The organism is Acinetobacter sp. 1130196, assembly GCF_000588095.1.
Classification (GTDB): domain Bacteria; phylum Pseudomonadota; class Gammaproteobacteria; order Pseudomonadales; family Moraxellaceae; genus Acinetobacter; species Acinetobacter nosocomialis.
On sequence record NZ_JFWX01000025.1, the window covers coordinates 1 to 56,716 of the forward strand.

Here is a 56,716-nt window from a genome sequence, read left to right on the forward strand (position 1 = left end):
GTTTTTCAGATTCTGAATTCCAGCGCTTGGTTGGTGTACCTCGACCAGTTTTTAGTGAAATGATCGAAGTTTTAAAAGAAGTAGAATCACTTAAAAAGAAATCTGGGCGTCCTCATACTTTAGCTATAGAGGATCAATTATTATTAACACTCAATTACTTACGGAATTACAGCACTCAATTGGAGTTGGCTGCAAATTACCATATCGCTGAAAGTAATGTGAATCGAACCATTAAAAAGGTTGAAGATGCATTGATGAAATCAAGACGGTTTACTCTGCCAAAACGAAGCATTACCACAGCAGACGAACAGTTTAACTGGGTCATTATTGATGCGACAGAATGTTCAATAGAACGTCCGAAAAAAAAATCAGAGTAAGTTCTACAGTGGTAAAAAGAAGAAACATACGCTAAAAGCACAAGTGATCTATCATCCGAACAGCAAACAAATCATAGGGCTAGATATATCGAATGGCAGTCAGCATGACATTAAATTGGCAAGAAGAACGGTTAAAAAATTCAAACATTGTAAATATGTTATGACCGATTTAGGGTACTACGGATTAGAGCAAGATGGCTTTAAATTATTGATGCCAATAAAGAAAAAGAAGAATTTACCCTTATTTGATGTTGAGAAAAAGTACAATAAAATGATTGGAAAAATACGAGTTGTGATCGAACATATTAATAGTCAATTGAAAACATTTAGAATATTAAGTGAACGCTATCGAAATAGACGGAAAAGATTCGGTTTACGCATTAACTTAATCGCTGCACTGGTAAATCGGATGAACTTGCAATAACGACTTTCGCAAGAGGTCTAATATTTCAATTTAAAAATTAAAATAAATAAAGTTTAACATGTTGATAATTTTCTACCCTTTTAGACCAACTCATATTAGAATTCCGCAACCTTATTGTCTCCCACGTCTCTATGAAAAAGTTTTTAGGCAATTCTATCTTCAAAGCAGTTGGTTGGACCTATGATGTAGATCCTACAATTCTTGAAAAAAAACAAGTAATTATTGGGTTCGAGCACACTTCTAACCTTGATGCGATCTTATCAATCGCTCTGTTTCAAATCTTAGATTTAAAAATTCATACGCTAATTAAAAAAGAGCTTTTTAAAGGCCCAATGAAGCCCATACTTGAAAATCTAGGCGGTATTCCGGTAGACCGTAAAGCAAGTAAAGATATTGTTTCTCAAATGGTCGAAAAATTTCAAAGTAATGATACCTTCAATCTAGTCATTGCCCCTGAAGCAACTCGTGCAAAAGATGGATCTGAGCGCAAACCTATTCGTACAGGTTTCTGGCATATTGCAAAAGCTGCGAATGTTCCAATTGTACTGATGTATGCAAATGCAAGAACAAAGAAAGGTGGCATTTTAGGTAAAATTTACCCTTCAGATTTGCAAAAAGATCTTGAAACAATTAAAGAACTTTATGCGCAATATGATATTGATGTGAAGATTAACTAATTTGTTCTGTAAGCGCTTTTAAGACTAATTTTTTACTTAAATTTAGGCCTTCTAAGCGTTGCTAATTGGTTAACAAAACATAGGACAACAGTTTTCAAGAAAACCATGCCTATGATAATATTCTGTCACTTTTGCATTTTTTAATTTTTGGAGTTCACTTCCATGGCGGGTCATTCTAAATGGGCCAATATTAAGCATCGTAAAGCTAAACAAGATGCAAGTCGCGGTAAAGTTTTTACTAAATATATTCGTGAAATTGTGACTGCTGCCAGACTTGGTGGTGGAGATGCTGCTAGCAACCCTCGCCTTCGTGCTGTTGTCGAAAAAGCACTTTCAGTCAACATGACACGTGACACCATTAACCGTGCAATCCAACGTGGTGTGGGTGGTGAAGATAATGATGATTTAAAAGAAGTAACTTACGAAGGTTATGGCGTTGGTGGTGTTGCTGTCCTTATTGAAACAATGACAGATAACCTCAACCGTACAGTTCCAGATGTACGTCACTGTTTCAGTAAAACAAATGGTAACTTAGGAACTGCGGGTTCTGTATCTTATCTATTTACTAAACGTGGTGAAATTACTTTTGAAGATGTTTCTTTAGAAGACAAAATCATGGAAGTAGCTTTAGAAGCAGGTGCAGAAGATATTGAAGTTTCAGAAGATGAAATTTTAGTAATTACTTCACCAGAGACTTTTGGTGAAGTTCAAGATGCTCTTGCTGCCGCAGGTTTAAAATCTGATAATGCAGAAGTTGTGATGAGTCCATCAACAAAAGCTGAAATTACAGATATTGACCAAGCAAAACAAATTCTTAAAATGATTGATATGTTTGAAGATCTTGATGATGTACAAAACGTTTATACAAACGTTGAATTCTCGGAAGAAGTTTTAGCTCAATTAGATGCTTAAACCAAACATTGAAATTAAAAACGCACCAATTGGTGCGTTTTTCTATAGTTTATTTAATAAGTTATAACAGTTAAATACATTGTACTTTTTGATGACAAAGCTCGAATGTAGAGCGACTACATTGTCAATTTTACCAATGCGTCTTAATAAAATTTCGCTATAGTCATCCATATTGCGCGCCACTAATTCAAGAATGAAGTCAGCACTTTGACCCGTAACTAAAAATGCATTTGTAACTTCAGGAATAGCTTCAATTTCAGAAAGAAATTTATCGAAGGTTTCACTATCATGTTTACTTAAAGAGACTTGTAGCAAAATATGCAAAGTAAACCCTAGTTTGCTAAAGTTAATTTCTCTTTTAAGCTGCCCCATGATATTAGCTTCAATCAAATGCTTAATACGGCGATGGACAGAGCTAACTGAAAGATTAATCCGTTCTGAAAGCTCATTCAAATTCAGGTCTTCATGAGACAAAATTTCCAGAATTTGTTTATCAAAACGGTCAAGCTCCATCCTTTTCTCCAAATAGCATTTTATATAACTTAACAGTATATCCTAAAGCCAAGCCCACTTTAAAAATCAAACCAGATTAAAAATAGGAATAAGCTTTACTTTAATATCTTGAATCAAGTCTGTGCCTGTTAACTGTGCAGTAGCCTGGCATTTATAGCGCATTTGAAATCGCTATAGCGTTATATTTTTTTAATGTTTCACTTAGCACATCAGCAAAAGTATATCTTATTTCAAAAATCTCAAGCTTTATTTAATAAAATCAGTAGTTTTAAAATTTTTTAAAAAGTTGGCACTGTTTTTGTTATGCACATACGGGAAAACTTTATCCGATGTGGGGAATGCTTGTGAAAAATATCAAAACTTTAGTTCTAGCAATGACTACTATTAGCCTAACAGGTGTAGTTATGCCAGCCCATGCAGCTACTGACGCAGAAGTAGATGCTTTACGCAAAGAGGTTGGTGAGTTAAAACAACTTGTGCAGCAATTATCAAATCAGCAAAAAACAGCATCAGCAGTAAATACTCCAACAGTTTCACAAACGACAACCGTAGCTAGCTCACCAGCTCCTCAGAGCAAACCAGATTGGATGCAAATGCCTGATGGACAGACTCAAGTTAAGCTTTATGGAAATGTACGAGTAGATGCCACTTATGACTTTAAAGGTTCAAATGGAAGCATTTCAAATGCAGCCAACTATCCTTTAAACAAAGATGATCCAAGACAGGACTCGCTAAATGTATCTGCAGCAACCACACGTATTGGTTTAGATATCACCCGACCTACGCAATATGGCGATTTAACCGGAAAAATTGAAGCCGACTTTATGGGCGGTAATGGTGACAATGGTAGTGGAACTTTCCGTGTACGCCATGCCTATATGTCTTTAGGTAAATGGTTAGCAGGTCAAACCACTTCACCCTTTGTAAATACGGACACATCCCCAGAAACATTAGACTTTACTGGCGCAGTTGGTACAGGAACAACGCGTACAGTACAAGTTCGTTATACACAGCCTATTGATGCACAACAAAAAATATTATTTGCTTTAGAAGGTGGTGATGTTGAAAAAGTAGGAAATGTGGCGGGGGGAAGCCGCTTCCCCGCTCTAACCACTCGATATGATTTTAAAACTGCTGATAATAAAGGCTTATTACAACTTCATGGACTTGTTCATGAAAACCGAGTAGCACCTAAGGATAGTACGTCTGAAGAAAAATTTGGTTGGGGTGTCGGCATAGGTGGAAAATATGATATTACCCCTCAAGATAGCGTAGTTGCCAACTATTATCATGTTAAAGGTGATGGACGATATTTGTCTTATAGCAACTCTGCCTATGCATATGACACGGCGGCTCAAGACATCCAATTAGGTGAATTTGATAGCGCAGTGATCGGCTATCAACGTAAATGGAATCCAATATTACGCTCTACTTTCGCAATTGGCGGAGTTCAATATAAAGATGACAACACATACGCAAATAGTAATTTGACTAATACCAGTTATAACAAGGAAATTTATAATGCACTGGTAAACCTAATCTGGAACCCTGTCAAGAATATTGACTTAGGTGCAGAATATACCTATGGCCAGCGCAAAACATTTGCAGATGATAAAGGCGATTACTCACGCATAAATTTATTAGCAAAATATAATTTCTAAAAACTTAGAAATAAAAAAGAGCCTTTATAGGCTCTTTTTTATTGTTGTATTTAATGCATTGCCTGAATTTTCTGCAAGAAAAGTTTAGCACGCTCATGACGAGCTTCTAAATTATCAAAAAATTCATTGGTTGGACAATCTTCAAGAATTTTACCTTCATCCATGAAAATTAAACGGTTAGATACGCGTTTAGCAAAGCCCATTTCATGGGTAACACACATCATGGTCATACCTTCATGAGCAAGTTGCACCATAACTTCAAGCACTTCACCTACCATTTCAGGGTCGAGTGCCGAAGTAGGTTCATCAAACAACATACAGACTGGGTCCATAGATAAACCGCGAGCAATTGCAACACGTTGCTGCTGACCACCAGAGAGTTGTCCTGGAAATTTATCTTTGTGAGCAAGTAACCCAACTCGTTCTAAATACTTAAGCCCCTTTTCACGCGCTTCGGCAACTGAACGTTTTAACACCTTCACTTGAGCAATGGTTAAATTTTCCAAAACAGTCATGTGCGGAAAAAGTTCAAAATGCTGGAACACCATTCCTACACGAGAACGGAATTTCGCCAGATCAGTTTTTGGATCTTTTAATGAAACCCCGTCAACAATAATGTCACCTTGCTGAAATGGTTCTAAAGCATTTACAGTTTTAATGAGCGTTGATTTTCCTGAACCAGATGGCCCACAAACAACAACGACATCACCTTTTTCAATACTCGTCGTGCAATCTGTTAAAACCTGAAAATCACCATACCATTTAGAGATATGTTGGATGTCTATCATTGGCATTTAAAATCTCCAATTAGCGAATGATGGCAATTTTTTTCTGTAAACGTTTGACTAATTGCGATAGCACAAACGAGCTACAGAAATACACCACAGCGACGATTAAGTAGAATGTTGCTTTCGTTTCAGGGCCATATGTATTAGCCAATGTATCTGCACGACCTAAGAAGTCCGGAGCACTAATAACATAAACTAATGACACGTCCTGAAACAGAATAATAGTTTGAGTGAGTAATACTGGGAGCATATTACGGAAGGCCTGCGGTAACACTACATAACGCATAGATTGCCCATAGGTAAACCCTAAAGCGTAGCCTGCATTGACCTGACCTTTTGAAATAGACTGAATACCAGAACGTACAATTTCCGAGAAAAATGCAGCTTCAAAAATAGCAAAGGTTACAACACTCGAAAATAATGGCCCCCAATAAGTATCTGATTGAAACTCAAATATTTTTGGTAACAAAAAATAGAAAATAAAGATGACCTGAATTAATGGAATACCACGAAATAGATCTACATAGAACTTTGCAAAGTTACTTGCAATGGTGCTGTTAGATAAACGCATCATTGCTAATGGAGTTCCAATCAGGATCCCCCCCATCATCGCAAGCACCGTTACCGTAAGCGTGAAGATAAAACCTTCTTTTAATGCAGCAATAACATCAGGGTTATGTAGTAGAGAAAAATCCATAATTATTTTCCTCCCGAACCTAAACCTGGTACAGCCATACGTTTTTCAATCCATGCCATCACAAATTTAATGGTGTAGGTAATGATTAAATAAACCGGCGTAGACAGAATAAGAATGATAATGTCCTGAGAAGTTTCTTCTCGCATGGTTTTGGTGTAAGCAAAGAAGTTCAAAACACTTAATGCATATAGAACAGCAGAGTTCTTGAAGACATTCATTGCTTCTGAAGTAATGGTTGGCCATACCGTACGATATGCAACTGGTAAAATCACATAACGATAACTTTGCGCTGTTGTAAAACCCATTGCAGAAGCGGCAAATTTTTGTCCACGAGAAACCGTGTTAATCCCCGCTCTTACATGCTCAGAAACACGTGCTGCGGTATATAGACCCAAAGCAAAAACGCCAATAACAGCAGGATGATGATTTAAAATATTTTTCCACCAGCCACCTGCTACGACGTCCCCACTTCCGGCACTTAAACTATCTGGTAAGAACTCCGGGAATACAAAAGCCCAGAAGAATAACTGTACAATTAAAGGAATATTACGGAATATTTCGACATAACAGTTGCCGATAAAAGCAAGCGGTTTATTGGGTAAAGTACGAATTACCCCGAGGAGAGAACCTAATAAAAATGCGATAAGAAAGGCTACAACGGCAGTCCATACCATAGTAAAGACACCAGAACCTAACATTTGTAACCATGTGGGCGCCTCAGAATAGGCATTGTAGCTAGAGCTACCAATGACTTTACAAACTGATTCTGCCCATGCGGCTTTATCGACACCATATTCATTAGACTCCGCACAGAATATAGTCCAGTTTAGCGAGCCGACTGACATGTTTGCCCCTTAAATGAATATCTTAGAAAATAGACCACTTGTGCAAATGAGGTTTTACACTTGCACAAGTAAATTTAGGACAAAAGGATCTGGTTAGATTCCTGCATCTGTTGGGTGAGCTTTAAGTTTTTTGTAAGATGAACTTGGTTGCATGTTCAAATTAGTATTTTTTGGTGGGATTGGCGATAAGAACCATTTCTTATATAAAGCGTCCATTTGACCAGTTTTCCATAAATTATTTACGGTACGGTCGGCAATTGCTTTAAATTTTGGATCATCTTTTGCAATCATGATGCCATAAGGTTCTGATGAAAGTACTGGCCCTACAATTGCGAACGCTTTTGGTGTAGATGACTTAGCAATTAGTCCAGCTAAGATATTGTCATCCATAACAAATGCTGCGGCACGACCAGATGCCATCATGGCAAACGAGTCAGAATGGTCTTTACCATAAATGTTTTGTACATTAAGTGACTGACCTTTTTCATTCATTTTAATGTACTTGTCTGATGTTGTACCTTGAGTCGTAACGACCGCTTTACCATTTAAATCAGCTAGACTCTTAATACCAGAGTTGGCTTTAACAGCCATACGCACTTCTGTTGCATAGTAGTTTGTTGAAAAACCAACTTGCTGCTGACGTTGTTTAGAGTTTGTAGTTGTACCACATTCCATATCAATATTGCCGGCTAAAAGCTCAGGAATACGTGTTGATGAAGTTACTGCCTTGTATTCAACTTTTAAACCAGGCATTTTCAATTCTTTTTTAATATCATTTGCGAACTGGTTACAAATGTCGACTGCATAACCTACCGGTTTACCTCCAACAACGTATGAAATCGGGTCGGATGATTCTCGGTGACCAATAACGATTTTTCCAGTACTTTTAATTTTAGCTAATGTATCTGCTGCCTGAATTTGAGAAGTAGCACCAACCGTACAAAGCATAATTGTTGAAACAATGAGAGAGGTTGCAGAACGTTTCATAAGAACTCCTTGATGATCATTCTCTCTATTTGTCTACAGAATCATTCTTGTAGAGAAATAGAGCGATTTATTATTAAATTGCAATTATCGAGCCAACTTTTCCAAGCAGGACTCCATCCATTTGCTTCACTTATTATTCATCTGTTTCGCAGAATTAATACCTTTAAAACTGCTCACATGTTTCTACTTTAATCTATGTTTTAATCTTCTGTCTATTATTAAGCTCATCTATTTACACTTAAATGTGGCAAATATTGATTACAATGTAAACATATGCACAATAAAGTCGCTTAAATTTTTCTAAAAACAGTTTTTAGAAAAAGATTATTTTTTAATAAAAAGAAAAAGCAAACTTATTAAATAGTTAGAACAACGTGGATTAATTTTCTCAAAATAAGATAAATCATCAAAATAATATTTATAAATGTTTTAATAAAATCCATTTATAAAATTGATAGTAATATTTTTTACAATTAAAATGCTTTTAGAAATATGAAAAAAAGGCCCGATTTATTTCGAGCCTTTTTATAAAACCTATAGATTAAATGCCTCTCCAATCAACGCGGGCATTTCTTTCAGTTTGATAGATTCTTAAAACATATTGTCCAAGTGGCAAATCAAGTAAACTTTTTTGATAATTGCTCCACTCTGGAGACACCTCTTCATCCTCTTCGGGTTCCCATGGCGTACCTTTTATTTCTAATAAAGGTGCAAGCATAGAACATACTGAAATATCAGCGAGGCTTAATCGGTCTCCAACCATATAACGTCCTTGATTTTCAATAAGATACTGATTCAGTTCATTGATGAGTTCATCCATACGCTCTTTTGACTGGCTCACCACTTCCCCTTCAAGCTTATAGTTCTTTTTTACTAAAGTTTTGAGGAAAGGTTTTGATATTTTTTCAAACTGACGCAAGTAACCTTGTTCGCCCATCATAATCTCGAGAGCATGGTCGCCATGGGCTAAAGTATGCGCTAGTGCCCAACGACGTACATGCACACCCAGTTCATCTGCCAAACTATCAATCTTAAGTGTTTGCTGCCTAAGTTGCTCATCACGGCGTAAAAGTGCATGTTCTGGATAAGTATCATCCAGATAAAGCGCAATTTTAGTTGATTCAGCAATCCAGCGATGGTCATCTTTCAAAATCGGCAATAAGTTTTGCCCTGTTTTGAGTTGTGCAAAAGCACGATGAAAGCCAGGAATCAAATTATGTGCAACGTAATCAAGTTCTTTATGGTCTAACAACCAGCGAGCTTTTTCACAATAATGAGATAAAGGAAACTGATACAAAACCCGCATAAAATCTCCACGTTTATTTTTATTTGACTATTCGTACAAAAATCGTCTTCGGTAAATAGATACTTTAGAAGCTATTTTTAATGAAAACAATGGATATTGTGCTCATTTTTCACTGACAGTTAGGTCTATATTTTTTATATCTTTTTTTACCGTACTTATAGCTCTTTTTCATATTAAAAAGGCTTTAGTAATTCATTTTGCAAATAAAAATTATAATTCTTTGATTTTTAATATGTTTCTATATCTCTATTTATCTATTAAAAATCAAAAAAAGTGCTTTGCATTTTTATTCATAAGCTGAGCATAAGTCTTCGTTTAGTGGAAAAATATTTCTTTTGTAAGGTAATGACAGCAATACAAGGTGTCATTATGTCTAATTCTCTATCTAAAACGACGGCATACGTCCAAGTCATTCAAAATGATCAACAAGCGATTAATGCTGCTTATCAAGTGGCTGATTTTGCTTTAGAGGGTCGTAATACACGTGATCAACAACGCCAACTTCCTTATGAGCAAATTGAAAGTTTTAGCCAAAAAGGTTTAGGTGGAATTCGCATTGCAAAAAAATATGGCGGTGCATTTGTTTCCAATAAAACACTGGCACAAGTTTTCCGTATTTTAAGTAAAGGCGATGCAAATGTTGGTCAAATTCCACAAAATCAGATTAGCCTGTTGAACCTGATTGAAATCATGGGTACAGAACAACAAAAACAATTTATCTTTTCAGAAATATTAGCTGGTAAACGTCTTGCCAACGGTGGTCCAGAGCGTAATACACATGACTCAAAAACACTAAAAACTACCCTTACCATTGAAAATGGAAAATATATTTTAAACGGCGAAAAGTTTTATTCGACAGGAACAAGCTTTGCGCATTGGCTCGCAATTAAAGCGGTTCATCCTGAAGGTCATGTTGTTTTAGTGATTGTTAACCGAGATGCTCAAGGCATTGAAGTCATTAATGACTGGAATGGGTTTGGTCAGCGTACTACAGCGAGTGGTACGGTTAAATTAAATCAAGTTGAAGTTAATCCTGATCTTATTTTTGATGAACGCTTATTAACACAAGTTCCTACCTATCGCGGTGCGTATTCGCAGTTATTACAAGTGGCAATTGATGTCGGTATTGCGGAAGCTGCTTTTGAAGATACTTTATCGACTATACACAAAGCACGCCCAATTATTGATGCAAATGTTGAAAAAGCCAGCTTTGAACATTACACACTGCAAGAAATGGGTAAGTTAAATATTTTACTCGACGCAGCAATTTTACTGCTTGATGAAGCTGCTGAATATTTAGATGAACTTGACCAACTTGAAAATGTGACTGATGAACAAGTAGCTAAAGCTTCAATTTTGGTTGCTGAAGCAAAAGTCTACGCCAATGATGCGGCTCTACAAATCTCTGAAAAACTACTAGAGCTAGGTGGTAGCCGTTCAAGCTTAAGCCAACACAATTTAGATCAACATTGGCGAAATGCCCGTGTACATACCTTACACGACCCTGTTCGCTGGAAATTACATGCCATTGGCAATTATTACCTTAATGGTCATTTCCCTGCCCGCCATGCCTGGATTTAAGGAGCAATTGTCATGACTTCATATCAATCAGTTCAAACCAAACAAACATCGGTATCTGGTCAAGCACATATTATTCAAAATGATGCTGAAGCTTTAGAAGTAGCCAAACAATTTGCCGAACAATTTAAAAAAACCGCAGTTGAGCGAGACGCTAAACGAATTTTACCGTATACCGAAATTGATGCATTGAGCCAGTCTGGACTTTGGGCAATTACAGTACCCAAGCAATATGGAGGTGCGGAAGTTTAAAGCCATACCGTTGCCAAAGTAATTGCGCTTTTAAGTGGTGCCGATGGTTCAATCGGACAAATTCCACAAAACCATTTCTATGCATTAGAAGTGTTACGTAATACGGGCACAGAAGCTCAGAAACAACGTTTATATGGCGAAGTGCTAAATGGCACTCGCTTTGGTAATGCACTTGCTGAGTTTAAAACCAAAACTTCAACCCATAAACAAACCAATATTCGTCCGCATGAAAATGGATATCTCATTCAGGGTGAAAAGTTTTACTGCACAGGAAGTTTATTTGCTCACCGTATTCCAACCTTAGTTTTAGATGATGCAGGTCGAGAGTATCTAGCCTTTGTAAAAAGTGGTTCACAAGGATTGAAACTTGTTGATGACTGGTCTGGTTTTGGACAGAAAACCACAGGTAGCGGAACGGTTAAATTTGATCAGGTTTTTGTAGATGCAGATGATGTCATTCCTTTTGATACTGCATTTTTACAACCAACCTTAGTCGGTCCTTTTGCCCAAATTATGCATGCATCTATTGAGGTAGGCATTGCACGTGCAGCCTTTGAAGAAAGTTTGCAAAGAGTGCATCAAGCTCGCCCATGGATTGATTCAAATGTAGAAACTGCAAACCAAGATCCTTTAACGATTTATGAATTAGGACGCATTGCGGTAGATGTACGAGCTAGTGAAGTCCTATTAAAACAGGCAGCTCAATCAATTGATGCTGCAAAAATTGAAACCACACCTGAAAGCATTGCTAAAGCATCCATCGATGTTGCAAAAGTACGTGCTCATAGTACCGATATCGCACTCAAAGCATCGTCTAAGCTGATTGAACTTGCTGGTAGCCGTGGTAGTCAGTCTCAAGATGGCCTAGACCGTTTCTGGCGTAATGCGCGAGTACATACCTTACATGATGCTGCACGATGGAAATATTACTTTATTGGGAACTATGTTCTTAACGGTGTTCTACCACCTCGTCGGGGGACATTGTAATGGCAGACTTTAAAGCAAAAGAAATTCTACTAAATGCCTTTGATATGAACTGTGTTGGTCATATCAATCATGGCTTATGGACACATCCACGTGATGAATCACATCGTTTTAACGAATTGAGCTACTGGACAGAACAAGCCAAAACCTTAGAAAGTGGTTTATTTGACGGTTTGTTTATTGCGGACATTACAGGTGTGTATGACGTCTATCAAAATGGTATAGATCTCACTTTAAAAGAGTCCATTCAGCTTCCGAGCCATGACCCGTCTACACTTATTTCAGCTATGGCAACAGTTACACAAAACTTAAGTTTTGGTGTCACTGTGAATTTGAGCTATGAGCATCCGTATCAGTTTGCACGCCGCTTTGCGAGTCTCGACCATTTAACTCAAGGTCGTATTGGCTGGAATATCGTGACAGGTTATTTAGATAGTGCCGAACGGTTAATTGGTCAAAAAGGTTTAAAAGACCACGATGCTCGCTATGAACAAGCCGAAGAGTTTTTAGAGCTCTGCTATAAATATTGGGAAGGATCTTGGGAAAACGACGCCGTTAAAAAAGATAAAGTACAGCGTGTTTTTACAGATCCATCTAAAGTTCACACTATTCACCACCACGGAAAATATTACCAAAGTGAAGGTGTGTTTCAGGTGTCTCCTTCTGTGCAACGCCCCCCGACACTGTTTCAAGCAGGTGCTTCACCAAAAGGCATGCAGTTTGCGACTCGTCATGCTGAGTGTGTATTTATTGGCGGCGACAAACCCGAAAAAATACGTGAACAAGTGAAAAAGATTCGTGATCTTGCAGAACAACAAGGCCGTTCAGCGGATGACATTAAAGTCTTTGTCGGTATAACCGTTGTTGTGGCCGAAACACATGATCTGGCCGTACAAAAACTTAATGAATATCGTCAATATGCAAGTCCTGAAGCAGGCCTCGCACATTATGCGAGTTCAACAGGCATTGACTTAAGTAAATTTGCTGACGATGAAGCAATTCCTTACCAAAAAAGTAACAGCATTGTTTCGATTACCGAAAAATTTAAAGAACAGCAAATCACAAAAAATGACTTAAAAGCTCAACATGTTTTAGGTGGCCGTTATCCCCTTATCGTGGGTAGTGGCGAAGAAGTTGCTGAATACTTAATTCATCTTTTAGATGAGACTGATATTGATGGCTTTAATTTGACACGTACAGTTGCGCCTGAGTCTCACCACGACTTTATTCGCTTGGTTATTCCTGAACTACAGCAACGTGGTCGCTATAAAACTGCATATAAAACGGGTTCACTACGGAACAAAATTTTTAATCGGGGTGATCAATTACCAGAACAACACCCTGTTCAAGCGTTCCGATGTAGTCCCTATAACAACAGCAAAAACCTAACAAAAATTGAAGAAATAACCGCTTAAATTTGGAGATAGACATGGCTCAAACAGCCTCTAAAAAATGGCTAGGCGTAGGCTTAGTCGTTGTAGTCCTTTTTGTTGCTTTATTCTTATGGAATAAACATCGTCAAAGTGGCTCAAATGAACTTGTGATTGGCATTAGTCCACCATTTGCAAAACCTTTACAAGCTGCTGCCGATGAAGCAAAAAAACAAGGTTTAAATGTAAAACTGGTTGAGTTTTCTGACTGGAATACCCCAAACATTACCTTAAATCATGGGGATATTGATGCGAACTTTTTCCAGCATCAACCTTTCTTAGACAATGCAATTAAAGAAACAGGCTTTAAATTAAAGGCATTTGCAGTAGGTGCAGCGTCACATGTAGGACTTTATTCAAAGAAATATAAAAGCCTTGATGAAGTGCCACAAAACGCACGTGTAGTCATTCCAAATGATCCAGTGAATCAAGGTCGTGCACTACTACTTTTACAGCAAGCTAAATTAATTACGCTTAAAGATTCAAACAATCATTTATCTGCACTTAAAGATGTAGTTTCAAACCCTAAAAATTTGCAATTCGTAGAGGTTGAAGGGCCACAGACTGCCCGTGCGATTGATGATGTTGACTTGGCTTTTGGCTATCCACATTACTTACGCTTAGCAAAAACAGCTGACCCTAATAGTGCGCTTTTACTTGATGACAATACCAATAAGCGTTATGCCATTTTGTTTGTAGTGCGTGATGACTATCAAGATAAGGGCGACAAACTAAAGAAATTTGTTGAGATCTATCAAAACTCGCCAAAAGTTAAAGCTGTGTTAGACGCTGAAATTGGGCCAAAACTTTGGTTCCCTGGCTGGAAGTAATAACGGAAAGATTATGGCGATTCAGTTCAAACAGCATAAGCCTTGGTTACTCGGAATTACGATTTTAATCGTAGTTCTGGGCCTCGTCGGTTACCGTTATATTAAAAATAAACAAACCGATGATGTTTTAACGATTGGCATTAGCCCGCCTTATGCTGAGCTATTACAAAGCGTTGCCAATGAAGTAGAAAAGCAAGGCGTTCATGTCAAGCTTGTTGAATTTTCTGATTGGCGGGCACCAAACGTTGCCGTACAAAACGGTGATATTGATGCAAACTTTTTCCAGCAAAGCGTATTTCTACGTAATGCTGTTAAAGAAACGGGCTATGACTTACATGCATTTGGTGTGGGCTCAGGAAGTCATGTCGGTTTATATTCAAAAAAATATAAATCACTTGAAGAATTACCTTCAAAAGCACGTGTGGCTATTCCAAATGATCCAGTCAATTTAGCTCGTGCTTTAATTTTATTGCACCGTGCAGGTTTAATTCAGCTTAAAGACATAAATAATGAACTCTCAACAACCCAAGACATTATTGCAAATCCTAAACAACTGAGCTTTGTTGAAGTTGAAGGCCCTCAAACTGCACATGCATATAATGATGTCGATTTAATTTTCGGCTTCCCCCACTACTTAAAAATGGCAAAGGTAACCGACCCACATAGCGCATTATTTTTAGATCCAATCGATAAAAAATATGCAATTTTGTTTGTGACCCGTCGCGATTACCAAGACAAAAACCAAAAACTTGCAACCTTTGTTAAAGCATTCCAGAACTCAAAACAAGCACAAGACATTCTGGATAAAGACTTTGGTAAAGGTTTGTGGTTTCAAGGCTGGAAATAAGGAGAATGGCAATGGTGAGTTTTGGATCACAAGTTGATTTTTCTCTACCTCATATCAAAATTCGTGGTTTAAATAAGTTTTACCAATCTCAAGGTCAAAAACTGCATGCGTTAAAAGAGATTAACCTTGATATCCCACAAGGTAAGATTTTAGGCATTATTGGTAAAAGTGGTGCGGGAAAATCTTCCCTACTCCGCACTTTAAATGGCTTAGAACAAGTAAATACTGGCAGCATTCATATTCATCAACAAAATATTGCTGAATTGAGTCATGCTGAACTCATTCAAACCCGCCAGCGCATTGGAATGATTTTTCAACATTTCAATTTGATGTCTGCAAAAACGGTCTGGGAAAATGTGGCATTGCCCTTAAAAGTTTCCAATTACAACAAAGCAGATATCGACCAACGTGTAAATGAAGTTCTGGCACTCGTAGGTCTTGCAGATAAATCTAACTATTATCCATCACAACTTTCTGGCGGACAAAAGCAACGTGTTGGTATTGCACGTGCACTTGTTCACCACCCTGAAATTTTACTATGTGACGAGGCGACATCAGCACTCGACCCTGAAAGTACTGCCACTATTTTGGCTTTACTTAAAAAGATTAATCAGGAACTTGGCCTCACCATTGTATTAATTACTCACGAAATGCAGGTCATTCGAGAAATTTGTGATCAAGTCGTTGTGATTGATCAAGGTGAGATTGTAGAGGCTGGACAAGTTTGGTCGGTATTTTCACGACCAGAACAACAAATTACTCAAGAACTGTTAAACCTTGAGCAAATTACCCTGCCTTTTAAAATCAGCCCTCTACCCGATGAAAATTCGACGCATATAATCCTAAAACTGAAATATGAGGCGGAAGCACATCAGGTTCCGGATATTCAAGAACTCCTTGCTAGATTTAAAGCACCAGTCAATTTATATCAAAGTCAGGTGGATACCATTCAAGGGCATATTATTGGCTCGCTTTTAGTTGGTATTCCTAACGTAGAAATTGATCTTTCATCTATACAACAAGATGCATTAACAGCAAATGCACAATTTGAGGTACTTGGCTATGCAAGACCAGCTCATTGATTTATTAATTACTGGAACTGTAGATACCTTACTCATGGTAGGTGCATCTGCATTTATTGCTTTTTTAATTGGCTTACCTATTGCTGTTGTTTTAGTCAGTACTTCTGAACATGGCATTCACCCGTCGCAAAAGATTAATCAGTCTTTGGGTTGGGTCATCAACATTACTCGTTCTGTACCTTTTCTTATTTTAATGGTTGCACTTATTCCTCTTACTCGCTGGATTGTCGGCACAAGTTATGGCGTATGGGCAGCGGTGGTTCCACTAACTATTGCCGCCATTCCATTTTTTGCGCGTATTGCAGAAGTCAGCTTACGTGAAGTCGATCAAGGCTTAATTGAAGCAGCACAAGCCATGGGTTGTAACCGTAAACAAATTATTTGGCATGTACTTTTACCAGAGGCTTTGCCGGGTATTGTGGCAGGCTTTACAGTGACTATTGTGACCATGATTAACTCATCTGCGATTGCTGGTGCTATTGGTGCGGGTGGCTTAGGAGACATTGCTTATCGATACGGTTATCAACGTTTTGATATGCAAATTATGTTGGCTGTAATTTTAGTGCTCATTATTTTAGTCATGTTAGTACAAGCGACTGGCGATGCATTAGCCCAGCAACTTGATAAACGTAAAGTTTAAAAGTAATACACCCCTGCTCTAGCCATGACTTTGTCATGGCTTTCATGTAAAATCAGCGACAATTTTTAATTTACACATTTGTGAGTGGTTTTCATGGGTTTTAATTGCGGTATTGTTGGTCTGCCAAACGTAGGGAAATCTACCCTTTTCAATGCATTAACGAAAGCAGCGATTGCAGCGGAAAACTTCCCTTTCTGTACCATTGAACCAAACACAGGTATTGTTCCTGTACCAGATCCACGTTTAGACAAACTTGCTGCGATTGTTAAACCACAGCGTATTTTGCCAACCACAATGGAATTTGTGGACATTGCAGGTCTTGTTGCTGGTGCCTCAAAAGGTGAAGGTTTGGGTAACCAGTTCCTTGCTAACATTCGTGAAACTGATGCGATTGCTCACGTTGTACGTTGTTTCGAAGATGAAAACGTCATACACGTAAATGGCAAAATTGATCCGTTAGACGACATCGCAACTATTAATACTGAACTTGCACTTGCAGACCTTGAAACTGTTGCTAAAGCAATTTTACGCTTAACTAAAGTAGCTAAAGGCGGTGACAAAGAAGCTGTAGCAACTAAAGCAGTTTTAGAAAAAATTCAACCGTTGCTTGACGAAGGTAAACCAGCTCGTGCAGCTGATTTGTCTGATGACGAGCGTAAATTAGTTCGTGGTTTTGGTTTAATGACTTTAAAACCAACTATGTATATTGCAAACGTTGCAGAAGATGGTTTTGAAAACAACCCACACTTAGAAGCAGTTAAAAAACTTGCGGCTGAAGAAAACGCTATCGTTGTTCCTCTTTGCAACCAGATTGAAGCTGAAATTTCATTATTAGAAGATGAAGATCGTGCTGAGTTCTTAGAAGCAATGGGTATGGAAGAACCTGGCTTAAACGTGGTTATCCGTGCAGGTTATGCGCTTTTAGGTTTACAAACTTATTTCACTGCCGGTGTACAAGAAGTACGTGCTTGGACAGTAAAAGTTGGTGCAACCGCTCCTCAAGCAGCTGGTGTGATTCATACCGACTTTGAAAAAGGCTTTATCCGTGCTGAAGTTGTTGCATACGATGACTTCGTACAATACAACGGTGAGAACGGCGCTAAAGAAGCTGGTAAATGGCGTTTAGAAGGTAAAACTTACGTCGTTCAAGACGGCGATGTTATGCACTTCCGTTTTAACGTTTAAGTTAAAGCTAAAAAAGCCCCAATATATTGGGGCTTTTTTTATATTTAATGACTTAAATCCATCGCCTCTCGTTTACTACGGGCCTCTTGTAGAATACGCGCATGCAAAGGCTTTCTAAAACCTAGCATAAATATAAATTCTGCCAATACAAATAATGGACCTATCGCAAGTCCTATTACATCATCAACAAAAGCAGGTTTTTTCTTTTCAAAATAATGACCTACAAACTGAAACACCCATCCCACTACAAAGAAACCAATACTTGCAGCCAACCATTGTCCTAAAGAAAGCTCGGCAATTTGACTCGCCAATGGATACACAGCCACCAATATAATGAGCATGATTAAGCCAAAAACTTTATCTAAAAATAAATAGTAAATTGAGCTTATTGCAATCAACACTATGGCTAAAGTGAGTTTAAAACTGTAAATGTCTAGTCCAGCTCTTGCTGTTAAACATAAAATTGAAAATACAATAAGCGGAATACCAACAAAGTGCGTCAAAATATTTTGATGATTTAAATGATAAGCCGCATATTGGCTCAGTTTCTGTTCCAGATTTGACATAAGTTATTCCCTATTCACCTAACTATAGCCATACTGTACAAATAAGGAAAATTTAAAGTTGTCAGCTATTTGACAAAGTAATGAATTTTTTCATGGATGGGCTGATATTGGATCTTATTTATATTAACCGATTAAAAGAAAACACATGGTTTAGTGTGCTGCCGGAAACATTCCAAAAGTTTATTCTAGAATATGGCAAGCAAATTACTTTTGAGAAAAATAGCTACGTTTTCCACGCTCAAGATGAGTTTGATGGTATTTATACCGTCCTTGAAGGCTCAATTAGCTTGGGTTATGTCGATGTAAATGGTAATGAAGCACTTTCTGCAATTGCTGAGCCGATTATGTGGTTCGGTGAAATATCTTTAATTGACCATGAACCACGTTCGCACGATGCGATTGCTTTGAAAAAAAGTACAGTTCTACATATTCCTGCAAAACCATTAAATGACTTACTCAAAGATAATCCGTATTATTGGTACTATTTTGCACGCTTAACCAGCCAAAAACTCAGGTACGTTTTTTTAGAACAGATTGCCATACAAACACGCAGTCTTTCTCAAAGACTTGCTCAACGTCTTTTATTTATTTTAGAGGGTTACGGCAATCATCTTATTGTCCAAGAAAGACAAATTCATATTTCTCAAGACCAATTAGCTAATATGCTAACCGTCTCAAGACAAACCATTAATCATGAATTAAACCTTTTAGAAAAACAAAATATTATTAAAATTTCGTTTAGAAAAATTGAGATTTTAGATATTGAAAAATTAAATTTAATTGCAAAATCGCATACTTAAAGGTGCTATATAATAAAAACTTAAAATTAAATTAAAAAATCAGATAACACTGCAAAATAAAACATTGTTCAAACTCTATTTCACAAAATAAGTATTCCAAAACAGAAATTTTCATCTTACACTCAAACTGAGCAATAATACTCAACAAGGCGCTGATTAACATGAAAAAATTATCAACAATTCTTACAGCTGGCGTATTGGCAATGTTAAGTGTTTCGGCATTTGCATGTCCAAAAGGAACTCAACTCCAAGGAGGAACTGGACCACATCATAAAGGCGGTAAATGTGTTGCTGTAAGCGGCAAGACTACTGCTCAAAAAGCAAAAAAAGAAGCTGAAAAAACAAAAACAGATGTTAAAAAAGATATGAATGAGCAGAAACATGCTGCAATGACTAGCGCAACTCACGCTAAACAAGAAGCAAATCAAGCTACTCATCAAATGAAACAAGATGCTGTAAAAACTGCGAACACTGCTAAAACCGCAACAAAACCATAATTAATATTGATTAATTTATGGATATAAAAAGGCGAGATTTAAAATCTCGCTTTTTTATATGTAGTCTCTTTATTTCGGAGATGTATTTCCTAAATTAGGATTATCAATCGCGTCCTTACATTGCTGCTTATCACGCTCATAATCAGCCTGTTTTTGAGCAACAGAATTTGCATTTTCCACAGTTTCTCTCGCCCACACATCTAAACTGGTTAAGGCTTTGCGGCAAAGCGCATATTTTCCTTCAGTGACCGAATCCGTCATTTTCACATTAATACGCCAATCCGTACTGAGCTGACGCAGTGGTTTACGAACTTTATCATTTATCTGACTAAGCTGTTTTCCATAGACTAAAGGATCAACGGTATTAATGAGTGTCCATGCTTTGTTTGCATAGGCCGTTGCATCATTGGTTAATTTCGGCGCTGGTTTAATTTCAACTTTTTTATCCGTGCTCTGATTTCCATTATCACAGCCTTGCAATATAAATACGCTCGCACTCAGGATGGCGATATAAACTAAACGAGTTTTTGACTTGAACATATCAAACTGCCGAATTAAACATTTCGGCACTATGCTATTAAATTCGGCTACAATACTCAATCTTTCAAGTTATTATAATTGGTTTACTGCCAAGGTGTCTTGTGTCAAATCAACAACAGATGGCTGCTCAAACAGCAACTTTTTGGCAGGGTGCCAAAGATAGTCAAGCCATCGTACTTACTTATTTACCGGTTTCTTTTGCCTTTGGCGTTTCTGCATCTCAATTTGGTTTTAGCCCATGGGAAGCATTTTTTCTTTCATGTTCAATGTATGCAGGTGCTAGCCAATTTTTAGTGGTGGCTCTTTTAGCAAGCGGCTCCTCTATTTGGCTAACTGCCCTAACGGTTATTGCACTTGATATTCGCCATGTACTTTATGGTCCAGCACTATATAACCTAATTCCAAATAAACTGAACTTAAAAAAGACGGCTGTTTGGGCTTGGGGCCTTACAGATGAGGTTTTTGCGAGTGGAATGATTCAGCTTTCACAGCGCAAGCAGCAATGGTCTGAATCTTGGATGTTAGGCTTAAGTCTGTTCAGCTGGATGTCTTGGGCAAGTGGTTCATTGTTAGGTGGGCTATTTGCAGATCAAGTCGCTCATCTTCCAAAGTTTTTACAAGCAGCTTTAGATTTCTTATTACCTGCTTTATTTTTAAGTTTTTTACTCGCGGCTTTTGAACGTAAACATACTTTAGTCGTCGGTGTATCCTTAATCGTTTCAGCCTTGGCCTGTTATTGGATTAACTTATCTGCTGCTATTTTTATTGGTATTTTTTCAGGCATTTTAGCGGGTCTATTTAAACATTATGTGCTGAAACAGTTTGATGAGGTTGAAGCCTAATATGAACTTAGAAATTATTTTGGTCGGCATTATTGTTGGTATTGCTAATTTTGCTTCCCGCTTCGGACCATTTTTTGTTATACAGAAACTACAAGGTACTCATCAAAAACGTGGGGCTGTCTGGATAAAAATTGCTTTAGGAAGTATTGGTATATCTGCAATTAGTGCAATGCTTGTGGTTGCCACCCTGCCCCCACTTCTTAAAAATCCAGATAAAAGTTTAGCAATGCTCATCGGCTTTCTGGTTTTAGCAGGTCTTTATTTTAAATTTAAGAAAATTGTTCCTGCGACGTTAACTGCTGCACTCGTTTATGGCTTGATCTACACTTATTTACCTTTATAAATAGATAAACTTATCAACATTATATAATATATAAATGCTAGAAGTGATTAAAAATAATGACTTCTAGCATGAAAAACTCATTTTTGAAATTTATTAAAAGATAACACCATCTAGCGATTAGAGATAAAAATGTCACAAGTTAAAATTTATGCAAATGAACAAACGATCATGCAATATCGAGAAATGCTTTCTCATGCGATTCATCAAGCGCTCATTGAAGAGTTGAAATACCCAATCGAGAAAAGATTTCAAAGGTTTATTAGCCTTAAACCAGAAAACTTTATCTATCCTTCAGATCGAAGCCAGCACTACGTTATTATTGAACTTTCAATGTTTACTGGCCGAAGCACCGAAGCCAAGAAAAGATTAATCCAAACCTTATTTCGTAATATTCAACAGTATTGCCGAATTAATCCTCAAGACATTGAAATCACAATTTTCGAAACCCCTAAAGAAAATTGGGGTATCCGTGGTCAAAACGCAGATGAATTACATTTAAATTATCAAGTTAACGTTTAAAAACGACTTACCTCATTGTCTGACAAAATTCATCTTTTTATGCGTTATAAGGCTTAACTCCACCATAAGTTCTGCTATGCTTAAAAAAATAATTTTGTCAGGATGATTCGCATGAGCGTGACACTCGGTACCCCACTTCAATCTTCTGCATTTAAAGTTTTATTGTTAGGTTCAGGAGAGCTTGGCAAAGAAGTTGTAATTTCCCTACAACGCCTTGGTGTAGAAGTACATGCAGCCGACCGTTATGATCACGCACCAGCTATGCAAGTTGCACATTTTTCTTATGTGTTAAACATGGCTGACCCTACTCAATTAAAACAGCTCATTGAAAAAGTTAAACCGAATTTAATTGTTCCAGAAATTGAAGCGATTGCGACAGAAGTTTTGCTTGAGATTGAAGCTAACCAAACAGCAACTGTCATTCCTTCTGCTAAAGCTGTAAACCTCACCATGAACCGTGAAGGTATTCGCCGACTTGCTGCTGAAGAGCTTGGTTTACCTACTTCTGCTTATCGTTTTGCTGACTCTTTAGAAAGTTTCCGCGCAGCTTGTGATGATATTGGTTATCCGAACTTTGTAAAACCAGTCATGTCATCTTCAGGTAAAGGTCAGTCTCGCGTAAAAAGTTTCGATGAAGTCGACGCGGCTTGGGAATATGCAATGCAAGGTGGTCGTGTTAACCAAGGCACTGTCATTATTGAATCTCAAATTGATTTTGATTTTGAAATTACCTTACTTACTGTTCGTGCTAAAAACCCTGAAACCGGTGAAATTGAAACTCACTACTGTGACCCAATTGGTCACCGCCAAGATGCAGGCGACTATGTAGAAAGCTGGCAACCTCAACCAATGACACCTGCTGCACTTGAAGAAGCAAAACGTATTGCAAATAAAGTGACAACAGCACTTGGTGGCTGTGGTATTTTTGGTGTAGAACTGTTTATCAAGGGTGATAAAGTTTGGTTCAGTGAAGTTTCTCCTCGTCCACACGACACAGGACTTGTAACTTTAGCGTCTCAGTATCAAAGTGAATTTGAATTACATGCACGCGCCATTTTAGGTTTACCTGTAAATACAGCACGTCACAGTGTGGCCGCAAGTGCCGTAATTTATGCTGGAGTCGATGCTAATAATTTAAGTTATAGCAATCTGAATGTAGCCTTAGCTCACCCAGATACTGACTTACGTTTATTTGGCAAACCTGAAGGTTTCAAGCGTCGCCGTATGGGTGTCGCAACGGCTCGTGCTGAAAATACTGATATTGCCCGTACTTTAGCGAAAGAAACCGCTGATCAAGTAAGCGTTCAAACAAACTCTTAATTTTTACTTATTGGTAGACCCATTTTCATGATCAATACATCGCCATTGTTGAACTATGTCTCAAGTCATCATGATATTAAAGCCATTAATCAGTGGCGAACGGATGTAGAAAAACAGTTGCAAGATTCATATGAAAATGGGCAATCTATTCGTGAAATTATTAAAGCTCGTTCAGATTTAGTTGATGAAGCACTGATCTTTTTATGGAAACATGCTGAACTTGATCAGACTGAATTGGGTCTTTTTGCTGTAGGTGGTTATGGGCGCCGTGAAATGCTGCCCTATTCCGACGTCGATATCATGATCCTATCGGAACATGAAATTAACGAAGAAAATGAAAAACGCATCTCTACTTTTATTTCTTCATTATGGGACGTTGGAAACTTTAAACCCGGCATTAGCGTTCGTACCATTCAAAGCTGTGTTGAACAAGCCGCTACCGATTTAACGGTTGCAACCACTTTAATTGAAGCGCGTTTAATAACAGGTAATACTCAACTTGCAAGATGGCCTCGCCGCATTGTTTCACAAACATGGACAGATAAAACCTTTTATGACGCAAAAATGGCAGAACAAGCCAAGCGTTACCACCAACACAACAATACTGAAAGTAATTTAGAACCTGACATTAAAAATGCACCAGGTGGTATTCGTGATATTAACCAGATTGGTTGGATTGCTAAACGCCACTTCCGTGTAAACCGTATTTATGACTTAGTACATTTAGGCTTTATTTCAGAATTTGAATTGGGTGTTTTAGAAGAAGCAGAAAGTTTTCTTTGGGAAATCCGTCACCACTTACACCGTTTAGCCAAACGTGATGAAAACCGTTTGCTTTTCGATCACCAAAGGGAAATTGCCGCTAAATTTGGATATGTGCGCCAAGAAGGCCAACCTGTAAATTATGGCGTTGAGCAATTCATGAAACGCTACTATCGTACGGCACAACAGGTTTCAACACTGAATGAAATGTTGCTGGCGTATTTTAGTGAGTCTGTCATTACTCCTCGACTCCCCAACTATGAACGCAAAATTGAAGTTGTTAACGATCACTTTAAGATTGTCGATAATAAACTTGCCGTACAGCATCATAAAATATTTGCAGAACATCCAAGTGCGATTTTAGAGTTGTTCTATATTTTAGCGAATCGACCAGATATCGAAGGTATTCGTGCTCGAACTTTGCGCTTACTTATTCTTGCAGCAAAAAGAATTAACCAAAGTTACCGTAATAACCCAGAAAACCAAGCACTGTTTATGTCGATTATTCGCTCACCGTATCGTCTATACGATACCTTAGTTGCGATGAAACGTTATGGTGTTTTAGGAAACTATATTCCTGCTTTTGGGCAAATTATGGGTCTTATGCAATATGACCTATTCCATATCTATACGGTCGATGCTCACACCTTATTACTACTACGTAATTTAAATCGTTTTAGAGAACCTGAATTTGCCAAAGAGTTCCCTGTGGTAAGCTCAGTTTTCCAACGTCTTGCCCGTCAAGATATTGTCTTTATTGCTGCATTATTCCATGACATTGCAAAAGGCCGTGGTGGTGACCACAGCGAACTTGGTGCAGAAGACGCGATTGAGTTTGGACGTGCACATGGCTTTACAGAGCGTGAATGCAAATTAATCGCATGGCTCATTCAAAATCATTTACTCATGTCTTTGACAGCTCAGAAAAAAGATATTTCCGATCCGGATGTTGTTAAAGATTTCGCTGAAAAACTTGGTGATATGGAGCATCTTGATTATCTCTATACTTTGACGGTTGCCGATATTAATGCGACAAATCCAAAACTCTGGAATACATGGCGCGCATCACTTATGCGTCAGCTTTATACCCATGCCCGTGATGTAATCCGTACTGGTTTAGGTCGTCCTGTTGACTATCAAATGCTGATTGAAGACACTAAGTTTGCAGCAAGTGAATTACTGGTAAATAACTTTGCATTAGCTGATGTCGAAAAAGTATGGCAAGAACTTGGTGATGAATACTTCATTAAAGAGTCAGCAGACGAAATTGCATGGCACACACAAGCAATTTTAAAACATGGTGATAATCCGGAGCCATTAGTCCTCTTGCGTGCCCACCGTAAAGCAGCTCAGGATGCTGTGCAAATCTTTATTTATACACGCGATCAACCTAATCTCTTTGCCACAACCGTTGCTGTTTTAGACCGAATGAACCTAGACGTTCAGGACGCAAAAATTATCACGGCAAGTACAGCATTTAGCTTAGACACTTATGTTGTACTCGATCGTTTCGGTACATTACTTACCGACCCAGAACGCGAAGAAACTGTTAAAAATGCATTAGTGAAGGCACTTAGCCAACCAGACCAATACCCTGGGCTAATGCAACGCCGTATTCCACGTCAATTACGTCACTTCGATATTGAAAATACAGTCGACGTTACATTGAATGAAGCTCTACAGCAAAACATGGTCGAAATTTCAACACTTGACCATCCTGGCCTACTTGCACGTGTAGGTGGTTTATTTATGATGCAAGGTTTAGACATCCATTCAGCCCGAATCGCAACTTTAGGTGAACGTGCCGAAGATATTTTCTTTGTCACCAAAAAAGATGGAAAACCGCTGAATAACGAAGAGGTCAAACTCTTCTCGGAAAAACTGAAAGCTGCATTAGATGAAGCATCTAATCAAATTTGTCAGCACTGAAACTCAACTACTTGGTAACTGTTTAATGAACTCTAGCTTGTCGTTATTACATCCGTATCCATTTGAAAAGTTAAACCAACTTTTTAAGGATACTACTCCTGCTAACCTTCCCTTGATTCCACTATCAATTGGTGAACCTAAGCATCCAGCACCAGAGTTTGTTAAACAGGCTATTATTGATAACTTTAATCATCTATCCACTTATCCAAACAGCAAAGGCTTACCTGAGCTTCGCCAAAGTATTGCAGAGTGGTTAACTAAGCGCTTTAAACTTAATAGTATTAGTGCTGAAAACCATATTTTGCCTGTATCTGGTACACGTGAAGGTATTTTCTCTTTTGTTCAAGCTTTGATTAACCGTGAAGATGCACCCTATGTGGTGATGCCAAATCCGTTTTATCAAATTTATGAAGGTGCTGCTTTACTCGCAGGTGCTAAGCCATACTTTATTAATTGCACAGAAGAAAATGGTTATTTAGGTGACTTTGACGCAGTACCAGCAGAGGTTTGGGAAAAGACAGCGCTTCTTTTTGTATGTACACCGGGCAACCCAACAGGTACTGTACTTTCTAAAGAGCAATTTAAAAAGCTGATTGCCCTATCTGATCAATATAATTTTGTTATTGCTTCTGATGAATGCTATTCAGAACTTTGGTTTGACCAAGCCCCTACAGGTTTATTAGAAGTTTGTGCTGAACTTGGCCGTGATGACTACAAAAACTGTATCGTCTTCCATTCACTTTCAAAACGCTCAAATTTACCGGGCATGCGTTCAGGTTTTGTAGCTGGTGATGCTGATTTGTTAAAACCATATTTGCAATACCGAACCTATCACGGTGCAGCAATGCCCGTACAACATCAGCTTGCTTCAATTGCTGCATGGAATGATGAAAATCATGTTGAAGAAAACCGTAAGCAATATCGTGCAAAATTTGACTTATTCCAATCTGAACTAGGCCATTTGCTTCCATTACAAAAACCTGATGCTGGTTTTTACTATTGGCTAAAAGTTGATAATGATGAAACTTTTGCCAAGATGCTCATGGAAAAAGCACACATTAAAGTTTTACCGGGTCGTTATTTATCTCGTGACACTGAACAAGGTAACCCAGGAGCCAACCATGTACGTATGGCTTTAGTGGCAGACTTGGCACAATGTGAAGAAGTGGTTAAACGTTTAAAAGCGATTCTGTAAGCTTCTTCTTACTTAGTTGTACAGCCTTTACTCAGGTTGTACAACTAGGCTATAAAGCTATTTATATGTAATCAAAAGCACAGCAAAAATAATAAAAGCAATACTAGAACAATAGTATAAACCTGTCGCAGAGCGCTTAATTTTGTCTAAAACCCGCCCCTGAGCAAGTAATCCAATCAGCAGAATATTCCAACCAAGAACAACTCCAACCATCCATACACTCATGAGCAGTTTTTGAATTAAGCTAAACTTATATTGTATAAGCAGCATCAAACTACTATAAAACATAATATTTTTAGGATTTAGAAGACTAGACTGCACACCTAACATTAAACTTTTAATTTTGTTTTTCTTAAGGTTGGCTTGATCACTTAAATTATTGTCTTCAGGTGAAAAAGATAAAACACTAGATCTGGCTGCCTTAAAGCAAAGAACACTCAAATAAACTAAATACGCTGCACCAAGCCATTTCAATAATGTAAGAATGCTACTGCTCAAATCTCCAAGCAGCATAAAACCAAATAAACATGCAGCTAAAATTAAAGCATTTCCGAAAGTAATGCCCAAAACAACACCATAGGTATAACGGCGCCCTTTTTGCAAAAGACTAGTGAGAATTAAAAAGAAATCCGGACCCGGTGATAACAGTGCCAAAAAATGAGTAAATGCAATAACTAAAAAAACTTCCATAACGGCTTCATCTATAAAACAGTCTGGAAAATCTTAGAAATAGAGCTAAACAATTTCTTGTAAATTATTGCGCGGCTGCGAGCTGGAACTGCCGAGGAGTTACCCCTGTATGCGCTTTGAAAGCTTTATGAAAATGGCTTTGATCACTAAAACCTAAGTTGACGGCCAGCTCTGCGAGTGAAATTCCCTGTTTAAGGAGTTCTCGAGCTTGGTTAATTTTTAAATTTATTTGAAAAGCATGGGGTGTTAGACCGACATTTGCTTTAAATAACCGTATGATCGCATAACGGCTCAGACCAATCTGCTGGGCAAGTACCTCTAAAGAAATAAAATCCTCAGAAGAGGTAATTACATTAATTAAATCTAGAAAATCTCTATATAAGTACTGCGGTTTTTGTATTTCTTCTAAAATAAAATGAGGCAATAATAAATCTATAAGACAATCAAAAAGCGCCTGTTCCTTTTCAAGAATTAGCTTTTGCGTATCAAAAAGTGTCTTATTCATTTCAGTAAAAGCTTTGTATAAAGTTTCATCTTTTATAATGATCGGCTTATGCTGTGGCAGATGCAAATCAAAACCTTGCTGTTGAAACTCTGAATATAACTGGCTTAACCAAGTCAGATCTAAATGCAACATTTGGTAACTCCAAGCCATATTTGGCTTAGGATTACAAGAATGCTCAATATGGGCGGGTACAATAACTAAAGTACCCGCGGAGATCTCTTGCGCAGTGCTAAAAGAACTTTTAAAAATACTATTCCCTTCGTCTACAGCACCAATTGAAAATGTTGGATGGCTATGAGACTTATAACATGTTCGGCTAAAACACGACCTTCGAGTTTCAACATATGGCATTCGCCGATCTTGCCAAAACTCGAAAGGTTGAGGAATAGCGTTCATTGAATCGATTAGCCCGCTAATGCTTTTTCAATATCGGCTTCCAATGCCTCTGGTTTAGTTGTAGGTGCATAACGATTTAAAACTGAACCATCTTTGCCAACCAAAAACTTGGTAAAGTTCCATTTAATACTACTACTTCCCAAAATTCCTTTTGCTTCACGTGTTAAATATCTAAAAATCACATGAGCTTCAGGCCCTTTCACATCGACTTTGGCAAACATAGGGAATTTCACCCCATAATTTCGCTGGCAGAAAGCCCCGATTTCTTTATTATTTCCTGGATCTTGCCCACCAAACTGGTTGCAGGGAAAACCTAAAACTTCCAAACCTTGATCTTTATATTTTTCATAAAGTTTTTCGAGGCCCGCAAACTGTGGAGTAAAACCACATTTACTGGCAGTATTTACAATTAATAAAACTTTACCTTTGTAATCAGCAAATTGCTTAATATCACCTTCTAACAATTCAGCTTCAAACTGATAAATGTTACTCATGGATAAGTTTCCTCGTCATTTTTTTCTTGTGTTTTAAGTTGTAATGATGCCGAGTTCACACAGTAGCGTAAACCTGTCGGCTGTGGTCCATCTTCAAAAACATGCCCAAGATGGGCTTCGCAATCATGACAAACAATTTCAGTTCTGACCATACCATGTGTTAAATCTTCATGTTCATCAATAACAGTTCCATTTACTGGGCGAAAGAAGCTTGGCCAACCGCAACCGCTATCGTATTTTGCATCTGACGAGAACAATTCCGCGCCACAACAACGACAAACATAAGTACCGTGCTGCTTAGTATTCCAGTATTGCCCCGTAAAAGCTGGTTCAGTGCCCTTTTGTCGTGTTATCCGATATTCTTCTGGTGATAACTCTCTTTGCCATTCCCGGTCTGTTTTATTAACTTTTCCCATGACATGCACCTTTTATTCTGATGTAAACATAAATTGATAATCGTATTTTATATTTACGCCATTCATCAAAAAAACACTAGTCTCTGAACGTAAAATTTGTTGGAATTTAATCATCTAAGCAATAGAAAGCAAAAAGTAAGCAAATTACAAAAACAAAAGTAAGCATATTTATGCTTTATTTTCTTTCAAGGAAGCAAAGATGGTGCTATTCTTGTTTGGCACGGTTGTATAGGACAAAACATGTCTCAGAAAAAAAGTGTGCTTTTCCAGCAACTATTACCAGTTATCAAAGAGTATCAGCAATCGGGTTTTACCCATGAAAAAATTGTTGAATTACTAAAAGATCAACATGATCTAAATTTGGTAACGGTTAAAACATTTAAAAGTTATTTATACCGATATGCAAAAGTGAACCCAGCTATGTCTAAAAATACTGCTACTCTCCAATCCATGCCAACTTCTCGGGAAATTAAGAAATCATCGAAGCTTGAGCATGTTTGCTATGACATTCGCGGACCTGTATTACGAGCCGCCAATGAAATGGAAGAGCAAGGACATAAAATCATTAAGCTAAATATCGGCAACCCTGCTCCATTTGGTTTTGAAGCACCACAAGAAATTATTAATGACGTTGCTTTAAACCTACCAAATGCAATTGGCTATGTTGACTCAAAAGGTATCTTCCCTGCACGTAAAGCGATCTGCCAGTACTACCAACAAAAAGGTATCTTAAATATGCACGTTAATGACGTGTATATCGGTAACGGCGTGTCTGAACTTATTGTAATGGCTATGCAAGGTCTACTTGATGATGGCGATGAAATGCTAATTCCAATGCCGGACTATCCGCTTTGGACAGCAGCCGTTAATCTTTCGGGTGGTACTGCTATTCACTATAAATGTGATGAAGAAAATAGTTGGTATCCAGATATTGCCGATATTGAAAGTAAAATTACTTCAAATACCCGTGGTATTGTGATTATTAACCCGAACAACCCAACTGGCTCGGTATATCCACGCCACGTGCTTGAACAAATTGTGGCTCTTGCCAAGAAATACGATTTGATTTTATTTGCTGACGAAATTTACGACAAAATTGTTTATGACGGAATTGAGCACGTTTCGGTTGCCTCTTTAGCTGGCGATCAGTTATGTATTTCGTTCAATGGTTTATCAAAAGCTTATCGTATTGCTGGTTTCCGCTCAGGTTGGATGGCAATCACAGGCGATAGAAGTCGTGCGGCAGACTATATTGAAGGCTTAGATATGTTAGCTTCTATGCGTTTATGCGCAAACGTACAAGCTCAATATGCAATTCAAACTGCGCTTGGCGGCTATCAATCCATTAATGACTTAATCCGCCCGGGTGGTCGTCTATATGAACAGCGCAATATCGCATGGGAAATGTTAAATGAAATTCCTGGGGTAAGCTGTGTAAAACCAGAAGGTGCAATGTATTGTTTCCCACGACTTGATCCTAACATTTACCCAATCGAAGACGACGAAAAGCTAATGTTAGATTTACTTCGTGCCGAAAAAGTACTTTTGGTACAAGGAACGGGATTTAACTGGCCAACACCAGATCATTTCCGGGTTGTTTTCTTACCTGCAGAAAATGAATTACGCGAAGCAATTGGTCGCTTAGGTCGTTTCTTAGCAAATCGCCGTTAAAAAATGCATAATTAAAAAAGGCATCTCAATTAGATGCCTTTTTTATTTTTATACCATTTATGCAGGTAGTTAAAAACTTAACCACTTCATTTTAAGCATACTTGAAAAACAACTTAGTATGTTGATTCAAATATGTTTTTTATAAAACAAATTCATTCTAGTCTTTTCTTAAAAAGAAAATAATATTTTTTACCATTCGATTAAATTCTTATATTTTTCCTGTATTTCTCTTCTCGCTATTATGCAAAAAATGCATGAGTTGATATTTTTTTGCATTTCACACTGCTTCAAAATCGAGCAACAATCCCTTTCCATAACAACATCACCATATTCGATTCGGTTAACACTGATGCAGATTTAGGAAGATGAAATCAGTTAACGGACCGAACTGAACTTACAAGGAAAGCTTTTCAATCATCTCTAGCCCATCTAAAAGATGATTGAACCCAAAGGATAGAGGTTCATATGAAGCAAAAGAAATTGCTCAAGTATATTGTGGTTGCTATTTTATTAGGAGTATTGACAGGTTGGATCTGTCACCACTTCTTTAATGAAGGTGAGCAACTGAAGCAAATCGCTTCTTATTTCAATATCGTCACAGATATCTTTTTACGTCTCATCAAAATGATTATTGCACCACTGGTATTTGCCACAATTGTGTCTGGCATTGTATCTATGGGTAAATCAACTTCTATTGGTAGTATCACGCTTAAGTCAATGACTTGGTTTATTACTGCGTCATTTGTATCGCTTGCAATCGGTATGGGTTTAGTCAATTTTTTTCAACCTGGCGCGGCATTAAATTTAGTATTACCAACAGCTCAAGAACTCAGTAGCGCCTCTCTCCCAGCGACTACTGGCTTTACACTACAGTCATTTTTAAGCCATGTTTTTCCACGCAGTATTGCAGAAGCCATGGCGAACAATGATATTTTACAAGTGCTTGTTTTTGCTATTTTCTTTGGTTCAGCACTCGCATATGTCAATCAGGGTAAAGAAAAAGACTCCGTTATTATTCGTCTAACAGATGAACTCAGTAAAATTATGTTCCGTATTACTGATTACGTCATGAAATTTGCACCTATAGCAGTTTTTGCAGCGATTGCTTCTGCAATTACAGTACAAGGTTTAGGATTAATTGTTGACTACGGAATTTTAATTGCAGAATTCTACTTTGGGCTTTTATTACTCTGGGTTGTTTTATTCTCGGTGGGTGCAATCGTACTGAAAAAAGATATCTTCCGTTTAGGCAAGTTAATTCGTGAGCCTGTAACCCTTGCTTTTGCTACAGCTTCTAGTGAATCAGCTTATCCTAAAGTTATGGACGCCCTAAATAAGTTCGGTGTGCCTAAAAAAGTGACGAGCTTCGTTTTACCTTTAGGTTATTCATTTAATCTTGATGGTTCAATGATGTATACCACCTTTGCGGTACTCTTTATTGCTCAGGCTTACCACATTGATTTGAGCTTTACCCAGCAAATCTTAATTTTGTTAACTCTTATGGTAACAAGTAAAGGTATTGCAGGTGTTTCGAGAGCTTCTATTGTTGTAATTTCAGCGACACTCACGATGTTCCATTTGCCTGAAGCTGGCATTTTGTTATTGCTTGGAATTGACCAATTCTTAGATATGGGCCGCACCGCTACAAATGTGGTTGGTAATAGTATTGCTACCGCAGTTGTGGCAAAACTTGAAGGTGACAAAGTTGCTGATATTGAAGAGTCGCCAGAACCTGTATTAATTAAAACAACACAAGAACAAACGATCGCTTAAGTTTCTCTTTTCTCCCACTCTCCCAACTAAAGAGCAATTTTATATGACCAATAAAATTGCTCTTTTTTTATTCTAAAATTAAACAATAAAAATTTACCGACATTTTTATATTAAATAATGAACTCAATAATAGGTTTTAGTTCCTATTAAATTTCTTAATTTTAAACCTTAAAAAAAGAATAAAAACCAAACAATCAAAATTTATATTTTTAAAAATATAGATCAAATGCTTACTTTTTAATTCAATTTATTGTTTATTATTTATATTAAATAACTGAAATTATTATTGAGTTTAACTATATGAATTTTAATATTATTTATAATTTTAACTATAACATTAAAAATCAACAATATAAAATTATCATCTGGTAAATAAAACTTTAAAACCACCTATTATTTTTTATTTTTATAATAATAAAAAAGTCATTTGTAATCTTTATATAAAAAAGTGAAAAAAGAGAGATAAATTAGAAAAACTTAATAGATTTTTTATTTTTTTCATGATATTTATTAGCGCTGAATAAGAGCAATGACTAAATGATTGTTGTTGAAACAAAATGATATTCAGGGATGCTTCTTATTCAAATAAGTTGTGAATATGTTTTACATGGTATGTATTTTGCTTAGGAAAAGCAGGCGTATTCAGCAAACTTCTACTTCGTCACTTCATAAGGATATTTTCGATGTTGACTAAAACTGTTAAATCTTTCGGTTTAGCTATGGGCTTATTGGCCTGCTCTCTCCCTCTTTACGCAAAAAACAACGTTGTTGTCGTTGCTACTGGCGGTACAATCGCTGGTGCTGGTGCAAGCTCAGCAAATAGTGCAACTTACACAGCAGCAAAAGTTCCAGTTGATGCTTTAATCAATGCAGTGCCACAAATCAAAGATTTGGCAAATGTGAGTGGTATTCAAGCATTACAGGTTGCTTCTGAAAGTATTACTGACAAGGAATTATTACAAATTGCTCGTCAAGTAAACGACCTTGTTAAAAAGCCATCTGTTAATGGTGTGGTAATTACTCACGGTACAGATACTTTAGAAGAAACAGCGTTTTTCTTAAATCTTGTTGTTCACACTGACAAGCCGATTGTTGTTGTTGGTTCTATGCGTCCTTCAACTGCACTTTCAGCAGATGGACCACTTAACCTTTATAGCGCAGTTGCTTTAGCAGCTTCTGATGAAGCAAAAAATAAAGGCGTAATGGTTCTCATGAACGACTCTATTTTTGCTGCACGTGATGTAACTAAAGGCATTAACATTCATACAAATGCTTTTGTTAGCCAATGGGGTGCTTTAGGTACATTAGTTGAAGGTAAACCATACTGGTTCAGACAGTCTGTTAAACGTTTTACAAATGCTTCAGAATTTAATATTGAAAATATTAAAGGTGATGCACTTCCACTTGTACAAATCGTTTACGGTTCAGACTCTATGCTTCCTGACGCTTATGAAGCATATGCAAAAGCTGGCGCTAAAGCGATTATCCATGCAGGTACAGGTAACGGTTCTGTTGCGAACTATATTGTTCCAACTTTACAAAAACTTCATGATAAAGACGGTATTCAAATTATCCGTTCATCACGTGTACCACAAGGTTTCGTATTACGTAATGCTGAACAACCTGACGATAAATATGGTTGGGTAGCTGCTCATGACTTAAACCCACAAAAAGCACGTCTTCTTGCAGCTTTAGCTCTTACTAAGACGAATGATGCTAAAGAAATTCAACGCATGTTCTGGCAGTACTAAATTTTTCAACCAGCCCGAATCAGTTTGGGCTGGTTCTTTTCTCCTGCTTCAAAAGACGCAACATCTTTGATCAATCCTCTACTTTCGTGTTCTCAACATTCTGTTTAAATACTAAAATCCATAACAGTTGCCAAAATATTAAGCATTTCGTTTGAACTTTGCGTGTTAAACTATGCTTCGGTCGCATTAAGGATTGGTTTATGCAGTTTGTTCATCTCGGTATTTACACAGAATTTTCGATTACAGAGTCGATTGTTCGCATACCCGACTTGGTCAAGGCTGCTGTAAAGGATGAAATGCCTGCGCTGGCACTTACCGACTTATCTAACCTTCATGCTGCTGTAAAGTTTTATAACTCTTGCCTCAAGAAAGGTATTAAGCCTATTTTGGGTAGCACAATCCGTCTTAATGATGCCCAGCATCGTGCAACTTTGCTTGCAATGAGCGATATCGGATGGAAAGGACTGACTGAAATTGTTTCGCGTGGCTTTATTGAAGGTCAGCAACTCAGTATTCCTTGTGTACAAAAAGAATGGGTTCTAGAGCAGCATCAAGATATTATTGTTTTACTTGGCCAACATAGTGATGTTGGGCAAATGCTTTGCTCATCTAATCCGCAAAAAGCAGAACCCTTACTTGAAGAATGGATCGAAAAGTTTGGCAATCGAGTTTATCTTGCTTTAACACGTACTGATCGTGCCGGTGAAGAAGATTTTATTCAAGAAGCTGCCAAGTTAGCAGCTAAATATAATATTGGGGTAGTTGCCCACAACGATGTGCACTTTGTTGAAAAAGAAGATTTCGAAGCACATGAAGCACGTGTATGTATTGCAGATGGTTATGTTTTAGCAGATGACCGACGTCCACGTTTGTATAGTCCTGAACAGCATTTCAAAACTTCAGATGAAATGATTGAGCTGTTTTCAGATATCCCGAGTGCTATTGAAAACACCTATCATATTGCTAAACGCTGTAATGTCAGCTTAAAACTCGGCACTTACTTCTTACCTGAGTACCCAATTCCTGATGGTTTTACCATCGATACCTATTTTGAGCACTTATCAAAAGAAGGTTTGGAAGAGCGTTTAAACTATCTTTACCCAGTTGAAAAACGTGGTGAAGACTGGCCTGAAATTCGTAAGCCTTATGATGAGCGAATTGATTATGAAGTTGGAATCATTCTTAAAATGGGATTCCCTGGCTACTTCCTCATCGTCATGGACTTCATTCAATGGGCAAAAAATAACGGTGTCCCTGTAGGGCCAGGCCGTGGTTCTGGTGCTGGCTCATTGGTTGCCTATAGCTTAAAAATTACCGACCTTGACCCTCTTCGTTATGACTTGCTCTTTGAACGTTTCTTAAACCCAGAACGTGTATCGATGCCCGACTTTGACGTCGATTTCTGTATCGCAGGACGTGACCGTGTTATTGACTACGTATCACGTACTTATGGGCGTGAAGCAGTTTCTCAGATTGCAACTTTCGGTACCATGGCTGCAAAAGGTGCGATTCGTGACGTTGCCCGTGTCTTAGGTAAGTCTTATGGTCTAGCTGACCGTATTTCAAAAATGGTTCCAACTAAACCACTCGGTGTAGATTTAGCAACCGCTATTGAGATGGAACCTCAGCTTAAAGATATCGTTACCAACCCTTCAAATCCAGATAATGATGATGCCAGTGAAATTTGGGAAATGGCATTAAAATTAGAAGGTATTACTCGAAATACAGGTAAACATGCCGGTGGTGTTGTTATTGCGCCAGGTAAAATTACTGACTTCTCTGCAGTACTTTGTGATGCAGACGGTACGAACCGTGTAGCTCAATACGATAAAGATGACGTAGAAGCTGCAGGTCTCGTAAAATTCGACTTCTTGGGCTTACGTAACTTAACGGTTATTGAAGATGCAATTCAAAATATTAATAAAAACCGTGGCAATGACCCTTTAAACATTTCACACGTCCCTCTTGACGACCCTAAAGCTTACTCTGTCTTTGCCGATGCAAATACAACCGCGGTATTCCAGTTTGAATCCGTCGGTATGAAGCGAATGCTTAAAGAAGCACGTCCAAGTAAATTCGAAGAAATTATTGCGTTCGTGTCTTTGTATCGTCCGGGCCCGATGGACCTGATTCCTGACTTTATTCACCGTATGCATGGTGGAGATTTTGAATATCTTCATCCATTGCTGGAAGGCGTATTAGAGCCAACCTACGGGATTATGGTTTACCAAGAACAGGTAATGCAAACTGCACAGATTTGTGCGGGTTATACACTCGGTGGCGCTGACTTACTTCGCCGTGCAATGGGTAAAAAGAAACCTGAAGAAATGGTGAAACAACGCCAAATCTTCCTTGAAGGTGCTGGACAAAAAGGCATTGACGAAAGCACAGCCAACCATATCTTTGACTATATGGAAAAGTTCGCAGGCTATGGTTTCAACAAATCTCACGCAGCTGCTTATGCCCTTGTTGCATACCATACAGCATGGTTAAAAGCTCATTATCCTGCCGAATTTATGGCAGCGGTAATGTCATCGGAAATGCAGAACACTGACAGTGTCGTATTTTTGATTGATGACTGTCGAAATAACGGACTTGAGGTCTTACCTCCGTCAGTTAACATGTCAACTTATCATTTCCATGCCAGTGATGATAAAACCATCGTTTATGGTTTAGGTGCAATTAAAGGTGTTGGTGAACAGGCAATGCAGTCTGTTATTGACTCACGTCGTCAACAAGGGCCTTATACTGACCTATTCGACTTCTGCCACCGTATTGATTTGAAAAAAATCAATAAACGAACTTTAGAAGCACTTATCCGTGCTGGTGCGCTTGATTGTTTAGGTATTGAACGTTCAAGTTTAATGGCTCAATTGCCTGAAGCCGTACAAGCAGCTGAACAGGCACGTAGTAACCGTGAAAGCGGTATTATGGATTTATTTGGTGAAGTTGAAGAAGTTCAACGTAAACCAGCTAAACCTGTTAAGCCATGGAGTGATGAGGTTCGTCTTAAAGGCGAAAAAGATACACTTGGTTTGTATTTAACGGGTCACCCAATTGATGTGTACCGCCAAGAACTCAAAGCCTTTATTCCTGCAAAACTTAATGAAATTACCGCAACTCGCCGCGGTGTAACGACAGTTTATGCAGGACTCGTCCTTGACGTAGCGAATTTCCCGAACCGTGTTGTTATCGTACTTGATGACGGAACGGCACGTATTGAAGTCAGCTGTAACCACGAACGTTTCCAGCGCTTTAAAGATATTATTCAAGTTGAGCGTGTAGTTGTCTTTGAAGGCGAGATTTATGAGCGTGAAGGCTTTGATCGTCCAATGGGACGTCTGAACAAAGCATTTAGCTTAAATGAAATCAGACAAAAACGTGCCAATAGTATTCAAATCAAATTAACTAATGATTTAATGCAACCAAGTTTGGCAAAAGATCTACAAAATATCTTATTGCCTTATTGTAATGTTGATATGCATCAGCATATTGCAATACATTTACAGATTGACCAATCCTATGCTCAGGCTGAGCTTCAGCTTGGGCCGCAGTGGAAAGTCGCACCTTTAGATGAACTACTTGCCAAACTAAGAGATTACTTTGGTAAAGATAATATTCATATTGAATATCAGGTAAAATCTAAGGCAGCTAAAGCAGCAGAACCTGTTCGTCCACAACCTGTTGCCTCACCTCCTGTGGACATGACTATTGATGATGCGTTGGATTCATACCAAAGCGAAGTTTCTCAATATTCGTAATTTCTGGAAATCTTATGAGTTTGTTTGACGACACCGCCGTGTCAAAACAATTAGCACAAGTGCGTATTGTCATGGTCAATACCACTTTACCAGCTAATATTGGCAGTGCTTTACGCGCAATGAAAACAATGGGCTTGAGTAAGTTAGTTCTGGTTTCACCAAAAACCTATCCACATCCAGATATTCAGGCGCTTGCTGCTGGTGCACAAGATTTATTAGAACAAGTTGAAATTGTTGAAACACTCGAAGACGCCATTAAAGACTGTCATTTAGTTTTTGGAACGAGTGCGCGAAGTCGTACTATTCCATGGCCTTTGCTTGACGTGCGCCCTGCTTCAAAAGAAGCAATTAAGGCAGCTTCACAAGGTCAACAGATTGCGATCGTTTTTGGACGTGAAGACCGCGGTTTAACCAATGAAGAGTTGGCATTAGCAAACTATCACCTTACTATTCCTGTAAACTCAGACTATGGTGTACTTAACGTTGCTCAAGCGATTCAAGTCGTATGTTATGAACTTCGCATGTCGGTATTAGAGCAAAAAGAATCAGTTTCTGATGATGGGCAAATGCCACTTGCTCAAGGTCAAAGCATGCAGTGGGATGAGCCTTTAGTCACTCAGCAGCAAATGGAAGAGTTCTATCCTCATTTGGAAAAAATGCTCACTGAAATTGAATTTTTAGATCCAGAAAATCCACGTTTATTACCTTTACGCTTGCGTCGTTTATTTGGTCGTATACAATTAGATCGTATGGAATATCATTTACTTCGCGGTATTTTTAGTCGTGTTCAAGCCCTCACAAGCGGCAAATGGAAAAAAGCATCATCGGACAAGGAGGATCAATCCAATGCTTAAACAGCTTAAAGAAGATATACAGGCTGTATTCGCGCGAGATCCTGCTGCACGAAATACACTCGAAGTACTTACCACTTACCCAGGTATACACGCTTTACTTTTGCATAGACTTGCACACGAATTGTGGAAAAAAGATTGCAAAGGTACTGCCCGTTTTGTTTCGTCATTTAGCCGTTTTGCAACCGGTATTGAAATTCATCCCGGTGCTAAAATCGGCAAACGCTTCTTTATCGATCATGGTATGGGTGTTGTGATTGGTGAAACTGCTGAAATTGGTGACGATGTAACGCTATACCACGGTGTTACCTTAGGTGGTACGACTTGGAATAAAGGTAAGCGTCACCCAACTTTAGAAGATGGTGTAGTTGTAGGTGCCGGTGCGAAAATATTAGGACCGTTTACAGTTGGTAAAGGTGCTAAAGTCGGTTCAAATGCAGTGGTGACAAAAGCGGTACCCGCTGGTGTAACAGCAGTTGGAAACCCTGCTCGCTATATTTATAAAGATGCCGACAAAACTAAAGATAAAGATGAAGAGCGCCGCCGTGATTATGCGCAGAGTATTGGTTTTGCTCCGTATGCGACTACTGCTGATCAATCTGACCCAATTTTAGAAGGAATGCGAGTTTTACTTGACCGTATTCAGCACAATGAAACGCGTATGAATAATTTGTGCCAACGCTTATCCGAACTTGACCCCACTTTCAAAAAAGAAAGCCAAGATGAACAGCCTTTTAGTGATGAAGAGCTAAAAATTCTTGAAGAAGTTCGTCGTGAATGCGGTGCACAAAACAAGACATCAAAAACGTAATATTCTTGATTCATAATGTAACACGCTTACCCTTGCATGTGGGTTTAGCTTTTCCTAGACTTAGCTGTACCAAATCTGACTTTACTAAAATGAACGGAAGATCCTATGAATTTTAAGCCATTGGCGTATTTAATCCTTGCAACTTCTAGTTTAACAGCGTGTACAATGGCACCTGTAAAAGAACAAAAAATCGAACCTTTTGTTTTCAAGGAACCAGAGCTTACTCCTCCATTTTATGCGTTAAATCCATTTAATTATGATGCTCCACCTGCCTTTGAAGTTGCTTTAAAAGATGCCGCAGCACAGCCTGTAACTAAAATGGTAGTCACTCGTCAGGACGATCCAACTAAATCGCTTACATTAGATACAAATAAACTGATTGTACCTACCATCAATAATTCACAACGTTCGATGAAGTATGCAGTTTTAGCTGGCGATAATGAAATTGACGTGACTGAAATTGATGACTTCTTACAGCTTGTTGAAGGTAAAGCTCGTCACTACCCGCCTCGCTTTACTGATCGCCAAGAACGTAAAGGTTTTGAGAGCAAACTCAAAGAAGTAACTCAGCGTTTAGATACTTTAGCCGCTAATCCAAATGCTTCATTTGATATTTTAATTCGAGCATTTAAAGCAAGTGTACTTGCTCGTAACCTTGATTTAGGTACTGCCCATACCACTAGATCTTTAGAATATGCACAAAGACTTTTAAAAATTAGCCCAGATGATCCAGAAACTAATTTCTGGTTTGGTTTTGGTTTGTCTGAAGGTGGTGGTCAACGTGAAGCTATTCCATACTTAGACAAAGCCATTAAAGGTGATGTTCAAGAAGCATATTTAGCTGCTGCAAACAACTATATTGCAATGGAACAAAAGAAAAACGCGATTCAGACCTTAAAAAACTACAAGGTTAAATATCCTGACGAAGCTGAAGTTGCAGATCGTTTGATTCAAGAAATTGAAAAACAAGGTCGTTGGAATGTATGGCAAGTTTTAACAAACCCTGCTATGGCACCAGCTACTCCAACTGCACCAGCAAAAAAATAAGAGTATAAACTTACTAAAAAGGGCTGATTTGACAGCCCTTTTTTATATTTGATCAATTGAAAAATACTTTAAAATTTGTATGATCTGCATATTACTGATCCACATATTTGACCATAATGTTTGTTAGAAAAAGAAACTCAGCGCTCTTCACGGTCATACTCCTCGGTTCAATTCTGAGTGGATGTCAGGTGGTAAATGTTAAGCAACAGGCCCTCAACGTCACTATTGCAAACGAACGTAATAGTATTCTTACCCAAGATAAATTGAGTGAAGCAAGTCTTAACGTTTTGTCTATGTCAGGACAAGAAGCCAAAACTTGTACAGATTCCCCTGATACCTGTGTTAATCAGCTTAAAAATCTTCCACAAATTTTAGATGAACAGCTTTTATCTGCCGCGAGTGAAATGTATCTGGCAAAAGCGATGGCTTTATCAGATTCTTCCGAGTGTAAAATTAGTCGGTTCACTAAGCACAAAGCCTCTGATGAACAAAAAGCAATTCAGAACAAATATGACGATTGCTTAGACCAACAATTGAGCTTACTCGATAAGAGCATTCGTTATAGTTATGCCTACTTATTTTCAACAAAACGTCAGCCGACCGATCGTATTTTTGATAATAGGCAAGTTCAAATACGGGACTTTTATAATCAAGCCATTGCTAAAATGGTGAGTATTTATGATCTAAGATACCCTAAAAAAAATGTGGTAGAACCACAAATCCATATTGGTAAGAGTGTCTACTCAATTGACTTTGAGTTTCATAGACAGTTAACTGGTCAAAAGTTAGAAAAATTAATTTCAAGTTATAACTTAAATTTCTCTGGTTTAAGAACAATCAACCGTCGTGATGGTTTCGGTTCCGAATTTGTGGCTGTTTTCCCAAGTTCAGAAAAAGAAGATATTAATGAATACATTTTAGATCCCCTCAATTACAGCTATAAAAATGGTGTGAATCCGAATATTCACCATGCACGTTATTTAGCAGCAACTATTGTTGCCGAACCTAAAAAAGCCAAAACTGTTGAAGAAATTATTAATGATCCAGAATTTGTAATTCGGGTTTATGATCCTTATCGAACAGATAATATTAATGTCGCTGGTAAGCAATACCCTTTAGCTGCCAACTTCTCGGCTCCTTATGGTTTATGGTTAGCTGAAAATAACTTAGGTGTAGCCGCTTATTTAAGCCTGATTGATCGTGATCAGCATTTAACCATGCCGCATCTATATATGCTCGAACCTTATAATCCAAACAAAAAAATTATTGTGTTGGTACATGGTTTGGCAAGTAGCCCCGAGGCATGGATTGCTCTTACTAACGATGTGATGGGCGATACAGTTTTAAGAGATAACTATCAGGTTTGGCAAGTTTTCTACTCGACCAATATGCCAATCTTAGAAAGTCGATTCCAAATTTATGCACTATTAAAACAAGCGTTCGGTTCGTTAAACCCAAGTGACCCTGCTGCACATGATGCCGTGCTTGTGGGACATAGTATGGGAGGTATTATTAGCCGTTTACTGGTCAGTGATGGTGATATTACTCAACCAGCTTTGAAGCTAATGACTGTACGTCAACAGAACCGCTTCAAAAAACATCCTATGGTGACTGAACGATTGCAAATGCATTCAATTGCTAACTTTGATCGCGCAATTTTCTTAGCATCACCTCACAGAGGTACAGATTATGCAGATCGATGGTTTACTTTAGCTGCTCGTAAAATTATTCGTTTGCCGGGAGCTTTTTTATCTGCTGTAGCGACATCACTAACCACTGAAAACCTAGATGTTAAAGATTTCTTGAATAACATTGATAATGGTCTGATTCAAAATGGACCAAGTGACTTAAGCCATCAATCTAAGTTTATGGAACTCACTGAAAATATTAATCCACACCAAGGCTTAGTCTTCCATTCAATTATGGGTAACATTACTAAAAGCGATGATCCAAATGTCATTACCGATGGTATTGTTCCTTATAAGAGCGCTCACTTAGATGGTGCAAAGTCTGAGAAAGTACTTCCGGGTGGACACTCTATTCAGTTAACACCTCAAGCTGTACTAGAGCTACGCCGTATTTTACGAGAGCATTTAGTTGAACATGGTTTGTATAAACCATAAAAAATAAAAAAGAGCCAAAGGTGATCCTTTGGCTCTTTTGTTTTAGGTTAGATTTTATTGCCCAGAACGGATGATGTAATCAAACGCAGAGAGTGATGCTTTAGCGCCTTCACCTGTAGCAATAATGATTTGTTTGTAAGGTACAGTTGTACAGTCACCTGCAGCGAATACACCTTTCACATTGGTTTCATTGCGGTCGTTGACAATAATCTCGCCACGATTAGTTAACTCAACTTCACTTTCTTTCAAGAAGTGAGCCTGTAAATTATTTTGTGTAAGTTCCATTTTTTATAAATGATCTTTTAATCGATCATCGAACTGAATCGTAAACCAATTCATTGCTAAACGCCAATTTTGAATTGGCATCGTCCATTTCTTCGCAGCATTTGATGTTGCTAAGTAAATGACCTTCTTTACTGAGTCATCAGATGAAAAGATTTTCCTTTTCTTCGTTGAATGGCGTATTACGCTATTCAACGACTCAATCGCATTTGTTGTATAAATTGCATGACGTATTTCGGCTGGATAGCTAAAGATCGTTCGGATATTTTCCCAATTGGCCCGCCAGGATTCTCCAATTTTGGGATACTGGTGATTCCATTGATCACAGAAGATGTCTAGGGATTTTAAAGCATTTTCCTCTGTACTTGCCTGATAAATCGCTTTCAGACCCGACGTAACAGCTTTGTAGTCTTTCCAGCTTACAAATCTCAGGCTATTGCGTACAACATGCACGATACACAGTTGAATATCAGTATGAGGGTAAACAGAGGCTATCGCGTCAGGGAAGCCTTTTAATCCATCTACACAGGCAACAAGAATGTCCTGTACTCCTCGATTTTTTAGCTCTGTCATGACTGACAGCCAGAATTTGGCACCTTCTGTCTGAGCAATCCACATACCCAGTAATTCTTTTTGCCCATCCATATTGATGCCTAAAGCAAGGTATACGGACTTGTTAATCACATTGGAGTGCTGACGGACTTTGACAACAATACAGTCAAGATAGACAACAGGATAAAGGCTATCTAAGGCTCTATTTTGCCACTCAGTCACTTGCTCAATCACAGCATCGGTAACTTTGCTGATGAGAGATGCTGACACATCGGCATCGTACATTTCTTTGAAGAAGGCTACAATTTCCCTATTAGTCATTCCTTTTGCATACAGTGAGAGGATTTGGTCATCCATACTGGTGATGCGTGTTTGGTGCTTTTTGATAATTTGTGGCTCAAATGAACCTTCTCGATCACGGGGAATATCTAAAGCCAGTTGTCCATCTTGAGTTGTAATGGTTTTAGAACTAAACCCATTACGGCTATTTGAGCCTTTCTTGGGCTGATGCTTTTCATAACCGAGATGGTCTGAAAGTTCAGTATTGAGTGCAGTTTCAATCATGAATTTTTTAAAGACTGCTGTCATTTGGTTTAAGTCTTCTGGTGTTTTTAGACCTTTAGCCAATTCGGCAGCCATACTTTTGATTGTTGCTTCATCCATGTGAAGTACCTTTTGTAATTATCCTCTGAAGGATAAATGAAAATTAAGTACTTACACAAAATTTAGAACAGTCCCCAAGAAGTCAGTGTTTGGTAATAAACCAATCTGTACAAAGATTCCTGCAAGCTCGACCACATGCTCTTCATCAGTCGCACGGTCTTTATATTTAAGACCGGTTACTTGTGAACCATCACCCAATACTTCGGTGCTTAACGCATTCATAATTACTGTGGTGTTTGGCAAGCTGTTTAACTTGTTTTGCAAGACTTGGTCTGCACGAAGTTTAGTATCAAACTCAACCAGAGTTACATGCTCAACAATACCTGCAAGGTCAATTGCCGCTTCCACACCTGAGTTACCACCACCAATCACTGCAACACGTTTACCTTTGAACAATGGACCATCACAGTGTGGGCAGTACGCTACACCACGGGTACGGTATTCAGCTTCACCCGGTACATTCATTTCTCTCCAACGTGCACCTGTAGAAAGGATCACAGTTTTCGATTCAAGTTTTGCACCGTTTTCAAGTTCAACTTCAACCAGACCATTTGCTGTTTGGTTTGCACCAGTGATTTTGCTGACACGTTGCAGGTTCATGATATCAACATCGTATTCACGAACGTGTGCTTCCATCTCGGCTGCAAACTTAGGACCTTGAGTCTTTTGCACAGAAGTGAAGTTTTCAATGTCCATGGTATCCATGACCTGACCACCAAAGCGTTCAGCTACAATACCGGTGTTAATACCTTTACGTGCTGCATAGATGGCTGCTGTTGCACCTGCAGGTCCACCGCCAATCACCAATACATCAAACGCATCTTTGGCATTAAGTGCTGCTGCATCTTTTTCCGCCGAGTTGGTGTCAAGCTTTGCCACGATCTCTTCAAGCGTCATACGACCTTGACCAATGTGTTCATTGTCCTGGAATACCATTGGCACAGCCATGATTTTGCGTTGTTCCACTTCGTCTTGGAAGAAAGCACCATCAATCATGGTTGCCGTAGTGTTCGGGTTATAAATGGCAATCAGGTTAAGCGCCTGTACCACGTCCGGACAGTTATGACAGCTAAGTGATACGAATACATCAAAGTTAGCTTTGAGGTTTAAACCTTTAATCTGGTTAAGCACTTCATTTGACACTTTAGGTGCATAGCCAGACACTTGTAACAGAGCCAAGATCAAAGATGTAAACTCATGTCCCATTGGTAAGCCTGCAAAGAACACACGAGGCTGTTCACCTGCTTTAGCCACACCAAAGCTTGGACGACGTGTATTGTTACCGTCAAAACGGGCTGTTACCTTGTCAGAAAGCTCAGCGATTTCAGTTACTAATTCTTTAATTTGGGCAGCTTTATCTGATTCATCCAAAGCAGCAACTAATTCGATTGGACTTTCTAAACGTTCTAGGTAAGCTTTTAATTGAGTTTTAATGTTTTGATCTAACATCTGTTTTTACTCCAATGCATCCAAATTCTTTCAATAGATGCATAGTACGTGAAAACAATGAATAGGTAAAACAGTATGTTTTTATGTATTTGATCGGTTTTTTAGATTTTATTATTACTTACTTCAAATCAAAAAAAGCCAACCTGAACTTATCCCAGCGCAGATCGGCAAACTGGTCAACTAGAGCAACACGACACCAAATACAGCCCCAGCAATCAAAACATGCAAGGGATGAACTTTTTTAATTAAAGATAATAAAGTCGCAATGACTACCATAATGATAAGTAAAGTATTTATTGCTGCCGCCTCAGAAATAATCCAAGCACTGGCAAGCACAGTCCCCACAGTAACAGGTTGTAAAGCAAGCTGTAAAACACGGCGCCATTTTTTGTCTTTGAACTTAGACCAGCCTCTCATTACAAATACAGTAATAAGAGATGACGGTAAAAATTTAGCGGTAGAAGCTACAAGTAAACCTGACAATCCCGCTACGTGCCACCCTACCAACGGTACAATCATCATGTTTGGCCCAGGAGCTGCTTGAGCCATAGCAAACAATGCACTAAATTCTTGTGCCGTCATCCAATGATGAATGTCGACTACTTGGCGTTGCATTTCAGGTAAAATTGTATTCCCGCCACCAAATGCAATGAGAGACAACTGAGTAAAAATGATCGCTAAAGCAAGTAGAACTGCGCCCATTACACACGTCTCCAAATAATAGATGAATAAAGTGCCAATAAAATCAACATAGTCAAAAGTAAGGGAACTTTTAGAAAAGCAATACTGACAATTGCAGCTACGACAACACACATCGCTATTGGATTACGTAATAAAGGCTTAATCATTTTCAATCCAGTTGCAACCAAAAGCCCAGCTGCTGCTGCCCCTAAACCTTCGAAAAGATGCTTAACCATCAAGTTATCTTGGAACTGTTCATAAACATAATGTAAAAGTACAACAATTACGGTAGGTGCAAGAATCAAACCAATAAGTGAGCTCACTGCTCCACGGACACCGCGAAACTCCATACCAATCGCAACAGATAAATTAATAATATTGCCGCCCGGTAAAAATTGGCACAAACCAAGTAACTCGGTGAACTTTTCAGGACTTAGCCATTGCCTTTGCTCTACAATAACTTTGCGGGCTAAAGGCAAAACACCACCAAATCCCATTAAACCTAATGTTAAAAAACCTAAAAATAACTCTGTGCAGGTAGGTACACTCTCCTTCTGCACGGCAATCTCAACATGGTTCATTTTCGTTACTTTTCACTTTATCTGACCAAGATAGAATGATACTTTTGTGGTATATCTACAAATGCTTTTATTTTCGTTAACCATACCCTAAAGGTATTTCTATGCTCGATTTACATAAGCTTCATGCCTTTGTTGTAGTGGTTGAAGAAAGAAACATTACGCATGCAGCAAACCGATTGTTTATCCAACAGCCGCCTCTAACGCGTTTACTCAAAAAACTTGAAGAAGAACTCGGTACACAGTTACTTATTCGTCAACCGCGCGGGATTGAACCGACAGAAGCAGGTTTAGCACTATTTAAAGAAGCACAACTTTTATTAGAGCATGCTCGTCATATTACCAAATTGGTCCAAGACGTTAGCCAAGGTAAAACTGGACAGCTTAATATTGGTTTTACAAGTTCCGCAGGTTTACATCCGCTCATTTCACTTGTATTACGTTCGTATCGGGAAATGTACCCTGCTGTACAAACTAAACTTGAAGAAGCAGGTAGTCAAAAGCAACTGGACTGGTTAATTTCAGAAAAACTTGATATTGCTTTTTTAAGAGCGCCGATTAGCCGAGATATTGGTTTGAAGCATCTTCATATATTAGATGAACCCATGGTGGTGGCCCTACCTATCGGTCATCCGCTTACACAGAAGAAAAAAATTAGTTTAAGTAACTTGTCAGAGGAAAATTTTGTTTTATACCGTCGCTCTTCAGGGCAAGGCTTATATGACAATATTTTATATAGCTGCTATCAAGCAGGATTTAGTCCACGCATTATTCAAGAAGCTCCGCGCCCTACTGCGACGCTCAATTTAGTGGCTGCTGGTATTGGAATTAGTATTGTACCCGCATCAATGCATAACTTTTGGGACCATGAAATCGTCTATCGCGAGTTTGATGATTCGATAAAACTAAATGCGCCTATTTACTTGATTACTAGAGAAAATAAAAACTCAGCTAAAGTTTCAAACTTCATTGAACTCATGCAAAAACTTTTACCGACAATGACCTAAGTTTAAAAGCCAGACAATAAAAAGTGCCTATATAAAGGCACTTTTTTAGCGATCTTTAGAAAATAGTTCAAATAAATTTTGCGATTTTTTAAGAGTAATACTTTTTCTTTAACCAAAGCGAAACCGAAACCAGTGAGATCAACACTGGTACTTCAACCAATGGCCCGATCACTGTAGTAAAAGCAACTGGTGATGCCAAACCAAAAGTTGCAATGGCTACGGCTAAAGCCAACTCAAAGTTGTTTCCCGCTGCGGTAAATGAAATAGCAGTGGTACGTGGGTAGTTATTCCCCATCCGTTTACTCATAAAGAAACTGATAAAGAACATTACGACAAAGTAAATCGTCAGTGGAATCGCAATACGTAATACATCTAAAGGTAAACTCACTACATCTCCACCTTTTAGACTAAACATCGCCACAATGGTAAAAAGTAATGCGATTAAACTTAATGGACTAATTTTTGGTAAAAATTTGGTTTGATACCACTCCAAGCCTTTTAATTTAACTAAAATCAAACGAGTTATGAATCCCATTAAAAATGGAATACCCAAATACACTAAAACAGCATGGGTAATGGTCCAGAAATTGACATCAATCACTTGCCCTGCCACACCAAAATACGGTGGTAAAAAGGTTAAGAAAAGCCATGCGTAGCTACTAAAGAATAAGATTTGGAAAATACTGTTAAAGGCAACCAAAGCTGCAACATATTGGTTATCACCGCACGCTAAGCCATTCCAGACCAATACCATTGCAATACAACGTGCTAAGCCAATTAAAATAAGACCTGTCATATACTCTGGATAGTTATGCAAAAAAACAATTGCAAGAATAAACATTAAAACTGGAGCAATAATCCAATTTTGTACCAATGATAAAGTTAAGGTCTTTTTATCTTTAAATACTTCCGGCAAAGCTGCATAGTCCACTTTTGCCAATGGCGGATACATCATTAAGATCAAACCAATCGCAATTGGAATATTAACGTTATCTACACTTAACTTATTTAAAGACACAGATGCCTGAGGAAAGAAAACTCCAATAGCTAAACCTAAAGCCATTGCAATAAAAATCCACAGCGTCAGGTTTCGATCTAAAAAGGAAAGCCCTTGTTTGGTCATGTTTTACTCGAAGAAAGAATTGATTAATTTTGCTCAATACACACAAATGACTAATACATTTATGCTAAGAAAATCCGAATTTTTAAGACAAAAATCTAGAAAGATTAATCACAGCACGTTGTAGTGATAGAAGGCTGATCTTGTTGTTTTACCCTTGTCTCAATCTCGTCATTTTCTATCACCTTTAAAATATCTAAAGCCCATATAGGTAAATCAGGATTTAAGCTGTAATAAACCCACTGTCCTTTTCTTTCATCCAGTAATACGCCATGAGTTCTTAGTAAGGCTAAGTGTCGAGAAATTTTCGGTTGGCTCAACTCAAGCTGCTCTGTTAGCTCACAAACACAAATATTTTGTTTGTTTAGAACTAATTTAAAAATGTTTAACCGAGTTTGGTCAGATAGACATTTAAAGAAATCGACTTGGTTGATCATATCTTCAACAGAGTATATTCGATATTGCAAATATACGGATATCCATATATAAATGCAATAACTTAATTTGAAGATCAATTTATCATGAGCGATCAATTGAAAATCTATCATAACCCTGCTTGTGGAACTTCACGAAATACATTGGCGCTTATTCGTCATGCCGGGTTTGAGCCTATTGTTATTGAATATTTACAAACACCTCCAAGTAAAGATGAACTAATCCAACTCATTCAAGATTCAAACTTAACTGTACGGGAAGCCATTCGTAAAAATGTTGATCCCTATAAAGAATTAGAGTTAGAACAAGACCATTGGACCGATGAACAGTTAATTGACTTTATGGTGCAGTATCCAATTTTAATTAATCGTCCATTTGTGGTTACATCAAAAGGTACACGACTTTGCCGCCCTTCTGAGGTTGTATTGGATATTTTAGATTCAAAAAGCTTAGGCTATTTTGCAAAAGAAGATGGTGAAGTGATTATTGATGAGCAAGGTCATCGTATAAAGTAATTGAAGACACTTACCAATATAAAAAGCTAAATGGCATGGCACCATTTAGCTTTTTATAAATGAAACGGATTAAAAATAGGATTTAATAAAAGGAAGCAGCTGCTCTCCTATTACCATGCCCAATAAACCAACTAATGCAACAAGAGGTGGAGCTGGTGACTTCACATTTAAAACATAATATAAGACACCAACAAGCAACCCTACAGCCAAAGATAATAAGTACATTTTCATGGTACATACCTTAGAAAACCAAGCCATTTAAAGCGGCAGGTTCCCATACTGTTTTATTTAAAATGCAAAACACGAGCACCCTAGTGCGCCCCAGAAAGACTTTTTGTCTTTATTGTTTACAGGAACATCAAGCATCCAAGCGTGGCTGTGTCCATGCATGCCACAGCTGCTAGCACATGCACACAATGCACTTTGTGACTGTAGTGACTCATTGGAAGGCGCATTACGGTTTTCAGATAAACGCCACTGACCACCAAAGCGTTTTACCGGCGACCATGTTGGAGATGCTGGTGGTAACGGCGGATCATCTTGCTTAAACTCTGCCGCTGCGTACACCACTTTTCCGCCCAAAACAGTGAGTACAGACTCAATCCACTGAATATCTTCTGCTTCAACTTTAAAGTAGTCATCGGACAGAACAACCAAGTCAGCAAGTTCTCCTGCTGTGAGTGAACCTTTGATATCTTTTTCACCCGAAAACCATGCCGAACCTTTAGTCCAGAGTTTTAGGGCTGTTTGACGGTCTAATAGATTTTTTTCATCATAGAGCGGTAAGCCACCCACTGTTTTACCTGTAGTCAGCCAATACAAACACACCCAAGGGTTATAAGACGCAACACGAGTCGCATCTGTCCCGGCACCCACAGGAACACCGAGTTCTAACATTTTTTTAACTGGTGGCGTTGCCTGAGCGGCTTCGGCACCATAACGTCTTACGAAAATTTCACCTTGATATGCCATACGGTGTTGAATGGCAATACCGCCACCCAACGCACCAATACGCTCGATATTGCGCTCAGATACAGTTTCGGCATGGTCAATAATAAATCGGGTCGCAAATGGCTGTTTAGCATTTACTCGCTCAAATACATTGAGTAACCGACTAATGCTTTCATCATAGGTTGCATGAATACGGAATGGCCATTTCTTTTCAGCCAAGTGCTCTACAATGGCTTCGAGTTCACCTTCCATTTTTTCTGGTAAATCTGGACGTGGCTCATAAAAATCTTCAAAGTCACCCGCAGACCACGTCAAATTCTCACCGGCTCCATTCATTCTAAATAGTTCATCACCATCGCCCGGAAATGTCATTTCTGTCCAGCGGCGATAATCATCAAGCTCTTGGCCTGCCTTCTGAGCAAATAGGTTATAAGCAATACGTACGGTCATTTGATTTTGGTCGTGTAATTGCTTAATCACATCATAATCTTCAGGGTAGTTTTGACCGCCACCGCCCGCATCAATTGCAGAAGTAATGCCTAATCGGTTCAGCTCACGCATGAAATGACGCGTTGAATTGACTTGATCTTCAACTGGCAATTTCGGTGCTTTACCTAAGGTTGAATACAAAATCATAGCGGATGGCGTTGCGAGCAACAGTCCTGTTGGCTCACCTTTTTCATCTCTTACAATCTTGCCACCCGGCGGGTCTGGCGTGTCTTTGTTAAAGCCTAATACATCAAGCGCAGCTCGGTTGAGCATTGCACTGGCATATAGATGTAAAACGAATACAGGAGTATCTGGCGCAGCTTTATTAATTTCTTCTAAAGTCGGTAAACGCTTTTCGGCAAACTGGAATTCAGTCCATCCACCTACTACACGAACCCATTGTGGAGCTGGAGTATTGTCTGCTTGTTCTTTGAGTAAGCGTAATGCATCTGCAACGGATGGCACACCTTCCCAGCGCAGCTCCATATTGTAATTGAGACCACCGCGAATAATATGCAAATGACTGTCATTTAGCCCCGGTATAACACGACGACCATTTAGGTCTACAACTTTACTTGTTGGTGTTACGAGCTTCATGATCTCATCATTTGTACCCGTGCGGAGAATTTTACCATCTGCAATCGCAATTGCTTGTACTTCGGGGTTCTGAGGATCTAGTGTTGTGATTTTACCGTTTTTGAGTATGAGGTTTATTTCGGTCATTCTGAACTCCATTCTTGTGAATTATTGTTTTAAAAAATAAAGGTATAGCAACAAATATATTTCATTATTCTTTTTTGATTTTACACGACGGAGTCTGACCGTTTTACATCCAATAAGAGGAGTTAATTCTGTTACTTTTCTTTCGGGAAAAGTAACCAAAACCTGAGCTGCCATTAAGGCAGCGCAAGATCTGCAAAACTCGTTCAATTACAATCTTTTTCAGATTTTGTCCTGCCTCGAACAGTTGCAGATGGCTTTTCCGCTTATCCAATATAGTCAAAAATCGAATAAATCAACTTAAATATCGAAATACCCTTAACTCAACTATTTCTTATTTTGCAGGAACTGGTGCAAGTACTTCGTGTTTTGAAGTTGTACGTTCAGGTGCCTTATGTACCATGGTATAAGCATAGTCCACACCCATACCGTAAGCCCCTGAATGTTCGCGTACAATTGCCATGACTGCATCATAAGTATCGCGATTTGCCCAATCACGTTGCCACTCAAGTAATACTTGTTGCCAAGTTACTGGAACAACACCTGCTTGAATCATACGTTGCATGGCATAGTCATGTGCTTCTTTCGATGTACCACCAGAGGCATCTGCGACCATATAAATTTCATAATCACCTTCAAGCATGGCACCAAAAGCAAAGGTGTTATTGCACACTTCAGTCCACAAACCTGAAACGATTACTTTTTTACGATTATTTTTTGCAAGTGAATCACGTACTTTTTGGTCATCCCATGAATTCATTGAAGTACGTTCTAGTAATGGAGCATCTGGAAATACGTCTAAAAGTTCTGGATAGGTATGACCAGAGAAGCTTTCAGTTTCAACCGTGGTAATAGTGACAGGAATATTGAATGTTTTAGCTGCTTTTGCTAACCCGACCGTATTATTTTTTAATACTTGGCGATCTATTGACTGTACCCCAAAAGCCATTTGTGGCTGATGATCAATAAAAATAACCTGACAATTCGTTGCTGATAGTTGTTCTAAAAGTGATTTATTCATGGGTAAACTCCATTATTCCTTAATTGAGGCTTTTAAAACTGCCTTCTGCTTATTATCAAAACAGATAAAAATGTAAAAACATAGACAGCAAATCAGCTCGAATCTGTATGCTGTACGAATACAATCAAAACAATGATTGCTTTTTAATTTTTATAGTTTAATCATTGATATATATTTTTTACCTTTCGCTTATCCATGGATCGATTAGACTGTATTTCCACTTTTGTAAGTGTCGTAGAACATGGGAATTTTAGTAGCGCAGCCAGAGCACTCGACATCTCTCGTGACTTAGTGGCCAAACGTGTTTGCTACCTTGAAAATGACCTTAGAACTACACTATTAACCAGAACAACAAGACAGATGAACCTGACCTCTTGTGGGGAAAAATTTTATCAACATAGCAAAGTCATTTTAAGTGAGTTTGAATGGGCTGCATATGAAATTAGCTACAATCAGCAGTACCCTGAAGGCGAACTCAAGCTTAATACACCAATGTCTTTTAGCAATATTTTTCTTCAACATATTATTTCAGACTTTATAGAGAAATATCCCAGCATTAAAATTGATTTATTCATGACTGATCAGCTATTAGACACGAATAATAATAAATTTGATTTAACAATCCGTGTTGATGGTTCTCCTCCAAATTTGGCAAATAGTAAAATTTTGAATACCTATCAACGATATTTATATGCAACGCCTGAGTATTTTAATCAGCATGGATTACCAGGCTCATTAGAAGAACTTAAAGAACATAAGTTTCTGATTTACTATCAAGATAGCCGACATAAAAAATTGATTTTTCAAAAAGATCACAAAGAAGTGTCTTTTAATTGCTTCCCTGTGATGACCTGTAATAATGGTGAATTATTATTAGATATGTGTCTAAAGAATCACGGTATTGTTTTTCTTCCAGAGTTTATTGCAGAGCCTTACTACAAAGAAGGTAAATTACAGAAGTGTTTAGAGGATTACACTAGTCAGCCACTTCACTTATATGTGACATGGCCAAACCGTAAGATTTTATCGAAGAAAGTAAAACTATTTATTGATTTTTTAACACGTCAAATCATTCCCATAAAATAACCAATCTGGGCCTTTTCCATAGGAATTGGCCCATGATTTTTAGTTAGTTTGAGGCATTTCAATCTTCTTATTTTTAAATAAATTTAATAAATTTTGCTCTGCAGACACTGTGCTGTTTTCTTCAATAAATGTAGTTGCGTAGTGTTCTAAATGCTCTTCCATCAATTGAGTTGCGCGCTTTTCATCGCCTTGTTCAATGGCTTCTAAAATTGCACGGTGTTCATCTGCCGAACAGTTATTATGTTTTGGAATCTCATACAATCCAATTAATAACGAAGTTCTCGCAATAAGCGTCTGCAAATAACTGGACATGATCGAATTTTGATTAGCTTCAATCAGCTTTAAATGAAATTGACCTGATAGCTTAATCCACTCAGCCCAATTTCCAGCTAAACGCTCTTTAGACTCTTGATCGACCAAGCCTCGAAGCTCACTAAAATCTAAGTGATGAGACTTTTGAGCCAGCTTTTTTACAGTGGCAATTTCAAGCATGCTGCGCGCTTCAAAGACCTCTTTTGTTTCATGAGCACTATGTTTTGCGATGAGTGCCCCACGATTGGGCTGAATTTCAATAACCTTATCATGGGCAAGTTTGACAAAAACACGTCTTAACACGCCTCGTGTTACACCGAAAGCTTCACATAAAGGTGCTTCAACTAAACGTGCACCAGGGGCAAGTTGTCGATTTAAAATAGCATCTACAATAGCGTTATATATATGGTCATCAATTTCATCATTGCTCATTTCTACGGCTTTTTTTGGTGCACTCGATGACATTGATTTCTCCATTTTTATTAACGTCTCCTCTTTTTAGAACTTTATCTATTTTGAATAGTGTAAGTTTAACTTAAGCATTTGGAAATATTTCTCTAACTTTCACAATATCTATACTGAGCTGAATAATTCAATATTAGATCTCTAAATATCTACTTATACACCTAAATTTATTTACTTTTTATAAAAAATTAAGCACGTCTCAGTTTATAAATTTGTCTATTCATATCCCGAAATCGTATCAAGCTAAATCACTCATCAATACTACATCTCAAGTTTGGCATAACTTTTGCTCAATGAATTGTGCACAATCTAAATAAAACATTGTGCACAATTTTAATTTCATTCTTTTAGTCAGTATTTCAAGCTGCTGAAGAACGTGCCCGCCCAACATAGGGAAGTGAGTGTTCAAGATGAATAATACCGAAGCAATAATTAAACCTTCTTATGATGCAAAGCGGCTTTGTTGCATAAACATTCAAAAGCTGAGTTCTCCCCAATCCATTCAAATTTAAGACACAACTTGGGTGCGAGGTCTACCTAATTCCGTAAATCTATTCAGAACTGCCACACGCGCATGAATTTCATTGACCTGACTTTGAAAATGTCTTGCCGTCAGCCTATCACCTAATAATTTGATGCAATGCATCTTGGTTTCCACCAAACTACGACGGTGATAACCCGACCATTTTTTCCATAGGGTTCTGCCTAAATGTTTAACCGTTTGAAGTAACTCATTTCGTTCTATTGAACTTATTTTAGAATCTTTCCAGGGC

The 56,716-nt window shown here is 38.2% G+C and carries 51 protein-coding genes and 4 pseudogenes; 31 read left to right on the forward strand and 24 right to left on the reverse strand.

What is annotated here, in order from left to right; genetic code table 11:
* From J671_RS25205 to J671_RS16845, 3 genes are all read left to right on the forward strand, one after another.
* Nucleotides 1-801, forward strand: a protein-coding gene (locus tag J671_RS25205) for an IS5-like element ISAba27 family transposase (protein WP_152534347.1) whose coding sequence is annotated in 2 segments (ribosomal slippage) — nt 1-359 and nt 361-801 — 800 coding nt annotated over the 2 segments. Because the reading frame shifts where the segments join, the coding sequence is not laid out codon by codon here. This gene is flagged as partial in the annotation.
* 131 nt (nt 802-932) lie between these two features.
* Nucleotides 933-1,478, forward strand: coding sequence for a 1-acyl-sn-glycerol-3-phosphate acyltransferase (locus J671_RS16840; protein ID WP_004887551.1), 546 nt, complete (start codon nt 933-935; stop codon nt 1,476-1,478).
* A gap of 162 nt (nt 1,479-1,640) precedes the next feature.
* On the forward strand, nt 1,641-2,390 hold the full coding sequence (locus J671_RS16845) for a YebC/PmpR family DNA-binding transcriptional regulator (RefSeq protein ID WP_002050219.1): 750 nt from the start codon (nt 1,641-1,643) through the stop codon (nt 2,388-2,390).
* Between the two features lie 42 nt (nt 2,391-2,432).
* Here J671_RS16845 and J671_RS16850 read toward each other — a convergent pair whose 3' ends face one another.
* On the reverse strand, nt 2,433-2,903 hold the full coding sequence (locus J671_RS16850) for an Lrp/AsnC family transcriptional regulator (RefSeq protein ID WP_004887554.1): 471 nt from the start codon (nt 2,901-2,903) through the stop codon (nt 2,433-2,435).
* Between the two features lie 344 nt (nt 2,904-3,247).
* Here J671_RS16850 and J671_RS16855 point away from each other — a divergent pair, with 344 nt between their 5' ends.
* Nucleotides 3,248-4,564 (forward strand): DcaP family trimeric outer membrane transporter, encoded by a 1,317-nt coding sequence (locus tag J671_RS16855; RefSeq protein ID WP_193786244.1) that lies wholly within the window; start codon nt 3,248-3,250, stop codon nt 4,562-4,564.
* A 50-nt stretch (nt 4,565-4,614) separates the two neighbouring features.
* On the opposite strand, the gene J671_RS16860 is transcribed toward J671_RS16855, so the two are convergent.
* The 5 genes from J671_RS16860 to J671_RS16880 form a co-directional block, all read right to left on the reverse strand.
* Nucleotides 4,615-5,358 (reverse strand): amino acid ABC transporter ATP-binding protein, encoded by a 744-nt coding sequence (locus J671_RS16860; protein ID WP_002049786.1) that lies wholly within the window; start codon nt 5,356-5,358, stop codon nt 4,615-4,617.
* Nucleotides 5,359-5,371: 13 nt separating this feature from the next.
* Nucleotides 5,372-6,049 (reverse strand): amino acid ABC transporter permease, encoded by a 678-nt coding sequence (locus J671_RS16865; protein WP_002049960.1) that lies wholly within the window; start codon nt 6,047-6,049, stop codon nt 5,372-5,374.
* A 2-nt stretch (nt 6,050-6,051) separates the two neighbouring features.
* A complete protein-coding gene (locus tag J671_RS16870) occupies nt 6,052-6,894 on the reverse strand; it encodes an amino acid ABC transporter permease (protein ID WP_004709206.1) in 843 nt (280 codons plus the stop codon).
* Between the two features lie 93 nt (nt 6,895-6,987).
* Entirely contained in the window at nt 6,988-7,881 is an 894-nt protein-coding gene (locus tag J671_RS16875) for an amino acid ABC transporter substrate-binding protein (RefSeq protein ID WP_004709208.1), read from the reverse strand.
* Between the two features lie 541 nt (nt 7,882-8,422).
* Nucleotides 8,423-9,187 (reverse strand): glutathione S-transferase family protein, encoded by a 765-nt coding sequence (locus J671_RS16880; RefSeq protein ID WP_004887559.1) that lies wholly within the window; start codon nt 9,185-9,187, stop codon nt 8,423-8,425.
* 345 nt (nt 9,188-9,532) lie between these two features.
* On the opposite strand from J671_RS16880, the gene J671_RS16885 reads away from it, so the two are divergent.
* The 8 genes and pseudogenes from J671_RS16885 (at nt 9,533) to ychF (ending at nt 18,015) form a co-directional block, all read left to right on the forward strand.
* Nucleotides 9,533-10,768 (forward strand): SfnB family sulfur acquisition oxidoreductase, encoded by a 1,236-nt coding sequence (locus J671_RS16885; RefSeq protein WP_023188367.1) that lies wholly within the window; start codon nt 9,533-9,535, stop codon nt 10,766-10,768.
* A gap of 12 nt (nt 10,769-10,780) precedes the next feature.
* Nucleotides 10,781-12,004: pseudogene (locus J671_RS0104735) on the forward strand (SfnB family sulfur acquisition oxidoreductase).
* A complete protein-coding gene (locus J671_RS16890; protein ID WP_031959687.1) occupies nt 12,004-13,416 on the forward strand; it encodes an LLM class flavin-dependent oxidoreductase in 1,413 nt (470 codons plus the stop codon). The pseudogene J671_RS0104735 and the gene J671_RS16890 overlap by 1 nt, the downstream one beginning before the upstream one ends.
* A 14-nt stretch (nt 13,417-13,430) precedes the next feature.
* Nucleotides 13,431-14,261: a MetQ/NlpA family ABC transporter substrate-binding protein gene (locus J671_RS16895; protein WP_004887570.1), complete on the forward strand. Its 831-nt coding sequence runs from the start codon at nt 13,431-13,433 to the stop codon at nt 14,259-14,261.
* A 13-nt stretch (nt 14,262-14,274) separates the two neighbouring features.
* The gene (locus tag J671_RS16900; RefSeq protein ID WP_004887572.1) at nt 14,275-15,108 is read left to right on the forward strand and encodes a MetQ/NlpA family ABC transporter substrate-binding protein; all 834 of its coding nucleotides are present in this window, start codon (nt 14,275-14,277) and stop codon (nt 15,106-15,108) included.
* Nucleotides 15,109-15,113: 5 nt separating this feature from the next.
* Nucleotides 15,114-16,190: a methionine ABC transporter ATP-binding protein gene (locus tag J671_RS16905; protein ID WP_079377084.1), complete on the forward strand. Its 1,077-nt coding sequence runs from the start codon at nt 15,114-15,116 to the stop codon at nt 16,188-16,190.
* Nucleotides 16,171-16,830 (forward strand): methionine ABC transporter permease, encoded by a 660-nt coding sequence (locus J671_RS16910; RefSeq protein ID WP_004887575.1) that lies wholly within the window; start codon nt 16,171-16,173, stop codon nt 16,828-16,830. Before J671_RS16905 ends, J671_RS16910 begins: the two co-directional genes overlap by 20 nt.
* Nucleotides 16,831-16,923: 93 nt before the next feature.
* Nucleotides 16,924-18,015: a redox-regulated ATPase YchF gene (ychF, locus tag J671_RS16915; protein WP_002050104.1), complete on the forward strand. Its 1,092-nt coding sequence runs from the start codon at nt 16,924-16,926 to the stop codon at nt 18,013-18,015.
* Between the two features lie 44 nt (nt 18,016-18,059).
* Here ychF and J671_RS16920 read toward each other — a convergent pair whose 3' ends face one another.
* The gene (locus J671_RS16920; RefSeq protein WP_004887576.1) at nt 18,060-18,581 is read right to left on the reverse strand and encodes a DUF962 domain-containing protein; all 522 of its coding nucleotides are present in this window, start codon (nt 18,579-18,581) and stop codon (nt 18,060-18,062) included.
* A 92-nt stretch (nt 18,582-18,673) separates the two neighbouring features.
* Here J671_RS16920 and J671_RS16925 point away from each other — a divergent pair, with 92 nt between their 5' ends.
* Both J671_RS16925 and J671_RS16930 read left to right on the forward strand, forming a co-directional pair.
* Complete coding sequence (locus J671_RS16925; RefSeq protein WP_004887577.1) at nt 18,674-19,381, forward strand: Crp/Fnr family transcriptional regulator; 708 nt, start codon at nt 18,674-18,676, stop codon at nt 19,379-19,381.
* 161 nt (nt 19,382-19,542) lie between these two features.
* Nucleotides 19,543-19,878 carry a hypothetical protein gene (locus tag J671_RS16930; protein WP_002050113.1) on the forward strand — a complete coding sequence of 112 codons (336 nt, stop codon included), beginning with the start codon at nt 19,543-19,545 and terminating at the stop codon, nt 19,876-19,878.
* A gap of 69 nt (nt 19,879-19,947) precedes the next feature.
* On the opposite strand, the gene J671_RS16935 is transcribed toward J671_RS16930, so the two are convergent.
* Nucleotides 19,948-20,418: a hypothetical protein gene (locus J671_RS16935; RefSeq protein ID WP_002050258.1), complete on the reverse strand. Its 471-nt coding sequence runs from the start codon at nt 20,416-20,418 to the stop codon at nt 19,948-19,950.
* Between the two features lie 119 nt (nt 20,419-20,537).
* On the opposite strand from J671_RS16935, the gene J671_RS16940 reads away from it, so the two are divergent.
* The 6 genes from J671_RS16940 (at nt 20,538) to dapC (ending at nt 27,328) form a co-directional block, all read left to right on the forward strand.
* Nucleotides 20,538-21,260 (forward strand): AzlC family ABC transporter permease, encoded by a 723-nt coding sequence (locus J671_RS16940; protein WP_023188365.1) that lies wholly within the window; start codon nt 20,538-20,540, stop codon nt 21,258-21,260.
* Nucleotide 21,261: 1 nt separating this feature from the next.
* A complete protein-coding gene (gene ygaH, locus J671_RS16945) occupies nt 21,262-21,603 on the forward strand; it encodes an L-valine transporter subunit YgaH (RefSeq protein WP_004709233.1) in 342 nt (113 codons plus the stop codon).
* Between the two features lie 129 nt (nt 21,604-21,732).
* Nucleotides 21,733-22,122 (forward strand): tautomerase family protein, encoded by a 390-nt coding sequence (locus J671_RS16950; protein WP_004709235.1) that lies wholly within the window; start codon nt 21,733-21,735, stop codon nt 22,120-22,122.
* A gap of 102 nt (nt 22,123-22,224) precedes the next feature.
* A complete protein-coding gene (gene purT, locus J671_RS16955) occupies nt 22,225-23,442 on the forward strand; it encodes a formate-dependent phosphoribosylglycinamide formyltransferase (protein ID WP_079377083.1) in 1,218 nt (405 codons plus the stop codon).
* Nucleotides 23,443-23,469: 27 nt separating this feature from the next.
* Nucleotides 23,470-26,133, forward strand: a complete 2,664-nt coding sequence (gene glnD, locus J671_RS16960) for a [protein-PII] uridylyltransferase (RefSeq protein WP_004709237.1) — start codon at nt 23,470-23,472, stop codon at nt 26,131-26,133.
* Nucleotides 26,134-26,158: 25 nt separating this feature from the next.
* A complete protein-coding gene (gene dapC / locus J671_RS16965; RefSeq protein ID WP_006580992.1) occupies nt 26,159-27,328 on the forward strand; it encodes a succinyldiaminopimelate transaminase in 1,170 nt (389 codons plus the stop codon).
* 57 nt (nt 27,329-27,385) lie between these two features.
* On the opposite strand, the gene J671_RS16970 is transcribed toward dapC, so the two are convergent.
* The 4 genes from J671_RS16970 to msrB all read right to left on the reverse strand — a co-directional run bounded on the left by J671_RS16970 (nt 27,386) and on the right by msrB (nt 29,829).
* Complete coding sequence (locus J671_RS16970; RefSeq protein ID WP_004887582.1) at nt 27,386-28,018, reverse strand: LysE family translocator; 633 nt, start codon at nt 28,016-28,018, stop codon at nt 27,386-27,388.
* Nucleotides 28,019-28,082: 64 nt separating this feature from the next.
* Nucleotides 28,083-28,928, reverse strand: coding sequence for an AraC family transcriptional regulator (locus J671_RS16975; RefSeq protein WP_025466842.1), 846 nt, complete (start codon nt 28,926-28,928; stop codon nt 28,083-28,085).
* On the reverse strand, nt 28,928-29,413 hold the full coding sequence (locus J671_RS16980) for a glutathione peroxidase (RefSeq protein WP_002050111.1): 486 nt from the start codon (nt 29,411-29,413) through the stop codon (nt 28,928-28,930). The genes J671_RS16975 and J671_RS16980 overlap by 1 nt, the downstream gene beginning before the upstream one ends.
* Nucleotides 29,410-29,829, reverse strand: coding sequence for a peptide-methionine (R)-S-oxide reductase MsrB (msrB, locus tag J671_RS16985; protein WP_002050224.1), 420 nt, complete (start codon nt 29,827-29,829; stop codon nt 29,410-29,412). The genes J671_RS16980 and msrB overlap by 4 nt, the downstream gene beginning before the upstream one ends.
* A gap of 240 nt (nt 29,830-30,069) precedes the next feature.
* On the opposite strand from msrB, the gene J671_RS16990 reads away from it, so the two are divergent.
* The 8 genes from J671_RS16990 (at nt 30,070) to J671_RS17025 (ending at nt 43,617) form a co-directional block, all read left to right on the forward strand.
* The gene (locus J671_RS16990; RefSeq protein ID WP_004709244.1) at nt 30,070-31,500 is read left to right on the forward strand and encodes a pyridoxal phosphate-dependent aminotransferase; all 1,431 of its coding nucleotides are present in this window, start codon (nt 30,070-30,072) and stop codon (nt 31,498-31,500) included.
* A gap of 465 nt (nt 31,501-31,965) precedes the next feature.
* Nucleotides 31,966-33,273: a dicarboxylate/amino acid:cation symporter gene (locus tag J671_RS16995; RefSeq protein WP_002049955.1), complete on the forward strand. Its 1,308-nt coding sequence runs from the start codon at nt 31,966-31,968 to the stop codon at nt 33,271-33,273.
* Nucleotides 33,274-33,956: 683 nt separating this feature from the next.
* Nucleotides 33,957-35,024 carry a type II asparaginase gene (locus tag J671_RS17000; RefSeq protein ID WP_002050061.1) on the forward strand — a complete coding sequence of 356 codons (1,068 nt, stop codon included), beginning with the start codon at nt 33,957-33,959 and terminating at the stop codon, nt 35,022-35,024.
* Nucleotides 35,025-35,224: 200 nt separating this feature from the next.
* Nucleotides 35,225-38,785 carry a DNA polymerase III subunit alpha gene (gene dnaE, locus J671_RS17005; protein WP_004887588.1) on the forward strand — a complete coding sequence of 1,187 codons (3,561 nt, stop codon included), beginning with the start codon at nt 35,225-35,227 and terminating at the stop codon, nt 38,783-38,785.
* Between the two features lie 14 nt (nt 38,786-38,799).
* Complete coding sequence (locus tag J671_RS17010; protein WP_004887591.1) at nt 38,800-39,639, forward strand: RNA methyltransferase; 840 nt, start codon at nt 38,800-38,802, stop codon at nt 39,637-39,639.
* On the forward strand, nt 39,632-40,447 hold the full coding sequence (cysE, locus tag J671_RS17015; protein ID WP_000917698.1) for a serine O-acetyltransferase: 816 nt from the start codon (nt 39,632-39,634) through the stop codon (nt 40,445-40,447). Before J671_RS17010 ends, cysE begins: the two co-directional genes overlap by 8 nt.
* A 105-nt stretch (nt 40,448-40,552) precedes the next feature.
* The gene (locus J671_RS17020) at nt 40,553-41,494 is read left to right on the forward strand and encodes an ABUW_2363 family tetratricopeptide repeat lipoprotein (RefSeq protein WP_004709249.1); all 942 of its coding nucleotides are present in this window, start codon (nt 40,553-40,555) and stop codon (nt 41,492-41,494) included.
* Nucleotides 41,495-41,610: 116 nt separating this feature from the next.
* A complete protein-coding gene (locus J671_RS17025; RefSeq protein ID WP_029769059.1) occupies nt 41,611-43,617 on the forward strand; it encodes an esterase/lipase family protein in 2,007 nt (668 codons plus the stop codon).
* A 54-nt stretch (nt 43,618-43,671) separates the two neighbouring features.
* Here J671_RS17025 and J671_RS17030 read toward each other — a convergent pair.
* From J671_RS17030 to J671_RS17050, 5 genes and pseudogenes are all read right to left on the reverse strand, one after another.
* Nucleotides 43,672-43,869: pseudogene (locus J671_RS17030) on the reverse strand (FAD-dependent oxidoreductase); the annotation flags it as partial.
* A 36-nt stretch (nt 43,870-43,905) separates the two neighbouring features.
* Complete coding sequence (locus tag J671_RS17035; RefSeq protein ID WP_000343018.1) at nt 43,906-45,114, reverse strand: IS256-like element ISAba26 family transposase; 1,209 nt, start codon at nt 45,112-45,114, stop codon at nt 43,906-43,908.
* 75 nt (nt 45,115-45,189) lie between these two features.
* Nucleotides 45,190-46,563: pseudogene (gene ahpF, locus J671_RS17040) on the reverse strand (alkyl hydroperoxide reductase subunit F); the annotation flags it as partial.
* Nucleotides 46,564-46,743: 180 nt separating this feature from the next.
* Nucleotides 46,744-47,265, reverse strand: a complete 522-nt coding sequence (locus J671_RS17045) for a chromate transporter (protein WP_004702206.1) — start codon at nt 47,263-47,265, stop codon at nt 46,744-46,746.
* Nucleotides 47,265-47,825 (reverse strand): chromate transporter, encoded by a 561-nt coding sequence (locus J671_RS17050; RefSeq protein ID WP_004709256.1) that lies wholly within the window; start codon nt 47,823-47,825, stop codon nt 47,265-47,267. The genes J671_RS17045 and J671_RS17050 overlap by 1 nt, the downstream gene beginning before the upstream one ends.
* 101 nt (nt 47,826-47,926) lie before the next feature.
* Between J671_RS17050 and J671_RS17055 the strand changes: the two genes are divergently transcribed.
* On the forward strand, nt 47,927-48,829 hold the full coding sequence (locus J671_RS17055) for a LysR family transcriptional regulator (protein ID WP_004887596.1): 903 nt from the start codon (nt 47,927-47,929) through the stop codon (nt 48,827-48,829).
* An 88-nt stretch (nt 48,830-48,917) separates the two neighbouring features.
* On the opposite strand, the gene arsB is transcribed toward J671_RS17055, so the two are convergent.
* Both arsB and J671_RS17065 read right to left on the reverse strand, forming a co-directional pair.
* On the reverse strand, nt 48,918-49,952 hold the full coding sequence (arsB, locus tag J671_RS17060) for an ACR3 family arsenite efflux transporter (protein ID WP_004887597.1): 1,035 nt from the start codon (nt 49,950-49,952) through the stop codon (nt 48,918-48,920).
* A 104-nt stretch (nt 49,953-50,056) separates the two neighbouring features.
* Nucleotides 50,057-50,386, reverse strand: a complete 330-nt coding sequence (locus tag J671_RS17065; protein WP_006580988.1) for an ArsR/SmtB family transcription factor — start codon at nt 50,384-50,386, stop codon at nt 50,057-50,059.
* 84 nt (nt 50,387-50,470) lie between these two features.
* Here J671_RS17065 and arsC point away from each other — a divergent pair, with 84 nt between their 5' ends.
* Nucleotides 50,471-50,899 carry an arsenate reductase (glutaredoxin) gene (arsC, locus tag J671_RS17070; RefSeq protein ID WP_004887599.1) on the forward strand — a complete coding sequence of 143 codons (429 nt, stop codon included), beginning with the start codon at nt 50,471-50,473 and terminating at the stop codon, nt 50,897-50,899.
* A 69-nt stretch (nt 50,900-50,968) separates the two neighbouring features.
* Here the strand turns inward: arsC and J671_RS25210 are convergent, their stop codons facing one another.
* The 3 genes from J671_RS25210 to J671_RS17085 form a co-directional block, all read right to left on the reverse strand.
* Nucleotides 50,969-51,130 (reverse strand): DUF1427 family protein, encoded by a 162-nt coding sequence (locus J671_RS25210; RefSeq protein WP_000784879.1) that lies wholly within the window; start codon nt 51,128-51,130, stop codon nt 50,969-50,971.
* A gap of 57 nt (nt 51,131-51,187) precedes the next feature.
* Nucleotides 51,188-53,062, reverse strand: a complete 1,875-nt coding sequence (locus J671_RS17080) for an amidohydrolase (RefSeq protein WP_004887600.1) — start codon at nt 53,060-53,062, stop codon at nt 51,188-51,190.
* A 331-nt stretch (nt 53,063-53,393) separates the two neighbouring features.
* A complete protein-coding gene (locus J671_RS17085) occupies nt 53,394-54,080 on the reverse strand; it encodes a hydrolase (RefSeq protein WP_004887601.1) in 687 nt (228 codons plus the stop codon).
* Nucleotides 54,081-54,275: 195 nt separating this feature from the next.
* Here J671_RS17085 and J671_RS17090 point away from each other — a divergent pair, with 195 nt between their 5' ends.
* The gene (locus tag J671_RS17090; RefSeq protein ID WP_004887602.1) at nt 54,276-55,166 is read left to right on the forward strand and encodes a LysR family transcriptional regulator; all 891 of its coding nucleotides are present in this window, start codon (nt 54,276-54,278) and stop codon (nt 55,164-55,166) included.
* A gap of 39 nt (nt 55,167-55,205) precedes the next feature.
* Here J671_RS17090 and J671_RS17095 read toward each other — a convergent pair whose 3' ends face one another.
* A complete protein-coding gene (locus tag J671_RS17095) occupies nt 55,206-55,955 on the reverse strand; it encodes a GntR family transcriptional regulator (RefSeq protein WP_006580986.1) in 750 nt (249 codons plus the stop codon).
* A gap of 496 nt (nt 55,956-56,451) precedes the next feature.
* A pseudogene (locus J671_RS25215) lies at nt 56,452-56,716 on the reverse strand (IS5/IS1182 family transposase); the annotation flags it as partial.

Bases quoted from the DNA above. Each gene is read 5' to 3' on its own strand.
- J671_RS17080 (WP_004887600.1), bottom strand. From the start codon at position 53,062: ATGACCGAAATAAACCTCATACTCAAAAACGGTAAAATCACAACACTA.
- J671_RS16990 (WP_004709244.1), top strand. From the start codon at position 30,070: ATGTCTCAGAAAAAAAGTGTGCTTTTCCAGCAACTATTACCAGTTATC.
- J671_RS17095 (WP_006580986.1), bottom strand. From the start codon at position 55,955: ATGGAGAAATCAATGTCATCGAGTGCACCAAAAAAAGCCGTAGAAATG.
- J671_RS16850 (WP_004887554.1), bottom strand. From the start codon at position 2,903: ATGGAGCTTGACCGTTTTGATAAACAAATTCTGGAAATTTTGTCTCAT.
- J671_RS16870 (WP_004709206.1), bottom strand. From the start codon at position 6,894: ATGTCAGTCGGCTCGCTAAACTGGACTATATTCTGTGCGGAGTCTAAT.
- J671_RS17035 (WP_000343018.1), bottom strand. From the start codon at position 45,114: ATGGATGAAGCAACAATCAAAAGTATGGCTGCCGAATTGGCTAAAGGT.
- J671_RS17045 (WP_004702206.1), bottom strand. From the start codon at position 47,265: ATGGGCGCAGTTCTACTTGCTTTAGCGATCATTTTTACTCAGTTGTCT.
- arsB (WP_004887597.1), bottom strand. From the start codon at position 49,952: ATGACCAAACAAGGGCTTTCCTTTTTAGATCGAAACCTGACGCTGTGG.
- ygaH (WP_004709233.1), top strand. From the start codon at position 21,262: ATGAACTTAGAAATTATTTTGGTCGGCATTATTGTTGGTATTGCTAAT.
- J671_RS16890 (WP_031959687.1), top strand. From the start codon at position 12,004: ATGGCAGACTTTAAAGCAAAAGAAATTCTACTAAATGCCTTTGATATG.
- J671_RS16900 (WP_004887572.1), top strand. From the start codon at position 14,275: ATGGCGATTCAGTTCAAACAGCATAAGCCTTGGTTACTCGGAATTACG.
- J671_RS16940 (WP_023188365.1), top strand. From the start codon at position 20,538: ATGGCTGCTCAAACAGCAACTTTTTGGCAGGGTGCCAAAGATAGTCAA.
- J671_RS17025 (WP_029769059.1), top strand. From the start codon at position 41,611: ATGTTTGTTAGAAAAAGAAACTCAGCGCTCTTCACGGTCATACTCCTC.
- J671_RS16895 (WP_004887570.1), top strand. From the start codon at position 13,431: ATGGCTCAAACAGCCTCTAAAAAATGGCTAGGCGTAGGCTTAGTCGTT.
- dapC (WP_006580992.1), top strand. From the start codon at position 26,159: ATGAACTCTAGCTTGTCGTTATTACATCCGTATCCATTTGAAAAGTTA.
- ychF (WP_002050104.1), top strand. From the start codon at position 16,924: ATGGGTTTTAATTGCGGTATTGTTGGTCTGCCAAACGTAGGGAAATCT.
- J671_RS16880 (WP_004887559.1), bottom strand. From the start codon at position 9,187: ATGCGGGTTTTGTATCAGTTTCCTTTATCTCATTATTGTGAAAAAGCT.
- msrB (WP_002050224.1), bottom strand. From the start codon at position 29,829: ATGGGAAAAGTTAATAAAACAGACCGGGAATGGCAAAGAGAGTTATCA.
- J671_RS17020 (WP_004709249.1), top strand. From the start codon at position 40,553: ATGAATTTTAAGCCATTGGCGTATTTAATCCTTGCAACTTCTAGTTTA.
- J671_RS16840 (WP_004887551.1), top strand. From the start codon at position 933: ATGAAAAAGTTTTTAGGCAATTCTATCTTCAAAGCAGTTGGTTGGACC.
- J671_RS16950 (WP_004709235.1), top strand. From the start codon at position 21,733: ATGTCACAAGTTAAAATTTATGCAAATGAACAAACGATCATGCAATAT.
- J671_RS25210 (WP_000784879.1), bottom strand. From the start codon at position 51,130: ATGAAAATGTACTTATTATCTTTGGCTGTAGGGTTGCTTGTTGGTGTC.
- J671_RS17010 (WP_004887591.1), top strand. From the start codon at position 38,800: ATGAGTTTGTTTGACGACACCGCCGTGTCAAAACAATTAGCACAAGTG.
- J671_RS17090 (WP_004887602.1), top strand. From the start codon at position 54,276: ATGGATCGATTAGACTGTATTTCCACTTTTGTAAGTGTCGTAGAACAT.
- J671_RS17085 (WP_004887601.1), bottom strand. From the start codon at position 54,080: ATGAATAAATCACTTTTAGAACAACTATCAGCAACGAATTGTCAGGTT.
- J671_RS16980 (WP_002050111.1), bottom strand. From the start codon at position 29,413: ATGAGTAACATTTATCAGTTTGAAGCTGAATTGTTAGAAGGTGATATT.
- J671_RS16995 (WP_002049955.1), top strand. From the start codon at position 31,966: ATGAAGCAAAAGAAATTGCTCAAGTATATTGTGGTTGCTATTTTATTA.
- J671_RS16920 (WP_004887576.1), bottom strand. From the start codon at position 18,581: ATGTCAAATCTGGAACAGAAACTGAGCCAATATGCGGCTTATCATTTA.
- J671_RS16865 (WP_002049960.1), bottom strand. From the start codon at position 6,049: ATGGATTTTTCTCTACTACATAACCCTGATGTTATTGCTGCATTAAAA.
- J671_RS16935 (WP_002050258.1), bottom strand. From the start codon at position 20,418: ATGTTCAAGTCAAAAACTCGTTTAGTTTATATCGCCATCCTGAGTGCG.
- J671_RS17000 (WP_002050061.1), top strand. From the start codon at position 33,957: ATGTTGACTAAAACTGTTAAATCTTTCGGTTTAGCTATGGGCTTATTG.
- J671_RS16860 (WP_002049786.1), bottom strand. From the start codon at position 5,358: ATGCCAATGATAGACATCCAACATATCTCTAAATGGTATGGTGATTTT.
- J671_RS16970 (WP_004887582.1), bottom strand. From the start codon at position 28,018: ATGGAAGTTTTTTTAGTTATTGCATTTACTCATTTTTTGGCACTGTTA.
- arsC (WP_004887599.1), top strand. From the start codon at position 50,471: ATGAGCGATCAATTGAAAATCTATCATAACCCTGCTTGTGGAACTTCA.
- dnaE (WP_004887588.1), top strand. From the start codon at position 35,225: ATGCAGTTTGTTCATCTCGGTATTTACACAGAATTTTCGATTACAGAG.
- J671_RS16845 (WP_002050219.1), top strand. From the start codon at position 1,641: ATGGCGGGTCATTCTAAATGGGCCAATATTAAGCATCGTAAAGCTAAA.
- J671_RS17050 (WP_004709256.1), bottom strand. From the start codon at position 47,825: ATGAACCATGTTGAGATTGCCGTGCAGAAGGAGAGTGTACCTACCTGC.
- J671_RS17055 (WP_004887596.1), top strand. From the start codon at position 47,927: ATGCTCGATTTACATAAGCTTCATGCCTTTGTTGTAGTGGTTGAAGAA.
- J671_RS16910 (WP_004887575.1), top strand. From the start codon at position 16,171: ATGCAAGACCAGCTCATTGATTTATTAATTACTGGAACTGTAGATACC.
- J671_RS16905 (WP_079377084.1), top strand. From the start codon at position 15,114: ATGGCAATGGTGAGTTTTGGATCACAAGTTGATTTTTCTCTACCTCAT.
- glnD (WP_004709237.1), top strand. From the start codon at position 23,470: ATGATCAATACATCGCCATTGTTGAACTATGTCTCAAGTCATCATGAT.
- purT (WP_079377083.1), top strand. From the start codon at position 22,225: ATGATTCGCATGAGCGTGACACTCGGTACCCCACTTCAATCTTCTGCA.
- J671_RS16930 (WP_002050113.1), top strand. From the start codon at position 19,543: ATGAAAAAATTATCAACAATTCTTACAGCTGGCGTATTGGCAATGTTA.
- J671_RS16885 (WP_023188367.1), top strand. From the start codon at position 9,533: ATGACAGCAATACAAGGTGTCATTATGTCTAATTCTCTATCTAAAACG.
- J671_RS17065 (WP_006580988.1), bottom strand. From the start codon at position 50,386: ATGATCAACCAAGTCGATTTCTTTAAATGTCTATCTGACCAAACTCGG.
- J671_RS16925 (WP_004887577.1), top strand. From the start codon at position 18,674: ATGGATGGGCTGATATTGGATCTTATTTATATTAACCGATTAAAAGAA.
- cysE (WP_000917698.1), top strand. From the start codon at position 39,632: ATGCTTAAACAGCTTAAAGAAGATATACAGGCTGTATTCGCGCGAGAT.
- J671_RS16875 (WP_004709208.1), bottom strand. From the start codon at position 7,881: ATGAAACGTTCTGCAACCTCTCTCATTGTTTCAACAATTATGCTTTGT.